Annotated in this window: 47 protein-coding genes, 1 rRNA gene and 1 pseudogene (1 of these 49 running past the window's edge); 31 read left to right on the forward strand and 18 right to left on the reverse strand. The window is 66.0% G+C overall.

Annotation, left to right across the window (positions count from 1 at the left end; translation table 11 throughout):
* The first annotated feature begins 171 nt into the window (after positions 1 to 171).
* Positions 172 to 284, forward strand: a 5S ribosomal RNA gene (gene rrf, locus ATF69_RS01520).
* Between the two features lie 196 nt (positions 285 to 480).
* Here the strand turns inward: rrf and ATF69_RS01525 are convergent.
* Positions 481 to 1,560, reverse strand: a complete 1,080-nt coding sequence (locus ATF69_RS01525; protein ID WP_146869700.1) for an MBL fold metallo-hydrolase — start codon at positions 1,558 to 1,560, stop codon at positions 481 to 483.
* A gap of 125 nt (positions 1,561 to 1,685) precedes the next feature.
* On the opposite strand from ATF69_RS01525, the gene ATF69_RS01530 reads away from it, so the two are divergent.
* The 9 genes from ATF69_RS01530 to ATF69_RS01570 all read left to right on the forward strand — a co-directional run bounded on the left by ATF69_RS01530 (position 1,686) and on the right by ATF69_RS01570 (position 10,715).
* Positions 1,686 to 2,081, forward strand: a complete 396-nt coding sequence (locus tag ATF69_RS01530; protein WP_015015787.1) for a MerR family transcriptional regulator — start codon at positions 1,686 to 1,688, stop codon at positions 2,079 to 2,081.
* A 42-nt stretch (positions 2,082 to 2,123) separates the two neighbouring features.
* The gene (locus tag ATF69_RS01535; RefSeq protein WP_099729196.1) at positions 2,124 to 2,585 is read left to right on the forward strand and encodes a PaaI family thioesterase; all 462 of its coding nucleotides are present in this window, start codon (positions 2,124 to 2,126) and stop codon (positions 2,583 to 2,585) included.
* 41 nt (positions 2,586 to 2,626) lie between these two features.
* Complete coding sequence (locus tag ATF69_RS01540; protein WP_146869701.1) at positions 2,627 to 3,817, forward strand: isovaleryl-CoA dehydrogenase; 1,191 nt, start codon at positions 2,627 to 2,629, stop codon at positions 3,815 to 3,817.
* Positions 3,818 to 3,860: 43 nt separating this feature from the next.
* The gene (gene can / locus ATF69_RS01545) at positions 3,861 to 4,520 is read left to right on the forward strand and encodes a carbonate dehydratase (protein ID WP_056057784.1); all 660 of its coding nucleotides are present in this window, start codon (positions 3,861 to 3,863) and stop codon (positions 4,518 to 4,520) included.
* Positions 4,521 to 4,587: 67 nt separating this feature from the next.
* On the forward strand, positions 4,588 to 6,393 hold the full coding sequence (gene aceK, locus ATF69_RS01550) for a bifunctional isocitrate dehydrogenase kinase/phosphatase (RefSeq protein WP_146869702.1): 1,806 nt from the start codon (positions 4,588 to 4,590) through the stop codon (positions 6,391 to 6,393).
* A 66-nt stretch (positions 6,394 to 6,459) separates the two neighbouring features.
* Positions 6,460 to 7,647, forward strand: a complete 1,188-nt coding sequence (locus ATF69_RS01555; protein WP_146869703.1) for an acetyl-CoA C-acyltransferase — start codon at positions 6,460 to 6,462, stop codon at positions 7,645 to 7,647.
* Between the two features lie 49 nt (positions 7,648 to 7,696).
* Positions 7,697 to 8,776 carry a DUF695 domain-containing protein gene (locus tag ATF69_RS01560; protein WP_146869704.1) on the forward strand — a complete coding sequence of 360 codons (1,080 nt, stop codon included), beginning with the start codon at positions 7,697 to 7,699 and terminating at the stop codon, positions 8,774 to 8,776.
* Between the two features lie 84 nt (positions 8,777 to 8,860).
* The gene (locus ATF69_RS01565) at positions 8,861 to 9,529 is read left to right on the forward strand and encodes an SDR family oxidoreductase (protein WP_056057790.1); all 669 of its coding nucleotides are present in this window, start codon (positions 8,861 to 8,863) and stop codon (positions 9,527 to 9,529) included.
* 55 nt (positions 9,530 to 9,584) lie between these two features.
* Complete coding sequence (locus ATF69_RS01570; protein WP_146869705.1) at positions 9,585 to 10,715, forward strand: acyl-CoA dehydrogenase family protein; 1,131 nt, start codon at positions 9,585 to 9,587, stop codon at positions 10,713 to 10,715.
* A gap of 63 nt (positions 10,716 to 10,778) precedes the next feature.
* Here the strand turns inward: ATF69_RS01570 and ATF69_RS01575 are convergent, their stop codons facing one another.
* From ATF69_RS01575 to ATF69_RS01585, 3 genes are all read right to left on the reverse strand, one after another.
* Positions 10,779 to 11,972 carry a hypothetical protein gene (locus ATF69_RS01575; RefSeq protein WP_146869706.1) on the reverse strand — a complete coding sequence of 398 codons (1,194 nt, stop codon included), beginning with the start codon at positions 11,970 to 11,972 and terminating at the stop codon, positions 10,779 to 10,781.
* 254 nt (positions 11,973 to 12,226) lie between these two features.
* Positions 12,227 to 14,782 carry an ATP-binding protein gene (locus ATF69_RS01580; RefSeq protein ID WP_146869707.1) on the reverse strand — a complete coding sequence of 852 codons (2,556 nt, stop codon included), beginning with the start codon at positions 14,780 to 14,782 and terminating at the stop codon, positions 12,227 to 12,229.
* Positions 14,782 to 15,432 (reverse strand): LuxR C-terminal-related transcriptional regulator, encoded by a 651-nt coding sequence (locus ATF69_RS01585; protein WP_146869708.1) that lies wholly within the window; start codon positions 15,430 to 15,432, stop codon positions 14,782 to 14,784. Before ATF69_RS01585 ends, ATF69_RS01580 begins: the two co-directional genes overlap by 1 nt.
* A 180-nt stretch (positions 15,433 to 15,612) precedes the next feature.
* Between ATF69_RS01585 and ATF69_RS01590 the strand changes: the two genes are divergently transcribed.
* On the forward strand, positions 15,613 to 16,689 hold the full coding sequence (locus ATF69_RS01590; RefSeq protein ID WP_146869709.1) for a hypothetical protein: 1,077 nt from the start codon (positions 15,613 to 15,615) through the stop codon (positions 16,687 to 16,689).
* A 166-nt stretch (positions 16,690 to 16,855) separates the two neighbouring features.
* On the opposite strand, the gene ATF69_RS01595 is transcribed toward ATF69_RS01590, so the two are convergent.
* The 3 genes from ATF69_RS01595 to ATF69_RS01605 all read right to left on the reverse strand — a co-directional run bounded on the left by ATF69_RS01595 (position 16,856) and on the right by ATF69_RS01605 (position 19,055).
* Positions 16,856 to 17,992: a peptidoglycan-binding domain-containing protein gene (locus ATF69_RS01595; RefSeq protein ID WP_233193676.1), complete on the reverse strand. Its 1,137-nt coding sequence runs from the start codon at positions 17,990 to 17,992 to the stop codon at positions 16,856 to 16,858.
* A 149-nt stretch (positions 17,993 to 18,141) separates the two neighbouring features.
* Positions 18,142 to 18,510 carry a DUF2237 family protein gene (locus ATF69_RS01600; RefSeq protein WP_056057809.1) on the reverse strand — a complete coding sequence of 123 codons (369 nt, stop codon included), beginning with the start codon at positions 18,508 to 18,510 and terminating at the stop codon, positions 18,142 to 18,144.
* A 65-nt stretch (positions 18,511 to 18,575) separates the two neighbouring features.
* A complete protein-coding gene (locus tag ATF69_RS01605) occupies positions 18,576 to 19,055 on the reverse strand; it encodes a DUF421 domain-containing protein (RefSeq protein WP_056057813.1) in 480 nt (159 codons plus the stop codon).
* A gap of 174 nt (positions 19,056 to 19,229) precedes the next feature.
* Between ATF69_RS01605 and ATF69_RS01610 the strand changes: the two genes are divergently transcribed.
* The 4 genes from ATF69_RS01610 to ATF69_RS01625 are packed head-to-tail and all read left to right on the forward strand — an operon-like array spanning position 19,230 to position 22,542.
* A complete protein-coding gene (locus ATF69_RS01610; protein WP_099729207.1) occupies positions 19,230 to 19,928 on the forward strand; it encodes a DUF4197 domain-containing protein in 699 nt (232 codons plus the stop codon).
* Positions 19,929 to 19,939: 11 nt separating this feature from the next.
* Positions 19,940 to 20,389, forward strand: coding sequence for a YchJ family protein (locus tag ATF69_RS01615; protein WP_146869710.1), 450 nt, complete (start codon positions 19,940 to 19,942; stop codon positions 20,387 to 20,389).
* Between the two features lie 50 nt (positions 20,390 to 20,439).
* Positions 20,440 to 21,093 (forward strand): HAD family hydrolase, encoded by a 654-nt coding sequence (locus tag ATF69_RS01620; protein ID WP_146869711.1) that lies wholly within the window; start codon positions 20,440 to 20,442, stop codon positions 21,091 to 21,093.
* A gap of 24 nt (positions 21,094 to 21,117) precedes the next feature.
* Complete coding sequence (locus tag ATF69_RS01625; RefSeq protein ID WP_244303634.1) at positions 21,118 to 22,542, forward strand: patatin-like phospholipase family protein; 1,425 nt, start codon at positions 21,118 to 21,120, stop codon at positions 22,540 to 22,542.
* Between the two features lie 30 nt (positions 22,543 to 22,572).
* On the opposite strand, the gene ATF69_RS01630 is transcribed toward ATF69_RS01625, so the two are convergent.
* The 3 genes from ATF69_RS01630 to ATF69_RS01640 all read right to left on the reverse strand — a co-directional run bounded on the left by ATF69_RS01630 (position 22,573) and on the right by ATF69_RS01640 (position 25,640).
* Entirely contained in the window at positions 22,573 to 23,247 is a 675-nt protein-coding gene (locus ATF69_RS01630; RefSeq protein WP_146869712.1) for a glutathione S-transferase family protein, read from the reverse strand.
* Positions 23,248 to 23,413: 166 nt separating this feature from the next.
* The gene (locus ATF69_RS01635; protein WP_146869713.1) at positions 23,414 to 24,364 is read right to left on the reverse strand and encodes a hypothetical protein; all 951 of its coding nucleotides are present in this window, start codon (positions 24,362 to 24,364) and stop codon (positions 23,414 to 23,416) included.
* 145 nt (positions 24,365 to 24,509) lie between these two features.
* The gene (locus ATF69_RS01640) at positions 24,510 to 25,640 is read right to left on the reverse strand and encodes an AraC family transcriptional regulator (protein WP_244303635.1); all 1,131 of its coding nucleotides are present in this window, start codon (positions 25,638 to 25,640) and stop codon (positions 24,510 to 24,512) included.
* A 110-nt stretch (positions 25,641 to 25,750) separates the two neighbouring features.
* On the opposite strand from ATF69_RS01640, the gene ATF69_RS01645 reads away from it, so the two are divergent.
* From ATF69_RS01645 to ATF69_RS01680, 8 genes are all read left to right on the forward strand, one after another.
* Positions 25,751 to 27,484 carry an AMP-binding protein gene (locus tag ATF69_RS01645; protein WP_146869714.1) on the forward strand — a complete coding sequence of 578 codons (1,734 nt, stop codon included), beginning with the start codon at positions 25,751 to 25,753 and terminating at the stop codon, positions 27,482 to 27,484.
* Between the two features lie 14 nt (positions 27,485 to 27,498).
* Positions 27,499 to 29,106, forward strand: coding sequence for a carboxyl transferase domain-containing protein (locus ATF69_RS01650; protein WP_146869715.1), 1,608 nt, complete (start codon positions 27,499 to 27,501; stop codon positions 29,104 to 29,106).
* Positions 29,107 to 29,122: 16 nt separating this feature from the next.
* Positions 29,123 to 29,632 (forward strand): DinB family protein, encoded by a 510-nt coding sequence (locus ATF69_RS01655; protein WP_146869716.1) that lies wholly within the window; start codon positions 29,123 to 29,125, stop codon positions 29,630 to 29,632.
* On the forward strand, positions 29,629 to 30,414 hold the full coding sequence (locus ATF69_RS01660; RefSeq protein WP_146869717.1) for an enoyl-CoA hydratase/isomerase family protein: 786 nt from the start codon (positions 29,629 to 29,631) through the stop codon (positions 30,412 to 30,414). The genes ATF69_RS01655 and ATF69_RS01660 overlap by 4 nt, the downstream gene beginning before the upstream one ends.
* 16 nt (positions 30,415 to 30,430) lie before the next feature.
* Entirely contained in the window at positions 30,431 to 31,150 is a 720-nt protein-coding gene (locus ATF69_RS01665; RefSeq protein ID WP_146869718.1) for a DUF4126 domain-containing protein, read from the forward strand.
* A 2-nt stretch (positions 31,151 to 31,152) separates the two neighbouring features.
* Entirely contained in the window at positions 31,153 to 33,183 is a 2,031-nt protein-coding gene (locus ATF69_RS01670; protein WP_146869719.1) for an acetyl/propionyl/methylcrotonyl-CoA carboxylase subunit alpha, read from the forward strand.
* Positions 33,184 to 33,252: 69 nt separating this feature from the next.
* Entirely contained in the window at positions 33,253 to 34,173 is a 921-nt protein-coding gene (locus ATF69_RS01675) for a 2-hydroxyacid dehydrogenase (protein WP_146869720.1), read from the forward strand.
* 42 nt (positions 34,174 to 34,215) lie between these two features.
* Positions 34,216 to 34,674, forward strand: a complete 459-nt coding sequence (locus ATF69_RS01680; RefSeq protein WP_146869721.1) for a DUF3592 domain-containing protein — start codon at positions 34,216 to 34,218, stop codon at positions 34,672 to 34,674.
* Positions 34,675 to 34,707: 33 nt separating this feature from the next.
* Here ATF69_RS01680 and ATF69_RS01685 read toward each other — a convergent pair whose 3' ends face one another.
* From ATF69_RS01685 to ATF69_RS01695, 3 genes and pseudogenes are all read right to left on the reverse strand, one after another.
* Positions 34,708 to 35,736 carry a Bug family tripartite tricarboxylate transporter substrate binding protein gene (locus ATF69_RS01685; protein WP_146869722.1) on the reverse strand — a complete coding sequence of 343 codons (1,029 nt, stop codon included), beginning with the start codon at positions 35,734 to 35,736 and terminating at the stop codon, positions 34,708 to 34,710.
* A gap of 82 nt (positions 35,737 to 35,818) precedes the next feature.
* On the reverse strand, positions 35,819 to 36,676 hold the full coding sequence (locus ATF69_RS01690; RefSeq protein WP_146869723.1) for a beta-keto acid cleavage family enzyme: 858 nt from the start codon (positions 36,674 to 36,676) through the stop codon (positions 35,819 to 35,821).
* A pseudogene (locus ATF69_RS01695) lies at positions 36,673 to 37,672 on the reverse strand (3-hydroxyacyl-CoA dehydrogenase family protein). The gene ATF69_RS01690 and the pseudogene ATF69_RS01695 overlap by 4 nt, the downstream one beginning before the upstream one ends.
* A gap of 110 nt (positions 37,673 to 37,782) precedes the next feature.
* On the opposite strand from ATF69_RS01695, the gene ATF69_RS01700 reads away from it, so the two are divergent.
* Positions 37,783 to 38,700 carry a LysR family transcriptional regulator gene (locus ATF69_RS01700; RefSeq protein ID WP_146869724.1) on the forward strand — a complete coding sequence of 306 codons (918 nt, stop codon included), beginning with the start codon at positions 37,783 to 37,785 and terminating at the stop codon, positions 38,698 to 38,700.
* Positions 38,701 to 38,799: 99 nt separating this feature from the next.
* Positions 38,800 to 39,708 carry a hydroxymethylglutaryl-CoA lyase gene (locus tag ATF69_RS01705; protein ID WP_146869725.1) on the forward strand — a complete coding sequence of 303 codons (909 nt, stop codon included), beginning with the start codon at positions 38,800 to 38,802 and terminating at the stop codon, positions 39,706 to 39,708.
* Between the two features lie 28 nt (positions 39,709 to 39,736).
* Here the strand turns inward: ATF69_RS01705 and ATF69_RS01710 are convergent, their stop codons facing one another.
* Genes ATF69_RS01710 through ATF69_RS01720 form a run of 3 tightly spaced genes read right to left on the reverse strand, consistent with a single transcriptional unit; the run spans position 39,737 to position 45,726 of the window.
* Entirely contained in the window at positions 39,737 to 41,200 is a 1,464-nt protein-coding gene (locus ATF69_RS01710) for an efflux transporter outer membrane subunit (RefSeq protein WP_146869726.1), read from the reverse strand.
* The gene (locus ATF69_RS01715; RefSeq protein WP_146869727.1) at positions 41,197 to 44,385 is read right to left on the reverse strand and encodes an efflux RND transporter permease subunit; all 3,189 of its coding nucleotides are present in this window, start codon (positions 44,383 to 44,385) and stop codon (positions 41,197 to 41,199) included. Before ATF69_RS01715 ends, ATF69_RS01710 begins: the two co-directional genes overlap by 4 nt.
* An 18-nt stretch (positions 44,386 to 44,403) precedes the next feature.
* A complete protein-coding gene (locus ATF69_RS01720) occupies positions 44,404 to 45,726 on the reverse strand; it encodes an efflux RND transporter periplasmic adaptor subunit (RefSeq protein WP_244303636.1) in 1,323 nt (440 codons plus the stop codon).
* A gap of 208 nt (positions 45,727 to 45,934) precedes the next feature.
* Between ATF69_RS01720 and ATF69_RS01725 the strand changes: the two genes are divergently transcribed.
* From ATF69_RS01725 to ATF69_RS01745, 5 genes are all read left to right on the forward strand, one after another.
* The gene (locus tag ATF69_RS01725) at positions 45,935 to 46,468 is read left to right on the forward strand and encodes a YbaK/EbsC family protein (protein ID WP_146869728.1); all 534 of its coding nucleotides are present in this window, start codon (positions 45,935 to 45,937) and stop codon (positions 46,466 to 46,468) included.
* The gene (locus ATF69_RS01730; protein ID WP_015015746.1) at positions 46,465 to 46,731 is read left to right on the forward strand and encodes a DUF1289 domain-containing protein; all 267 of its coding nucleotides are present in this window, start codon (positions 46,465 to 46,467) and stop codon (positions 46,729 to 46,731) included. The genes ATF69_RS01725 and ATF69_RS01730 overlap by 4 nt, the downstream gene beginning before the upstream one ends.
* The gene (locus ATF69_RS01735) at positions 46,728 to 47,381 is read left to right on the forward strand and encodes a 2-hydroxychromene-2-carboxylate isomerase (protein WP_146869729.1); all 654 of its coding nucleotides are present in this window, start codon (positions 46,728 to 46,730) and stop codon (positions 47,379 to 47,381) included. Before ATF69_RS01730 ends, ATF69_RS01735 begins: the two co-directional genes overlap by 4 nt.
* Before the next feature lie 173 nt (positions 47,382 to 47,554).
* Complete coding sequence (locus tag ATF69_RS01740; RefSeq protein WP_056057882.1) at positions 47,555 to 49,216, forward strand: MFS transporter; 1,662 nt, start codon at positions 47,555 to 47,557, stop codon at positions 49,214 to 49,216.
* A gap of 305 nt (positions 49,217 to 49,521) precedes the next feature.
* Entirely contained in the window at positions 49,522 to 49,731 is a 210-nt protein-coding gene (locus ATF69_RS01745) for a hypothetical protein (RefSeq protein ID WP_056057887.1), read from the forward strand.
* Positions 49,732 to 49,821: 90 nt separating this feature from the next.
* Here ATF69_RS01745 and ATF69_RS01750 read toward each other — a convergent pair whose 3' ends face one another.
* Both ATF69_RS01750 and ATF69_RS01755 read right to left on the reverse strand, forming a co-directional pair.
* A complete protein-coding gene (locus ATF69_RS01750) occupies positions 49,822 to 50,940 on the reverse strand; it encodes an ABC transporter substrate-binding protein (RefSeq protein ID WP_146869730.1) in 1,119 nt (372 codons plus the stop codon).
* 81 nt (positions 50,941 to 51,021) lie between these two features.
* A complete protein-coding gene (locus tag ATF69_RS01755) occupies positions 51,022 to 52,140 on the reverse strand; it encodes an ABC transporter substrate-binding protein (protein WP_192422265.1) in 1,119 nt (372 codons plus the stop codon).
* Between the two features lie 210 nt (positions 52,141 to 52,350).
* Here ATF69_RS01755 and uvrA point away from each other — a divergent pair, with 210 nt between their 5' ends.
* Positions 52,351 to 57,065 carry the 5' portion of an excinuclease ABC subunit UvrA gene (gene uvrA, locus ATF69_RS01760; RefSeq protein WP_146869731.1) on the forward strand. Its footprint extends 1,159 nt past the window's final position, so 4,715 of the gene's 5,874 nt are visible here — the first part of the coding sequence; it begins with the start codon at positions 52,351 to 52,353; its stop codon lies off the right edge, out of view.

Consider the following 57,065-nt stretch of genomic DNA (forward strand, 5'->3'; position numbering starts at 1 on the left):
ATACTAATTGCTCGTGCGGCTTGACCCTATAACTTTGATAGCCAACACGCAACCAGCGTGAAGCTCAAAGTCTGTTATGCCAAGTTAGACGCAGTCAAAACACAAACATCTGATTCCAGACTCTATGAATTCGCCAGGCAGTTCACAAAAACTGCCCAGCACCAAGTTATGCCTGATGACCATAGCAAGTTGGTCCCACTCCTTCCCATCCCGAACAGGACAGTGAAACGACTTTGCGCCGATGATAGTGCGGGTTCCCGTGTGAAAGTAGGTCATCGTCAGGCTCTTACAGCCCAGAAAACCCCAGTCAGATATGACTGGGGTTTTTTGCTTTTGGGGGCGCGCAAAATTATTTAAACCACCTAGGCGCCTATATCGGCTCACACGCCTTACCAGCATTGATTACCATCTATCAGTGCGGCTGAGTGTGCTATTTGATTGGTGCCCAATAAGCGCTGGCTGGCCACGCATTGAGTGCGTTTATCCACCGTTCGGTGCGCGAAATCTCTGAACCCCGGCTTGGTCGAGAAAACGCTCCAGCTTCCCATCCATCCACAGATGATGAAGATGTGCCAGCGCCTCACCCATAGCAAAAGTCATCTGGTGGGTGTCCAACTGGCGTTGAAACAGAATCGGCAAAGTATCCGCGGCGCTTAGTGCACGGGTGTGCGCGGCTTGGAAAATCTCAGTGAGCCGCTCGCGGTGATGGTTTTGTAGCTGCGCTACACGCGTGCCCAGGCCTGTAAACGGCTTGCCATGCGATGGAAGCACCAAGGTGTCTTTTGGTAGATCCAGATACCGCAAGAGCGAGGTCAAGAACAGTTGTAGCGGGTTGGCCTCTGGCTCGCTGGCGTGGACACTGACATTGGTCGAGATGCGCGGCAACACCATGTCTCCGCTGATCAAGGTGGTCAGCTCAGCGCAAAACAATGCCATGTGCTCAGGCGCGTGGCCGTAGCCGCTAATGCAACGCCAGATGCGGCCCCCGATGTTCAGCGTGTCTCCATCCATGATTCGTTGAAAACGGGGTGGGAGAGCAGGGACCAGGGTCGGAAAATACGATGCGCGTCCTCGCACATGGTCCAAAAAAGACGGTTCTCGTGCACCGTGCAGCGCATAAAAATCGGCCCCTGCTTCCCCGCCAAACCCCTGCGGGTCATAGACGGCGACACGCGCTACGTTGTAGTCCGTGGCACTGATCCACAAGCGCACATCCCAACGCTCGCACAGCCAATGTGCCAGCCCGATGTGGTCTGGGTGCATGTGGGTCACGATGACGCGAAGAATGGGCAAGCCCTCCAGGCAGTCCGCAAATATCTGCTCCCACTGCGCGCGGCTCGCAGCGCTGTCGATGCAGCAATCCACCACGGTCCACCCGTCCACCAGCACACCGCCAGCATCCGGCTGGCGATCGCGCAGCAGCCACAGATTGATGTGATCCAGGGCAAAGGGCAGGCCCATACGGATCCAATGCACTCCAGGCGCGACCTCCAAGGTGGCGCCCTCGACGGGCAGCGCGTCGCCGAGCGGGTAGTGGATCTGGTGTTCAAGTGGATTCATGGAGGCGGTGTGATGGGTTAGCATTGACGTTAACGTAAACGTCATGCATTCGATGCATTGTAGGGAGCTGCAGCCACCCGGCTGTCTCCTGTGCGAAACCGATACTGCTGTGTGCAGCACCCACCATGGCCAATACCTACACCATCAGCGACCTTGCCAAAGAGTTCGATCTCACCACCCGGGCGATCCGTTTTTATGAAGACATGGGCTTGCTGCAGCCTGAACGCACCGGCGCCGCCGGCCGCAACCGGGTGTACAGCGCACGCGACCGCACGCGGCTGCGCCTGACGTTGCGGGCCAAGCGCCTGGGACTGTCTCTCACGGAGGCCAAGGAGATCATCGACCTCTATGACAGCCCCCGCGATACCGGCGTACAGCTCCGCAAGTTTCTGGACGTGCTGGTAGTCCATCGCAAGCAACTCGAAGAGCAAATGGCCGATCTGCAGGCCAACCTGGAAGAGGTGCGCGAGCACGAAGAAGAGGCGCGCTCGCTGCTGGCCAAGGTAGAAAAGCAAAATTGATCCATAATTGACGTTTACGTAAACGTAAATTAGGAGACTGCAGTGAGCACGCCCCCCTTTGAGCCGCGTTGCATTGACTTTGCCGACCGCGTGCGTGACAGCTTTGCGCGGCAAGGGGCCATGAAGACGCTTGGCGCGTCGCTGGGATTGGTGGCGCCAGGTGCTGTAGACATTGAACTCCCCTGGGCTGCCGCCCTGACCCAGCAGCATGGATTTCTCCATGCGGGCATGGTGTCCACCGCGCTGGATTCAGCGTGCGGATATGCCGGTTTCACCCTCATGGCGGCAGATGCCGCCGTGCTCACCATCGAATTCAAGATCAACTTGCTGGCCCCTGCCAAAGGCGAGCGATTCCGCATGGAAGGACGGGTGCTGAAGCCCGGCCGCACCATCACCGTCTGCGAAGGCCGAGCCTTCGCTATCGACGGCAACCAAGAAAAGCTGGTCGCCACCATGGGGTGCACTCTCATGGCGGTCACCGGGCGCGACAGCATCCAGGGCTGAGCCCTGCCCATTTCCCTACCTTCTACGAGGAGACAAACCCCATGAGCATTCCCGCCAACCTTCCCGGCCTCAACTTCCAGCTGGGCGAAGATATCGATGCCCTGCGCGATGCCGTGCGCGACTTCGCGCAGGCAGAGATCGCTCCCCGCGCGGCCGAGATTGATCGCAACGACCAATTCCCCATGGACCTGTGGCGGAAGATGGGTGATCTGGGCGTACTCGGCATCACGGTGCCCGAGCAATATGGCGGCGCCGCCATGGGCTACCTCGCCCACATGGTGGCGATGGAAGAAATCTCCCGCGCCAGTGCCTCGGTGGGCTTGTCCTATGGCGCCCACAGCAACCTGTGTGTGAACCAGATCAACCGCAACGGTAACGAGGCACAAAAGGCCAAGTACCTGCCCAGACTCATCAGCGGCGAGCACGTGGGCGCGCTGGCCATGAGTGAGCCCGGCGCGGGCTCCGACGTGATCAGCATGAAGCTCAAGGCCGAGGACAAGGGCGGCTACTACCTGCTCAACGGCAGCAAGATGTGGATCACCAACGGCCCCGATGCGGACACCCTGGTGGTGTATGCCAAGACCGAGCCTGAAATGGGGGCACGCGGTGTCACGGCTTTCCTGATCGAGAAGGGCATGAAGGGCTTCTCGATTGCGCAAAAGCTCGACAAGCTGGGCATGCGCGGTAGTCACACGGGCGAGCTGGTGTTCCAGGACGTCGAGGTGCCTGCACAAAACGTGCTCGGCGGCGTGAACAACGGTGCCAAGGTATTGATGAGTGGCCTGGACTACGAACGCGCGGTGCTGACCGGCGGCCCGCTGGGCATCATGCAGTCCGTGATGGACAACGTGATCCCTTACATTCACGACCGCAAGCAGTTCGGCCAGAGCATTGGCGAGTTTCAGCTCATCCAGGGCAAGGTGGCCGACATGTACACCGTGCTGCAGGCGGGCCGCTCGTTTGCCTACACTGTGGCCAAGAACCTCGACATGCTGGGTACCGACCACGTGCGCCAAGTCCGCAAGGACTGCGCCAGCGTGATCCTGTGGTGCGCCGAAAAGGCCACCTGGATGGCCGGCGAAGGCGTGCAGATCTATGGTGGCAATGGCTACATCAACGAGTACCCGCTGGGCCGCCTGTGGCGCGATGCCAAGCTGTACGAGATTGGTGCTGGCACCAGCGAGATCCGCCGCATGCTGATTGGCCGCGAGCTGTTTGCCGAAACCTGCTGACCTGCGACAACTGATCGACCAACCCTCACACACCAAGGACCCCATGCCTTCCTCCATCGACGACCTGTTTGTTCACAACCGCGCCTGGGCGGCCCAGATGGAGCGCGAGCGGCCCGGCTTTTTCACCAGCCTGCTGGCGCAGCAGAAGCCCAAGTACATGTGGATCGGCTGCTCCGACAGCCGGGTGCCCGCCAACCAGATCACCGGGCTGGAGCCTGGTGAGGTCTTCGTTCACCGCAATGTGGCGAACGTGGTGGTGCCTACCGATCTCAACTGCCTGTCTACCATCCAGTACGCGGTGGACCAGCTGCGCATCGAGCACCTGATGGTGGTGGGCCACTACGGTTGCGGCGGTGTGCTGGCCGCGCTGGAGGGCACGCGCGTGGGCCTGGCCGACAACTGGATTCGCCATGTGCAGGACGTGCGTGACCGCCACCGCGACCTGATCGCCGCCACCGCGCCTGAGTGGCGCCACGACGTGCTGTGCGAGCTCAATGCCATCGAGCAGGTGGTGAACATTGCACAGACCACCGTGATGCTGGACGCTTGGGGCCGGGGCCAGAAGGTTACGCTGCATGGCTGGTGCTATGGCCTCAAGGATGGGCTGATCAACAACCTGCACATGTCCGTGGACAGCACCGAAGGTCTGGAATCGCTGTACAAGGCGGCAATTGCCGGGGTGGCCGCAACCCGGCGGCAGTAGGCCTGCCGCCGCCCTGTGTCTGCCGAGCGACGGTTGCGCTGACGAAGAAGCCAATAGGCCCGCCACCATGTTCCCGCAACGCCTTGATGCGCCCCAGGCCTACGGCATTGCCAAGGCCATGATGGACGGCTTCAACCGGCATTACCGGTTGTTCCGCACCGAGTCCGCGCGCGCCAAACACCGTTTTGAAACCGCTGACTGGCACGGCCAGCAGCGGGCACAGCGCGAACGCATCGAGTTCTACGACCTGCGGGTGAAGGAATGCGTGCGCCGCCTGGAGAAAGAGTTCGAGGCCGGCGCGCAGCCGATGGATGTCTGGCACCAGGTCAAGCTGCACTACATCGGGCTGCTGGTGAACCACCACCAGCCCGAGCTGGCCGAAACCTTCTTCAACTCGGTCACCACCAAGATCCTGCACCGCACGCATTTCCACAACGACTTCATCTTTGTGCGGCCTGCGGTCAGCACCGAATACATCGAGAACGACGAGCCTGCCGCGCGGCCCACCTACCGCGCCTACTACCCCACGCGCGATACGCTGGGCGACACCTTCCAGGCCATCGTCGAAAATTTCCAGCTGCAGCGCGAATTTGCCGACCTGCCACGTGACACCGCTTGTGTGGTGGGCGCCATGCGCAGCCGGCTCGACAAGGTGAGGCTGCGCACCAACTTCCAGATCCAGGTGCTCACCAGCCTGTTCTTTCGCAACAAGGGCGCGTATGTGGTGGGCAAGATCATCAACGGCTTTAACGAGGTGCCGTTTGCGCTACCCATCCTGCACGACGACAGCGGCAAGCTGACCATCGACGCCGCGCTGTTCGGCGAAGACGACATGCAGATGCTGTTCAGCTTTGCCCGCGCCTACTTCATGGTGGACATGGAGATCCCCAGCGCCTACGTGCAGTTTTTGCGCAGCCTCATGCCGCGCAAGCCGCGCGCCGAGATCTACAACGCCCTGGGCCTGGCCAAGCAGGGCAAGACGCTGTTCTACCGCGACTTCCTGTACCACCTCAAGCATTCCAGCGACCAGTTCCGCATCGCCCCCGGCATCAAGGGCATGGTGATGCTGGTGTTCGACCTGCCGAGCTTCCCGTTTGTGTTCAAGCTCATCAAGGACTACTTTCCGCACCAGAAGGAAACCACACGCGAACAGATCAAGGCCAAGTACCTGCTGGTCAAGCAGCACGACCGCGTGGGCCGCATGGCCGACACGCTGGAGTACAGCGAAGTCGCCTTCCCCCGCGACCGCTTTGATGATGCGCTGATTGCCGAGATCGAGAAGTTCGCCCCCAGCCAGCTCGAAATCAGTGATCGAGATGGCGATGGCCAGACCGAGGTGATCATCAAGCACCTCTATATCGAGCGGCGCATGATCCCGCTCAACATCTACCTGCAAGAGGCCTTCGACACCGGCCTGTCTGACCCGCGCGCGCGCCAGCAGATGGAGCACAGCGTCATCGAATATGGCAACGCCATCAAGGACCTCGTGGCCGCCAACATCTTCCCCGGCGACATGCTCTGGAAGAACTTTGGCGTCACGCGCAACGGCAAGGTCGTGTTCTACGACTACGACGAGATCGAATATCTCACCGACTGCAACTTCCGCCGCGTGCCCACGCCGCGCAACGAGGAAGAAGAGATGAGCGGCGAGGTCTGGTACAGCGTGGGCCCGCGCGATGTGTTCCCCGAAACCTTTGGCCCCTTCCTACTGGGCAACGACGCGGTGCGCGAGGTGTTCATGCAGCACCACGCCGACCTGCTCGACGCCGCGTTCTGGCTGTCGCACAAGGAGCGCATCCAGGCGGGTCATATGTTTGATGTTTTCCCCTACGACACGGAGCGGCGTTTTGCGCAAGGCGCTGCGGCCCGCTGAGCGCCCGCCAAAACCCCGTTTTTCGTCCCCACTTTTCCTCTGACCCTTACCCAGGAGACCTTCACCATGTCCATCCAAGACCCCATCGTCGTCGTTGGCGCTGCACGCACCCCCATGGGCTCGTTGCAGGGCGACTTCTCCAGCCTGGCCGCGCACGACCTGGGTGGCGCCGCCATCAAGGCCGCCATCGAGCGTGCCGGTGTCTCGCCCGACGCCGTGGGCGAAGTGCTGTTTGGCAACTGCCTGATGGCCGGCCAGGGCCAGGCACCCGCGCGCCAGGCGGCGTTCAAAGGCGGCCTGCCCAAGGGCGCGGGCGCCGTCACGCTCAGCAAGATGTGCGGCTCCGGCATGAAGGCCGCGATGATGGCGCACGACATGCTGCTGGCCGGCACGCACGACGTGATGGTGGCGGGTGGCATGGAAAGCATGACCAACGCCCCCTACCTGCTGCAAAAGGGCCGAGGGGGCTACCGCCTGGGCCACGACCGCATCTTCGACCACATGATGCTCGACGGCCTGGAAGACGCTTACGAAGCGGGCCGCAGCATGGGCACCTTTGGTGAAGACTGCGCGGCCAAGTACAGCTTTACGCGCGAGCAGCAGGACGCCTTTGCCACCGCCAGCGTGCAGCGCGCCAAGGCCGCTACCGAGTCGGGCGCCTTCGCGGCCGAGATCGTGCCCGTCACCGTCAAGACCCGTGCGGGCGAGACCGTGGTGTCGGTGGACGAAGGCCCGGGCAAGGTCAAGCTCGAAAAGATCGCCACCTTGAAGCCCGCGTTCAAGAAGGACGGCACCATCACCGCCGCGTCCAGCTCCAGCATCAACGACGGTGCGGCCGCGCTGGTGATGATGCGCGAGTCCACGGCCAAGAAGCTGGGTGCCAAGCCCCTGGCCCGCATCGTGAGCCACGCCACGCACGCACAAGAGCCCGAGTGGTTTGCCACCGCCCCCCTGGGCGCCACACAAAAGGCACTCGCCAAGGCCGGCTGGCAAGTGGGCGACGTGCAGCTGTGGGAGATCAACGAAGCCTTTGCCGTGGTGCCCATGGCGCTGATGAAGGAATTGGACCTGCCCCATGACAAGGTCAACGTGAACGGTGGCGCCTGCGCACTGGGCCACCCCATCGGCGCCAGCGGTGCGCGCATCATGGTCACGCTGATCCATGCCCTCAAGGCGCGCGGTCTGACCAAGGGCCTGGCCACGCTGTGCATCGGCGGTGGCGAGGCCACGGCCGTGGCGCTGGAACTCGTCTGAGGCCGCTGGCTGGAGATGGGATGATCCCCGACTTTGTACAAGGACCGCGATGACAACTCCCTCTCCCGCCATCGGCGCCTTCTGGCACGCGTTTTCCGATGCCCAGGCATCGCTCCAGGCCCAGCCGCTGCGCGAGCGCGTGGGGGCGGCCAATGCGCTGATAGATCAGCACCTGGAAGGCCTGGCGCTGGAGATGTCCGGCGACGATGCCGATGCCGTGGTGGACCTCATCGTCACGGCCCACGGCAGCATCGAGCGGTTTCCGTTGCTGGCGCAGGTGGTGGCGGCCGCACCCGCGTTGCCGCACTACCGCGTGCGTGCGTTTCGCGAGCGCACCGCGCAGCCGGACTTTCCCATCGGAATGGAAGGCTTTGAGCTGGCCACGTCCGACGTGCTGGTGGCGCTGGAGCAGGATGGCGGGCAGGCGGCGCTGGAGATCCGCTTTGGCCGCGAGATCCCCAGCGACTACCAGGACCACGCGCGCAACATGGCGTTCATCATGCTCGACCATGTGCTGGGCGAGTACGACTTTGCCGTGAAGGTGGGCGCGGTGGACTTTGTGGGCGAGCCCGGCGACACCCACACGCCTTGGGTGCCGCTGAGCCAGCTGCCCCCGGTGTTCGACCGCTACTGGACCGACACCCTGGGCCACACCGGCCACTTTCCCACGGGCGATGCCGAATGGGACGGGCTGGAACTGCAGTTTGACTGCCCCATCGACGAGGACGGCAACGAACTGCCTCCTGACGACATCGACAGCGAAGACGCGCCCGAGACTGGCGTGGTCATGGTCAACACCAGTGCCAACGCTGTGGCCATGCGGGCCGACCTGGCCTATGCCCTCACCGTGGACCTGGCGGTGCCCGACAGCGACACACTGACCGCCGTGCAAGACCTGCACGAGCAAGCCGCCACGCTGCTCCAGGTGCCGCAGTTGGGCATTCTGGTGCTGACGCTGATGCGCGCGGGCCGCCGGCAGGCGCTGTACTACGTGAGCGACGAGCAACTGGCCAAACAGACGCTGGCGCCCCTGCTGCTGCGCGACGAGGCGACATCGCTGGAGCTGAAGGTGGCGTACGACCCCGCGTGGTCGGGCTATTTCGAGTACGCCGGCTACCTGTCTGCCTGAGTGGGTGTCGCTGTTTTGTTTACTCCTGAATTGATAGCTGTTGGCGCATGATTCACTAGCGCTTGCGGCATATTGGGCTTGAAAATGAACTCCATACTCGTGATGGGCGCGTCCCGGGGCATCGGCCTGGAGCTGGTGCGCCAGTACACCGACGCCGGGCGCCGCGTAATCGCCACCGTGCGCGACGACGCCGGCCGCGAGCGCGTGCTGGCGCTGGGCGCCGAGGTGCTCACCGTGGATGTGGCCAACCCCGCCAGCGTGAGCGGCCTGGCCTGGCAGCTTGACGGCGAAAAGCTGGACCTGGCGCTGTATGTGGCCGGTGTCATCCGCCGCCCCAACGCGCTCACCCCACCCACGCAGCAAGACTTTGATGCCGTCATGCACACGAACGTGCTGGGCGCCATGCAGGCCATTCCGCAGGTGGCGCCTCTGGTGGCGGACGCGGGCGGCGTGTTTGCGTTTCTGTCGTCCTCCATGTCGCAGATCGGCAGCGTGCCCAACAGCGGCTCGTGGCTGTACCGCACCAGCAAGGCCGCGCTGAACATGGCCGTGGCCGCCGCGCAGCACGACTACCCTGGCGCCACGCTGGTCACCATCGACCCCGGCTGGGTGCAGACCGACATGGGCGGCGGCGGTGCGCCGCTGACGGTGGAAGACAGTGTGCGCGGCCTGCGCAGCACGCTGGCCAGCGTGACCGCTGCCGACAAGGGCCGCCTGCTGCACTACGACGGCCGCCGCGCTGCCCACTGGTAGTCCCGCAAGCCACTAAGCCCCCGAATTTTTGAACAACGACTCTGGAGACACTCCCATGCTGCTGACCCAAGACCAGGAAATGATCCGCGATGCGGTGCGCGACTTTGCGCAAACCGAGCTGTGGCCGAATGCCGCACGCTGGGACAAGGAACACCACTTCCCCAAGGAGGTCCACCAGGGCCTGGCCGCGCTGGGCGCGTATGGCATCTGCGTGCCCGAAGAGTTTGGCGGGGCCCACCTCGACTACCTCACGCTCGCGCTGGTGCTCGAAGAGATCGCCGCCGGTGACGGCGGCACCAGCACCGCCATCAGCGTGACCAATTGCCCGGTTAACGCCATCCTCATGCGCTACGGCAACGCGCAGCAAAAGCGCGACTGGCTCACGCCGCTGGCGCGTGGCGAAATGCTGGGTGCGTTTTGCCTGACCGAGCCACATGTGGGCTCCGACGCCTCCGCCCTGCGCACCACGGCGGTGAAGCAGGGCGACGAATACGTGATCAACGGGGTCAAGCAGTTCATCACCAGCGGCAAGAACGGTCATGTGGCCATCGTCATCGCCGTCACCGACAAGGGCGCGGGCAAGAAGGGCATGAGCGCCTTCCTAGTGCCCACCAACAACCCCGGCTACGTGGTGGCGCGGCTGGAAGACAAGCTGGGCCAGCACAGCAGCGACACGGCGCAGATCAACTTCGACAACTGCCGCGTCCCCGCCGAGAACCTGATCGGTGCCGAGGGCGAGGGCTACAAGATCGCCCTGGGCGCGCTCGAAGGCGGCCGCATCGGCATCGCAGCCCAAAGCGTGGGCATGGCGCGCAGCGCCTTCGACGCGGCGCTGGCGTATTCCAAAGAGCGCGAAAGCTTCGGCACCGCCATCTTCAACCACCAGGCCGTGGGTTTCCGCCTGGCCGACTGCGCCACGCAGATCGAGGCCGCGCGCCAGCTCATCTGGCACGCCGCCGCGCTGCGCGATGCCGGAAAGCCCTGCCTGAAGGAAGCCGCCATGGCCAAGCTGTTTGCCAGCGAAATGGCCGAACGCGTGTGCAGCGCCGCCATCCAGACGCTGGGCGGTTACGGCGTGGTGAACGACTTCCCGGTGGAGCGCATCTACCGCGACGTGCGCGTGTGCCAGATCTACGAAGGCACGAGCGACGTGCAGAAGATCATCATCCAGCGCGCGCTGGCCTGAGCCTGCGAGTCAGGTTTCTCGGCCCGCCTTTCGCCGGCCTTTCGGGCGCAGCTCAAAAAACGCTCAGCCCCTGAGGCGCAACTCGCGCTCCAGCAGCGCCAGCCGCTCGGGCTCGGCGTGGTGCCGGGCCACCGGCTGCACGCTGGCAAACACGGTGCGCCCCATTTCGGCACGCCCGCTCCAGGCCAGTGCCAGTGCGTAGTCGCAGGTGCATACGGCCAGTGAGGGCCAGGCGCCCGGGGCCTTGCGCACCAGCCCCAGAAACTGCTCACACGCCTTGCCCAGGTGGCTGGCGGCCTCGCCCGCCCGGGCCGGGTCGCGCAGCGCAATCATGCCCCGCACCCAGTCGATGAACGCTTGCCCGTGGGGTGGCAGCATGGCGGGCTGCAGCGTGTCCACGAGGCGCTGCGCTTCGTCGGTGTGGCCCGCGCGGGCCTCACCCAGGGCCAGGTCCAACTGCAGAGTGGGCTCTCCCGGCCGCTGCGCCATCAGCTCGCGCAGGCGGGCGGTAAAGCCCGCATGGTCGCCCGTGGCCAGGGGCAAGGTATAGATGCGGGCCAAGAATTCGCCTTCGTCCGCCGGGCGCATGGGGTGGATGCGCAAGCGCAGGATGGCGGCGTCCACCCCTTCGGCGCGCGCCTCGAACCAGGCCATGCGCACCGCGGCGTCCCAGGCGGGCTGCCGCAAGAACGCATGCCGTTCGGCCGCGCGGGCCAGCCGCTGGGCCAGCACGTCGAGGCGGGGCAGGTCGCCCGTGGCGTGCGCGTGCAGCATCTGCTGGTACGTGCGCTGAAACTGGTGCATGTAGGCAAAGACCCCCAGCGGCGCCAGCATGGCCAGTACCAGAATCCCTTGCACCCATGGGCTCCACTGGCGCCACACGGCCAGCGCCACCAGGGCCGCGCACACCAGCAGCCAGGTACGGTTGTTGCGCAGCAGCTGGCGCAGCGTGGTCCACAGGCCGGGGTTCTGCTGCGCTTCGATCTGGTCGCGCGCCAGCTGGCGCAGTGCCTTCACGTCCAGGGTGCCCAGTGCGTCGTCCGCCATCTCGGTCATCGCACGGGCATACAGCCCCGAGGTGTGCAACTGCACCTGGGTCAGCGGGGGCTGCTGCAGCGCCGCAATGGCCTGCATGGCTTCTTCGGCCGTCTGGGCATGCACAAACCCCTCGGTGGGGCGGCCTTGTGCATCCTGCGCCTGGTACAGCCAGCGGGGCTGGCCGGGCGGTGGGGGCGGGGTGGTCCCGGTGGTGGTCATGGTGTGGCTCCCTCCTGGTGTGATTTGCCAGCGTGTCGATGTCGCCGGTCGTTGGCTGCGGATGGTAGGGGGCTGCGTGATCGCCGCGTGCAGCGGGCAGACGGGCGGTGCACCGCTGGCAGACGACCGGTGCCGTGATACCTGCCTTTGCCTGAGCAGGCCGCAGGCAACAACCGCACGTTCTGCGGCGGCTGGGGCTTCGAAAGACACCGGTAGGTGTACTAATGCGCTATTGAAAAGGTAGCTGTCTGTGCTTATGGGAAAGGCACCGCGCTCTGGTCCTGCCGCCTGTTGCTGGGGGCCAGCCACTGCGCCAGCACAGCGTGCAGCTCTGCAGGGTTCACGGGCTTGCGCAGCACCAGGTAGCCCTCGTCTTCGGCGTCCCGCAAGGCGGGGGCGTCAAACTCGCCGCTGACCATCGCACCCCGGGCGGCTGGGCAGCGGGCCAGCAGCGTGCGCAGGATGTCAAAGCCGCTCTCGCCCGAGCGCAGTCGCTGGTCGCAGAAGATGGCATCTGGCACCAGGCCTTCGTCGAGCCGGCCATGGGCTTCGGCCCCGGTGGTGGCATAGGCTGCCGTCACGCCCCAGGCTTCGAGCATGGCGCGCCAGGCCTTGAGCACCTGGGGGTCATCGTCCAGCACCAGGCACTGGCCCTGCAGCGGGCGGTCCACGATGGACTGGCGGTGTGCCGTTGCGGGGGCGGTGGACGCGCCTGCATCGGGTGCCACATGGGCTGGCAGCCGCAGCCAGAAGCGCGACCCCTGTCCCGCCAGCGAACGTACGCCGTACGCCGCCCCTAACTGCTCGGCGCAGCGCGCCACCACAGCCAAGCCCAGGCCGTGCCCCGCTTCGTCCATCTGGTCGGCCCGCGCTCCCCGATAGTAGGGGCTGAACACCCGGGCCTGATCGGCGGGGGCAATGCCAATGCCCGTGTCCCGCACCTCCACCAGCCAGTCACCGCCGCGTGCGCGTGCGCTCACCAGCACCTTGCCCTGCGGTGTGTAGCGGATGGCGTTCTGCACCAGGTTCGCCAGCGCCTGGCGCAGCAGCACCGGCTCGGCCCACACGGTGGCGCCACGGCGCGGCAGCCGCAGCCGCAGGGTCAGGCCGCCGAGGCTGGCTTGCTCGCGGAAGAGGCGCACAACGTCCGCCAGCAGGGCGCCAAGGTCCACGGCGGCTTTGTGGCCCAGCGGCTGCCCCGACTCCAGGCGCGACAGGTCCAGCAGCGCATTGAACAGCTGGCTCATGGCCTGCATGCTGGTGCGCAGGTCGGCCACCAGCGGGCGCAGGACCGGGTCGGTATTGCGCAGGTTGATCGCCTCCACCATCAAGGACATGGCGTGCACGGGTTGGCGCAGGTCGTGGCTGGCGGTGGCGAGGAACAGGTTTTTTTCGGTCAGGGCGCCTTCCGCCTGGCGCCGGGCTGCGGCCAGGGCCTCATTGGCAGTGCGCGTGCGGCGGTACAGCCAGAAGCTGGCGCCCGCCGCAAGCAGTGCCAGTGCCACCGCAGCCGCCAGTCCGATCTGCTGCATGCGCCGCACGCGCAGCTCGGCATCCTGCACCCGGTTGGCCTGCGCGAGCTGCTCGATCTGGCGCTGCCGTTCAGCGCTGTCAAAGCGCTCCTGCAAGGTCGTCACAGCCTGGTCGCGCTCGGTATGGAACAGCTCCTTGGCCAGCGCCTGCTGCTTGCGGGTGGTGGCCATGGCCTCGCGGTACAGGCCGGCTTGCTCGTACATGCGCGACAGCTCGCCCAGCAACTGCTCTTCCATGGGCAGGGAGCCCGCTTCGTGCACAAACCGGATGCCCGCCTCCACCTCATGCACGCCGGCCGCAATGCGGCCCTGGCCCATGAGTGCAAAGCCCAGATTGGCCTGCGCCATTGCGGCCCCGTTCAGCTCGTGTGCATCGCGGTACGCGGCCAGGGCCTCGCGCATCACGGGCTCGGCCGCGGCATACGCCTTGCGCTGCAGCAGGACGTCGCCCAGGTTGTTCAGCGCCGTGGCCTGGAGCCCGGTGAGCCCTCCAGCGCGGGCGATCTGCAGGGACTGCCGGTAGGCGGCCACGGCGGTGTCGAGGTTGCCCTGCACGTTTTCCACATTCCCACGGTGCAGGTGCAGCCAGCCCTGCGCCTGCCGGGCGTCCAGCTTTTCGGCCAGGGGCAACGCCTCGCGGATGGTTTGCAGCGCCCGCTCCGGGTTCTTCATGTCGAAGTGCAGCAGCTCCAGGTGGGTGCGCGACCGCAGCTCAGACGTGGCCGCCTGGCGTGGCAGCGTGCGCGAGAGTTCCAGGCTGCGCAGCAGGTGGGCCATCGCCGTTTCGAACTGGCCGTTGCCGCTGTGCAGGGCGCCCAGCGTCAGGTGGTAGAGCCAGCGCACCCAGGGGTCGGGTGCGCGCTCGGCGGCGGCCGCTTCGCGCGCCAGTGCGTCCAGTCCGGCGCGTGTTTTTCCCGCCACGGCCAGTTGCCGGGCCTCGAAGCAGACAGCCAGCACCTGCGACGACGGATCTTTCTGCGCAGCGGCGAGCGCCTTCAGCTGCGCAATGCCCTCGGTCACCACCGTTGTCTGCCCGGTCTCGAAGGCTGCGTCTGTAAGCGCCGCCAAGTAAGTGCGCCGGGTCGCGGCATCGGCCGCGTTGGCAAAACGTGCCGCGGCGGCCTGCAGCGCCTGCACGGCTTCGGCGCTGTTGCGTTGCGACAGGTTTTGCAGCCGGTCCAGCTCGGCCAAGTCCGCGTTCAGTAGCTGTGCCCTTGCGGGCAATGCCGTCTGCAGGCACAGGGCCACGACCAGCACCACAACCCGGACGAGGCGCATCAGGGCAGCTCCAGCCGCCGCCCGCGCAGCAGGGTGATGGCCTCGACCCGTGTGCGCACCCGCAGCCGCTCCAGGATGCCCGTCACGTGCTCCTTCACGGTGCTCTCTGCAATATCCAGCTGCGATGCAATGCGCTTGTTGGGCAGCCCCTGCAGCACCAGCGCAAGGATCTGGCCCTGCCGGACAGACAGCCCCAGCTCGGCCGGTGTCACCGGCAGGTCGCGGCTGCGCAGCGGCTGGCTGCCCGGATGGCCCGGTTCAAACCAGACCAGCCCGCTCAGCAAGGCCTCCACCGCCAGCCCGAAGGTTTCAGGCGCCGCTTGTTTGTGGATGAATCCCTGCGCGCCTGCCTGCCGGGCCTGGTCCATCACGGCGGGGTCATCGTCGCCACTGATCACCGCGATGGGCATTCCGGGGCAGTGGTTGCGCACCTGGGCGATCAGACCCACGGCGGCGCCTTCTGCCAGCCAGAAGTCGATGAGCGCGATGGCCGGTGTGCCCCGCGTGTCCACCCAGCGCAGAAGGTCGTTTGCCCCAGCGGCCACCACCACGTCCATCTGCGGCAGTCGCGCGCGCAGGAATTCGGCCATGCCGTGTGCCACCAACGGATGGTCGTCAAGGATGAGCGCGTACTGAGAGGTGGAGGACATGCGGTGGTGGAGGGGGCGCAACCCGGCGGGATGCCGGTGCCAGAAGGTATGCCTGCGGGCAAATTCTGCCAAGTGTTCAGCAGTATGGGCGGCGCGCAAACCCTACCAGCGTAGGGTTTCGCACGGGATGGGGTGCTGCACAGAATCCGCGCTCCATTCACCATCACGAGGTTTCTGTTCATGACACGACAAGCCAGCGCAACGGGTGCCGGGCGCACCTGGCACTCTGCACGACCTATCTTCCGCTGGGCCCCCCTGGGCCTGGCTGCCGCCTTGCTGGTGGGCTGTGGCGGCGGTGATGACGACAACGGCACGCCTCCGCCCAGCGCTGGCGCATTCAGTATCGGCGGCGCGGTCAGCGGCCTGGGGGCTGGCAAAACGGTGACGCTGCAGAACGCCGGCAAGGACGACCTGACGGTGAACACCAATGGCAACTTCGTGTTCGTCACGCGTCTGGACAACGGCATTGCCTATGCCGTCACCGTGAAGACCCAGCCCAGCGGGCAGCGCTGCACGGTGACGGAAGGCACCGGCACAGCCACTGCCAACGTGAGCAACGTGCAGGTGCGCTGCGAAAACCTGGCGGCTGCCACCTACACGGTGGGCGGCTCGGTCAGCGGCCTGGCGGGTGGCGCCGTGGTGCTGCAGAACAACGGGCGCGACGATCTGTCGGTCTCCAGCAACGGCGGCTTCACGTTTGGCACGGCACTGGCGGGTGGCACGGCCTACGCCATCACGGTGCGCACGCAGCCTTCGGGCCAGAGCTGCACGGTGCGCAACGGAACGGGCACGGTAGGGTCGGCCAATGTGAGTTCGGTGGACGTGAGCTGCGCGACGGCGGCGCTGGGGCTGCCGGAGGGCGACTGGAAGCAGGAGCTGTGCGTGGTGGTGCGGCCAGGAACCTGGGGACGCTCGCTGTGGCGCATCACCCGCCAGAGCGACACCCGCGTCGTGGGGCAGATTGGCGTGGTGACCTATGCCGACGCCAACTGTTCCGGCACGGGCACCGTCGCAGGTCCGCTGACCGATGTGGGCAATGTAGCGTTCGACCGCAACGGCAGCACGGCCACGCTGACCGCTTTCTGGGGGCTGTGGACCCAGCCGTCGGGCCTGACATCGCGCGCTGTCTGGGCACGCAAGGGGCCCCGCCTGTGCATCTTTGGCGATCAGATACCCACCGCGTTCCCGACGGCGGCCAGTGTGGAGAGCTACGTGGACACCGTTCTGCCCGCCAAGACCTGCTACACGCAAAACTGAGTGCTGGGGGCTGTACGGCCCCCCAACCAACCCAAAGCCCCCGCAGCGAAGTTGCTGCGGGGGGCTTTTCTTTGATCGGCTGTGATCCGCTTTGTGTTGGAGCGCGCCCATTGGCCCATTGCTGCAGAGCCACCCGCCCCGGTGTGCCCGGGGCATCCCTCAGGCTTCAGCGGGCGAGTTCCGCCGCCGTGGCCGCATCCAGCCGCCCGGATGTGGGCAGCCCTTTGTCCTTCTGAAAGGCGCGCAGCGCTGCCGTAGTCTTGCCGCCCATGGCGCCATCGGGCGTGCCCGCGTTGTAGCCCAGCTCGTTCAGGCGGGCCTGCGCATCGCGCAGCGAAAGTCCTGCGGTGGCTCCATTGTTTTGCGCGGCAGCACGCGCGGCCGTTGTCTGCGAGGGCGGTGCGGCGCCGTCCACACTCAGCCGCCCGCCACCCCCCAGGCCCTGGCCCTTCACCGTCTGGGCGCGGTAGTTGCGCAGCGACTGCACCATCTGGTTGAACGCATCCATGAAAGCGGCCGCAATCACCTTGCCTTCGGCCGTGTTGGAGTAGCCGCCCATGCGCGCGCCGCCCGATCCGCCCAGCAGTTGCCCCATGGCGCCAAAGTCGGTCTTGGCGGCACTGCCTTCTGACGCCGCCACTTGCACACCGGATCGGTTGTCGATGAGCGTGAGCAGCGCGCTGGCCTCCTTGGTATTCATATTGCCGCCGATGGCTGCCAGCAGGCCCCCCGCACGGCCACCGACCAGGCCGCCCAGCGATGCAGAGGCACCGCCTGCATTGTTGTTCTGGAACACGATTTCGGGCGACAGGCCATAGTCCGAGGCCACCATCTGCCCCTGGCCAAACTGGCTGCCCTGCCGCATTTCGCCCGACTGCATCAGCGCGCGCTCGCGCGTCATCGCGTTCATGCCGGCGGCGCCGCGCTCCACCACCACAAAGCAGTTGGACTGCTGCACCAGCAGACGCAGCAGGTTGGCCGTGGGCGGCAGGCGGTATTGGTCACGCAGGATGGTGTACCAGCCAGCCTGCTGGTTCTCGATCAAGGAGACGGTGCCCAGCGGGCTTTCGCAACGCTCCAGCGAGTCGCTGGCGCCGGTAGAGGCTCCACCCGCAGCGCTGCCGGTGGCCACGGTCTTGGCATCGGCGCTGCCCATGCGCATGTTGGTGGTCTCACAGCCGCTCAGCAGTGCAGCAGCGGCCACGGCCGCGCTGACTGCGCACAGGCGCAGCGGGGTGGTTGAACGGGGCGGGGTGGCAGCGGCACGTGCGCGCCGCAGCGGGGCAGGAAGGGTGATAGTCATGGTGACGGGTGTGGCCGCATGTGCAGCGAAAGGGAGGAACACAAAGTCCTGATCTTTCGCCGTGCAGCCAATCACCGGCAACCCGACAGAGGTAGGGTGCAAGGGGCGGCACACCCGGCCCGGGCTGCGCCCCGCGCTTGTCAGAACAGTCAGCTGCTGGACAGCGCCGCGCTCTGCAACTGCGCCAGCGTCACGAACTCCAGGGCACGCGCATGGGTGCACTCCAGGATCACCGGCGGTGCCACACCCGCCTCATAGGCTTCCTTCCAGCGCAGGGCGCACAGGCACCAGCGGTTGTTGGCCTTGAGTCCTGCAAACCGGTATTCGGGCCGGGGGGTGATGAGGTCATTGCCCCGCGACAGCGAGAAGTCCAGAAACGCCTGTGTCATGCGTGCGCAGATCACGTGGGTGCCGTGGTCGTGCTCGTCGGTGTTGCAGCAGCCATCGCGGTAGTAGCCGGTCAGCGGGTCGTAGGAGCAGGGCATCAGCATGGTGCCCAGAACGTTCAGTGCAGTCATATCGGGTCGCGTGTGTTGTAAGGGCCTATGGGGGGCGTAGATTGTTGGAGTGGGCGCGGGGCGGCTCAGCCCTCTTCGCCACGGCGGCGCAGCACCACGGTGATCTGCCCGTTGGTCTCGATGGTGGCGCGTTCCACTTCGTGCGCGTGCAGGCAGCCACCGGCGCGCAGTGCGGCCTCCACGTCGTCGCGGGTCAGCAGCTCCTTGCGCATCAGCGCCTGGTTCAGCTCGCCCTGGTGGATCAGCACCTGGGCCTTGCCGTCCACCCAGCGCCCGATGCGCGGGAAGTGGAACGCCAGCCGCGCCAGCGCCACATGCAGCAGCATCAGCGTGCTGGCAGAGATCAGCCCGCCCACGAGCGAGTTGTCGCCCGCGTTCATCGAGTTCTGTACCGCGTTCGACAGGATCAGCAGCAGGATCAGGTCAAACGGCTCGTACTGCCCTGTCTGCCGCTTGCCCGACAGGCGCATGAACACCAGCAAGAACAGATACACCACCACGCCGCGCAGCACAAACTCCCACCACGGCACACTCATTTGCCACATTGCAAGGTTCCTTGTTGGATGCTTGGGTGGGGCCAGTCTACGGCCTGCGGCTTGCCCTTCATTCGCTGAGCGAAAATCCCGGGCAATCCCCCGCACGGCTCCGGCACAGTGCGCCCTCATTGCAGTGGCGGCCGAGCGGGCCTCCTCTGCTGCCCCCATCGAAAGTACCGCCCCATGCAACGCCGCCAATTCCACCAAACCAGCCTCATGGGTGCGCTGCTGTGCGCCACTGCGCAGCACGCCTGGGCGCTGTCGTTGGGCGACCTCACCAATGCCGACGCCTCCAGCGGCCTCAAGGCCGCGTTGACCCAGGGCGCGCAGGCGGCGGTGTCGCTGCTGGGCCGCAACGACGGGTTTCTGGGCAACCCCAAGGTGCGGATCGGCCTGCCGGGCTACCTGGACGACGCCGCCAAGGTGATGAAGTCGCTGGGCCAGGGCAAGCGCATCGATGAGCTGGTCGTGTCCATCAACCGCGCTGCCGAAGCGGCCGTGCCCATGGGCAAGGACCTGCTGGTGGGCGCGGTGCAGAACATGACGGTGACCGATGCCAAGAACATCCTCACCGGCGGCGACAACTCGGTGACCGCCTTTTTTGCCGACAAGACGCGCACGCCACTGGGCCAGCGCTTTCTGCCTGTGGTGAACCAGGCCACCGAGAAAGTCGGCCTCACGCAGAAATACAACGCCTTCGCGGGCAAGGCCGCGAGTTTTGGCCTGCTGAAGGCCGAAGACGCCAACCTGGCGCAGTACGTCACCGGCAAGACGCTGGACGGCCTGTACCTCATGATCGGCGAAGAAGAGCGCAAGATCCGCCAGGACCCGGCCGCCGCCGGCAGCGCCATCGCGCGCAAGGTGTTTGGTGCCTTGCGCTGAAGGGCATCACGATGCCTTTGCCACAGCCTAACGACCCCTGCCCCTGCGGGCGCCTGACGCCTGCTGGCCCGGGTGGCAGCAAGGGCAAAAGCGCAGCCCCCTTGCCCTTCGCCAGCTGTTGCGGCCGTTACCTGGCGGCACCTGGGCTGGATGCCATGGCTGCTCCCGATGCCGAAAGCCTCATGCGGTCGCGCTACACCGCCTTTGCGTGCGAGCGGGCCGACTACCTGCAGGCCACCTGGCACGCCAGCACGCGCCCGGCCACGCTCGACTTTGACGCGGGGGCCAAATGGCTCGGGCTGGACGTGCGCCGATACGTCGCCACCGATGCCGACCACGCCGTGGTCGAGTTTGTGGCCCGCTACCGTGTCGCCGGGCGCGCCGTGCGCCTGCACGAGACCAGCCGTTTTGTGCGCGAGGAGGGGCGCTGGTTCTATGTCGATGGAGATCTCCATGGCTGAAATTCAAGCCAAAACCACCCCAAGCGCTAGTGCAATATGTCTTGATAGCTATGAAATTTGAGGCAATCCTGTTTGACTGTGACGGCGTGCTGGTGGACAGCGAGCCCATCACCAACGGCGTGCTGCGCGACATGCTGGCCGAGGCCGGGTGGGTGCTGACGCCCGATGAGTGCATGCGCCTCTTCATCGGCAAGATGGTGCGCAGCGAGGCCGCGCGCATTGAGCACCACACGGGCCGCCCGCTGACCGACGAATGGATGTCGGCCTTCTACGCGCGCCGCAATGCTGCGCTGGAGGCGCAGCTCACCGCCATCGAGCACATCCACGGCGCTGTCGAGCGTGTGCACGCCCACCACGGCGGGCGCATTGCCTGTGCCTCGGGGGCCGACCGTTTCAAGGTCGAGATGCAGCTCGCCAAGGTGGGCCTGACGCCGTACTTTGCGGGCCGCATTTTCAGTGGCCACGAGATGCCCGCCACCAAGCCCGCACCGGACGTATACCTGGCCGCCGCTGCAGCGCTGCAGGCAGCGCCCACGCTCTGTGCGGTGGTCGAAGACACGGTGACCGGCGTCACCGCCGGTGTGGCTGCCGGGGCCACCGTGTTTGCCTACGCCCCGCTGGACGATGGGGTCGCGCTGCGGGCGGCAGGGGCGCAGCACGTGTTTCGCAGCATGGCCGAGCTGCCCGGCTTGCTCGGCTGCTGACACGGGTGCACAGAAAAAAGGGACATGGCGATGAACACCTTTGCGCGGGTCATGAAGCACACGGTACTGGCTGCCGCCCTGGCGCTGCTGGCGGGCTGTTCGTCGGTCAAACCCTGGATCAACGAACCCCTGCCTGCGGGCGATCAGAACATCCCTGTGCGCAAGTCCGAGCGCGACCCGACCATCCTCGTGGCCGTCACGCTTTCAGGCGGCGGGGCGCGAGCCGCCGCGTTTGGCTATGGCGTGCTGACCGAGCTGCAGCAGACGCGGTTTGTGTGGAACGGCAACCCCACCACCTTGCTGGACGCCACCGACGTGGTCAGCGGCGTGTCGGGCGGCAGCATTGTGGCGGCCTACTTTGCGGCGCATGGCATCGAAGGGCTGCCACGCTTTGAACAGGACTTTCTGCGCCAGAACTTCCAGAACAGCCTCATCACCCAGGCGCTGCGCCCGGGCAATCTGATCGACCTGACCTCCCCCTGGCTGGGCCGCACCCACCTGCTGGCACGGCGGCTGGACAAGCTGTATGGCGGCCTCACCTTTGGCGACGTGGAGCGGCGCCCGCGCCACCCGCAGCTGTTCATCACCGCCACCGACATGTCGCTGGGCACCGGCTTTGAGTTCACCTGGGAGCAGTTTTCGCTGATCTGCTCAGACCTGCGCAAGGTGCCGCTGTCGTTCGCCGTGGCGGCCTCGTCGGCGGTGCCGCTGCTGCTGAGCCCGATGACGCTCAAGAACTACGCCGACCAATGCCCCGATCGTCCCTCCCCATCGGTCGCCGCGGCGGCGACGGGCGACTACCGCGTGCGGCTCAATCGCGCCCATGAACTGAGCTATGTGGATGCGCAGCGCAAGCCCTACATCCATCTGGTCGATGGCGGCCTGGCCGACAACCTGGGGGTGCAGCGCCTGCTGGACCGCGCCCTGGCCAATGGCGGCCTGCGCCAGACCTTCAGCGAGGTCGGCATACCGCCTGCCACCATCCGCAAGCTGGTGCTGATCACGGTGAACGCCGAGCGCGATCCCTCGGTCAACATCGACATGAGCGACAAGGTGCCCAACATGGCGCAGGTGGTGGACGCCCTGCTGTTCGGCACCGGCGCCCGCGCCACGCGCGAGACGCAAGAGTTCTTGCGCGACATCACACGCCAATGGCAGCGCTCGCTGGCGTCAGGCCCCACCGGCGCCAACGACGTGTTCGCGCCCGACGCAGAGATCCACGTCATCCCCGTCAACCTGCGCGACGCCCCCGACGACATCGCACGCCGCCGCTTGCTGCAGGTGCCCACGGCGTTTTCGATCACGTCGGAAGAAGTCACCGACCTCATCGAGGCGGGCGGCAGCGTGCTGCGCCACTCGCCCGAGTTCCGGGCGCTGGTGCAATCGCTGCTCAGCCCCGATCCCCATGCGCCACATGCACCGCCAGCGGGGCTGCAGGCCAAGGACTGAGGGCGCGCGCTCAGGGGCTCTTGACGGCGCTCAGGGACGCGTATCCGGCGCCGGGGTTGTGGGCACGCCCTGCTCCTCGGCAGCCCGCACCTGCGCTGCCATGGCACGCTGGTAGCCGGGCCGCTGCTGCAGCCGCTGCCAATAGGCCTGCGTGGCCAGGCCAAACTGCACATCCAGCCCCAGGTGCTGCGCCAGCAGCAGCGCGTACCCCACCGCCACATCCGCCGCCGTGAAGCTGCCCGCGCACAGATGGTCGCTGCGGCTGTGGGTCAGTGCCGTCTCTACGGCGCGCAGCCGGGCCAGGAACCAGCGGCTGTAGTCCTCCACCACCTGCGGCTGCTGCCGCTCCGCAGGCTCAAAGCGGCCATAGCGCAGCACCAGCGTCTGCGGAAAGGTCAGCGTGGCGTCGCTCATGTGCAACCAGTTCAGGTAGGCGCCATACGCCGGGTGCGTGGGCGCCACTTCCAGCCCCGCATCCGGGTGTGTGGCCGCGAGGTACTGGCACATCGCAGCGGATTCGGTCATGCGCACATCGCCCTGCACCAGCAGCGGCACCGTGCCCAGCGGGTTCTCGTCCAGAAACCACCGCGCCTTGGCGCGCGGCGGGAAGGGCAGCATGTGGAGCTGATAGGGCAGTTGCAGCTCTTCGAGCATCCACAGGGGGCGGAAGGAGCGGGCACTGACGCAGTGGTGTAGGTGGATCATGGTGATGCCGTCGCTTAACGAGCCGTTTGCCATTCCCCTCGTGCGGCTCGCGTTTGATAGTGACCATGAGCAGCTGTTAGTGGGGGAATATGCAGCAACTCAACGTTCGGACACTCAACGTGCGCATGCCAGTGACATGACAGGTATGAGGGTTACTTGACTCAAACTACCGGTGTGCCCAATCGGCACACTGTCCGTGCAATGAAGGCGGATTCCAAGCCATGGGAACGAGTTCAACGCGCTTAAGGAGTTCACGCGTCTTTCGCTGGTCACCCGCCAGGCAGGCGAACTTGGCGTAGTTGTTGAAATTCCACGCATCCGGATATCGCGAAACGACATCTTCGAAGCCATCTTTCATGCGAGGCCAGACGGCTAGCGATTTTTCGAAAATATCATTTTGAAACTGAGTTTGGGACGCATACCAGTAAATTCTGGCGTACATGCCGCGCCCTTCCTGCGTTGAGGTTCTGCGTACTGCGTCGTTTGCAAAGTCCTCGATCTCTTGCGTTCCTCCATGCCATTTCGGCAAGAGATACTCAAGTGCCATGAAGTATGTTTGATAAAAGAATGGCTCTTGATCAAGAGCTTCATTCAGTAGACGGTCAAACTGCTTACGCTCCCAACCCTCCGCTCGAGCGATCGTCAGCATTGTCTCGTACCACCTAGGATCTTTCGCTGCAACTGTCTTGTTGCTCTCTAGGTTTTGCCGCGCCATTGCTATGTACTTGCGAAATGGCGCCCAGGCTTCTGGTTTGACAGTGGACGAAGTTCCGTCGCCTCGATGAGCCCAGCCGCGTCCAATCAACACCATGCTTCTGGCTATATAAGCGCTGGGCGATTTCGGATATTGCTGTATCCATCTGTCCGTCTTATCTTCCAGGGCCTTAAAAGCGGCTTCAGGGTCTTTGCCTACCGATTGAGCATCGATGGCACGTCCTATCCCCGCGTAGAACAAAGTGAGCTTCCATAGCCCACTAGAACTACGACTCTTTTCTTTTCGATAGGTGTGCGAAATTTCTTCCAGCCGAGAGAAATTTTCGGAAAGAAGTGCTTGCTGTACCGACGCAGAAATCGTCGCGCGTTCTTCTAGTTCCGTTGCAGCGAGTGTTTGCTGCATCCATAGAGTTAGAGTGGCAAAGAGTAGGGTAAGACAGAAGCGTCGCATACGGCTCTAGAGGAGAGATGTCTGCGTACTGTAGACCACGTTGTGGCCATAAACGGCCCCCTGTGAATGGGGTTGATCAGCAGTGTCTGCCGCTTACCTATACCCGCACAGCCTTCCGAAACTCCGCCGGCGACTGCCCCGTCCACCCGCGGAACGCCCTGATAAAACTCTTCTCGTTCTCGAAACCCGCCGCCTCGGCCACCTGCTTGATCGGCCGCTGCGTGCGGTGCAGCAGTTCCACCGCGCGGGTGCGGCGCACCTCGTCTTTCAGGCCTTGCAGCGTGGCGCCTTCTTCCTTCAGCTGCCGGTGCAGTGTGCGCGGCGACACATGCAGCAGCGCGGCCAGCGAATCCGCGCTGTGCTGGGGCAGGGCGTGGGCCGGTTGCCCCGGCAGGGGGGCAGCCAGCAGCTGGCGCACGCGCTGCACCAGCAGGCGGTCGCGGCGGTAGTGCAGCACCGTCAGGGGCAGGGCGTGCTGCAGCATCTGGCGCAGGGCCTGTTCGTCGCGGCGCAGGGGCAGGTGCAGGTAGCGGGCGTCGAAGTGAATGGCGGTGCGTGGTGCGTGGAAGGTGACGGGGCCTCGGAACAGCACGGCATACGCATCGGCGTGCGGGGGCGCATCAAAGGCAAATTCTGCGGCAATGAGCGGAATGCGCGAGTCCACCATCCAGCAGGCCAGTCCGTGCGCGTTGCGCAATACGGAGACCAGGCAGAACTCGCGCAGCGCACCCAGGTCGCGGGCCTCGGTGATGGCCAGGGTGGCGGTGTCGCCCTGGGTGGTGAGGTGCAGCGCAATGTCGTCCGCCAGCAGGCCGTGGTGGCGGCACCAGCGGGCCAGGGCCACCTGCAGCGTCGGCGAGCTGATGCTGGCGCGCGCCAGCATGCCGTAGCTGCCCCAGGGCAGGCGGCGGCTGAACCACCCCAGGGCTTCGTCGTCCAGCTCCTGCATGGCGGCGTCGGAGATCTGCTCCATCTGCCAGGCGGTGATGCGAGAGCTGTCGTCCTGCAGCAGTTGCGGCGCAATCTGTGCCTGGGTCAGGGCGTGGTCGGGGCTCTTGCCGCGCGCTTCGTAGGCCAGGACAATGGCCCGCACGAACGCTATCGGCGTGGCCGCAGGTGCGATGGGCGTGGCGGCGGGGGCTGTAGCGGGTGCGGGCAGGCGGGGAGCGGGTGGGGCGAGCAGTTTCACGCCACAGAGTGTGCCAGCCGTGGCACGATTTGCAACCATTGTGGCAACCCGGCCGGGGCGTGGGCTTCTATGCTTGCCCCAGCTTGCTAATTGCCCGCCCGCCGTGCGCGTTCTGCCTGCGCTGGCCGGATGACCGAGGAGACAAACCCGTGACGACTGCAGCCGCAACACAATCCGCACCGCTGGTGGAGAGCTACGCCCGTGGCGCCACCGATGTTCCCCTGATCGAGCAGACCATCGGCGCCTTCTTTGCCGACATGGTGGCCCGCCAGCCCGAGCGCGAGGCGCTGGTCAGTGTGCACCAGGGCCGCCGCTACACCTACGCTCAGTTGCAGGCTGAAGCCCACCGCTTGGCCAGCGCGCTGCTGGGCATGGGGCTCACCCCCGGAGACCGAGTGGGCATCTGGTCGCACAACAATGCCGAATGGGTGCTGATGCAGCTGGCCACCGCCCAGGTGGGCTTGGTGCTGGTCAACATCAACCCGGCGTACCGCACGTCTGAGGTGGAATACGCCCTGAACAAGGTGGGCTGCAAGCTGCTGGTGACCATGGCCCGCTTCAAGACCAGCGACTACCTGGGCATGCTGCGCGAGCTGGCGCCCGAGTGGCACCACCAGCAGCCAGGCCAGCTGGGTTCTGTGAAGCTGCCCCACCTGAACACCGTGGTGTGGATCGACGACGGGGCGGGGCAGGGCGCCGACGAGCCCGGGCTGCTGCGTTTTACCGACCTGCTGGCGCGCGGCAACGCGGCCGACCCGCGCCTGGCGCACATCGCAGCGACGCTGAAGGCCACCGACCCCATCAACATCCAGTTCACCAGCGGCACCACGGGCTTTCCCAAGGGGGCCACGCTCACGCACCGCAACATCCTGAACAACGGCTTCTTCATTGGCGAATGCATGAAGCTCACGCCCGAGGACCGGCTGTGCATCCCTGTGCCGCTGTACCACTGCTTTGGCATGGTCCTGGGCAACCTGGCCTGCCTCACGCATGGCTCTGCCATCGTGTACCCCAATGACGGATTCGACCCGATCACCGTGTTGCAGACGGTGCAGGACGAGCGCTGCACCGGCCTGCACGGCGTGCCCACCATGTTCATTGCCGAGCTGGACCACCCGCGTTTTGCCGAGTTCGACCTGAGCACGCTGCGCACCGGCATCATGGCGGGCTCGCCCTGTCCCACCGAGGTGATGAAGCGTGTGGTGGAGCAGATGAACCTGCGCGAAATCACCATTGCCTACGGCATGACCGAGACCAGCCCCGTGAGCTGCCAGAGCAGCACCGACACGCCGCTGGACAAGCGCGTATCGACCGTGGGTCAGGTGCAGCCGCACCTTGAGGTGAAGATCGTGGACCCTGACACGGGCGCCATCGTTCCCGTCGGCCAGCGCGGCGAGTTCTGCACCAAGGGCTATTCCGTCATGCACGGCTACTGGGGCGATGAGGCCAAGACCCGCGAGGCCATCGACGACGGCGGCTGGATGCACACCGGCGACCTGGCGACCATGGATGCCGAGGGCTATGTGAACATCGTCGGCCGCATCAAGGACATGGTGATCCGTGGCGGCGAGAACATCTACCCGCGCGAGATCGAAGAATTTTTGTACCGCCACCCGCAGGTGCAGGACGTGCAGGTGGTGGGTGTGCCCGACCAGAAGTACGGCGAAGAACTCTGTGCCTGGATCATCGCCAAGCCCCGCACGCGGCCCACCGAGGACGACATCCGCGCCTTCTGCAAGGGCCAGATTGCGCACTACAAGGTGCCGCGCTACATCCGCTTTGTCACCAGCTTTCCGATGACGGTGACGGGCAAGATCCAGAAGTTCAAGATCCGCGACGAGATGAAGGACCAGCTGGGCCTGGAAGAACAGAAAACCGCTTGAAAGAGCCACAACGTATGACCATTCTCGACACCCAACTCAATGCCCGCTCGGCGGACTTTCTGGCCAATGCCGCCGCCATGCGCACACTGGTGGATGACCTGCGCGCGCAGCTCGACAAGGTTGCCCAGGGCGGCGGCGAGGCGGCCCGCGCCAAGCACACGGCGCGGGGCAAGCTGCTGCCGCGCGAGCGCGTGCAGATGCTGCTGGACCCGGGAACGCCGTTCCTCGAACTGGCGCCGCTGGCCGCGCTCAACATGTACAACAACGACGCGCCCAGCGCGGGGCTCATTGCGGGCGTTGGCCGCGTGAGCGGCGTGGACTGCATGATCGTGTGCAACGACGCCACGGTGAAGGGCGGCACCTACTACCCGCTCACCGTCAAGAAGCACTTGCGCGCGCAGGAAGTGGCGCAGCAGAACCACCTGCCCTGCATCTACCTGGTGGACTCCGGCGGCGCCAACCTGCCCAACCAGGACGAAGTCTTTCCTGACCGCGACCACTTCGGCCGCATCTTCTTCAACCAGGCCAACATGAGCGCCATGGGCATCTCGCAGATCGCCGTGGTCATGGGATCGTGCACGGCGGGTGGTGCCTACGTGCCGGCCATGAGTGACGAGTCCATCATCGTCAAGAACCAGGGCACCATCTTCTTGGGTGGGCCCCCGCTGGTGAAGGCCGCGACGGGCGAGGTCGTGACGGCCGAAGACCTGGGCGGCGGCGACGTGCACACGCGCCTTTCGGGTGTGGCCGACCACCTGGCGCAGAACGACATGCACGCGCTGCAACTGGCACGCAATGCAGTGCGCAATTTGAATAAAAACAAGCCGCAGGCGCCCGCAGATCATGCACCGGTAGCTCCTAAATTCGCAGCAGAAGAGCTGTACGGCGTGATCCCCGTGGACACGCGCAAGCCGTTCGATGTGCGCGAGATCATTGCGCGCATCGTGGACGGCAGCGAGTTCGACGAGTTCAAGGCGCGCTACGGCACAACACTGGTCACGGGCTTTGCGCGCATCGAGGGAATGATGGTCGGCATCATCGCCAACAACGGCATCCTGTTCAGCGAGTCGGCGCTCAAGGGTGCGCACTTCATCGAGCTGTGCTGCCAGCGCAAGATCCCGCTGGTGTTCCTGCAGAACATCACCGGCTTCATGGTGGGCCGCAAGTACGAGAACGAAGGCATCGCCCGCAACGGCGCCAAGATGGTGACGGCCGTGGCCACGGCCAGCGTGCCCAAGTTCACCATCATCATCGGCGGCAGCTTTGGCGCGGGCAACTACGGCATGTGCGGCCGCGCGTACTCGCCCCGCTTCCTGTGGATGTGGCCCAACGCGCGCATCAGCGTGATGGGCGGCGAGCAGGCCGCAGGCGTGCTGGCCACGGTGAAGCGCGACGGCATCGAAGGCAAGGGCGGCCAGTGGAGCATGGAGGAGGAGGAAGCCTTCAAGGCCCCCATCCGCCGCCAGTACGAAGACCAGGGCCACCCCTACTACGCCACTGCGCGCTTGTGGGACGACGGCGTGATCGACCCGGCCGACACCCGCCGTGTGCTGGCGCTGGGGCTGGCCGCCACGCGCAATGCGCCCATCGAAGACACCAAGTTCGGCCTGTTCCGTATGTAACCCGCCGGGAACCGCCATGGACGCTGTTGCGCATTTCACTCAGCTGGCACGCTACAACGTGTGGGCCACGGCGCGCCTGCTCGATGCCGTGTGGGCGCTGCCGGAAGAGGACTACCGGCGCGATTTTGGGTTGTTCTTCCACAGCATCCACGGCACGCTCAACCACCTGCTGGTGGGCGAGCACCATCTGTGGTTCGTGCGCTTTGCCGAAGGCATTTCGCCCAAGGTGGCGCTGGACGCCGAGCTGGAACCCGACCGCGCGCAACTCGATGCCCGCCTGCGCGAAGGAGCGGCCCGCTGGGCACCGCTGATAGCTTCGTTCGCTCCTGGTCGTTGGGGCGGCACGCTCGACTACACCACCATGCGCGGCACGGCGGCATCGCTGCCGTTTGCGGCCACGCTGGCGCACGTGTTCAACCACGGAACGCACCACCGGGGGCAGATCACTGCGGCCTTGACCGCGCTGGGCCAGCCCTGTCCCGAGCTGGACTTCGTCTACTTTCTGCAAAACCCGTCCAAGCCATGAGCAGCCAGAACCTTTCTATCACCCAAACCGGCGCCGTGGCGCGCATCACGCTCACGCAGCCTGAGATTCGCAACGCCTTCAGCGATGAGGTCATTGCCGAGATCACCGCCGCCTTCAAAGATGTGGGTGGGCGTGCCGATGTGCGCGCCGTGGTGCTCGCCGCAGAAGGCCCTGCCTTTTGCGCCGGTGCCAACCTCAACTGGATGCGCCGCATGGCCGACTACACGCGCGACGAGAACATCGCCGACGCGGGCAAGCTGGCCGAGATGCTGCGCGTGATCTACGAATGCCCCAAGCCAACCATCGCCCGCGTGCAGGGCGATGTGTACGCCGGTGGCATGGGCTTGGTGGCCGCGTGCGACATGGCCGTGGCCGTGGACACGGCAGGCTTTTGCCTCAGCGAGGTGAAGCTGGGGCTCATCCCCGCCACCATCAGCCCGTATGTGATCCGTGCCATGGGCGCACGCGCTGCGCACCGGTACTTCCTGACGGCCGAGCGTTTTGGCGCGGCCGAAGCCTTGCGCATTGGCTTTGTGCACGAGGTCGTGGCCGCTGACCAGCTCGACGCCAAGGTGGACGAACTGCTCAAGGCCCTGACCAGCGCCAGCCCCAACGCTGTGCGCGTGTGCAAGAAGCTGGTGATGGATGTGGCTGAGCGCGAAATCAATGCCGGGCTGATTGCCACCACGGTGCAGGGCATTGCCGACATCCGTGCCAGCGACGAGGGCAAGGAAGGCGTGCAGTCCTTCCTCAACAAGCGCAAACCCGCCTGGTTGGGCTGATCGGTACAAGCAGGCCATGGACACCCTGTGGTTCAACATCGTGCAGTGGCTCCACACGCTGGGGCTGCATGTGGATGGCGGCACCGCGCGCGCCGTGGGCGACGCGGCAGCCACAGCAACTGCGAAGCTCGACATGCCCAGCCTGCTGGCGCTGGCCGCCGCACTGGGCTGGGCCAGCGGGTTCCGGCTGTATGCCGTGGTGTTCCTGGTCGGCATGATGGGCGTGCTGGGCTGGATGCCCCTGCCGCCAGGCCTGGTCATGCTGCAGCACCCGCTGGTGCTGATGGTCAGCGGCTTCATGCTGATGGTGGAGTTTTTTGCCGACAAGGTGCCCTGGGTGGACAGCGCCTGGGATGCCATCCATGCCTTCATCCGCGTACCTGCGGGCGCTGCGTTGGCCTACGGCGTGTTCGGTGCCGACAACGCGACCATGGCCGTGGTGGCTGGGCTGCTGGGGGGCTCGCTCTCTGCCACGGCCTTGGCCACCAAGATGACCACCCGCGCTGCCGTGAACACCTCGCCCGAGCCGTTTTCCAACTGGGGGCTGTCGTTCTTTGAAGACGGCCTGGTCGTGGCCGTGGTCTGGCTGGCCACGCAGCACCCGGTGGCCTTTGGCATCGCGCTGGTGGTGATGGTGGCGGTGTCGGTGCTGCTGCTGGTGGTGCTGTTCAAGTTTCTGCGCGCCGTCGTGCGGCGCTTGTCCTCTTTCTTTTCTGGTTCTGCCAAGGTGGCTTAAACATGTTCAACAAGATCCTTATTGCAAACCGTGGCGAGATCGCTTGCCGTGTCGCAGCGACCGCCAAGCGCCTGGGCGTGAAAACCGTCGCCGTGTACTCCGACGCCGACGCCAACGCTAAACACGTGGCCGTGTGCGACGAGGCCGTGCACATCGGCGGCAGCGCACCCAAGGACAGCTACCTGCGCTGGGAGCGCATCATCGAGGCCGCCAAGGCCACGGGCGCGCAGGCCATCCACCCTGGCTACGGTTTTCTGAGCGAGAACGAAGACTTCGCCAAGGCCTGTGCCGACGCGGGCCTGGTTTTCATTGGCCCCCCCGCCAGCGCCATCAATGCCATGGGGCTGAAGGCCGAGTCCAAGCGCCTCATGGAGCAGGCACAGGTGCCCCTGGTGCCCGGCTACCACGGTGCTGACCAGGACCCGGCGCTGCTGCAACGCGAGGCGGACCGTATTGGCTATCCCGTGCTCATCAAGGCCAGCGCCGGCGGCGGCGGCAAAGGCATGCGCGCCGTGGACAAGGCCGAGGACTTTGCGGCGGCGCTCGACTCCTGCAAGCGCGAGGCCATCAACAGCTTTGGTGACGACGCGGTGCTGGTCGAAAAGTACGTGCAGCGCCCGCGCCACATTGAGATCCAGGTGTTTGGCGACACGCACGGCAACTGCGTGTACTTGTTCGAGCGCGATTGCTCCGTGCAGCGCCGCCACCAGAAGGTGCTGGAAGAAGCGCCTGCGCCGGGCATGACGCCGGAGCTGCGCGCCCGCATGGGCGAGGCCGCTGTGGCCGCCGCCAAGGCTGTGAACTACGTGGGCGCGGGCACGGTGGAGTTCATCGTCGAGCAGCCCGGCGGCTACGACGCGCCCGAGCAGATGAAGTTCTACTTCATGGAGATGAACACCCGCCTGCAGGTGGAGCACCCTGTGACCGAGGCCATCACGGGCCTCGATCTGGTGGAGTGGCAGCTGCGTGTAGCGTCGGGCGAGCCATTGCCGCTCCAGCAGCAAGACCTGCGCATCACAGGCCACGCCATCGAGGCCCGCATCTGTGCCGAGAACCCGGACAACAACTTCCTGCCCGCGACCGGTGCGCTCAATGTGTATGCGCTGCCCGATTGCGTGACGTTTGAAAGAGGCGCGGTGCGCGTGGATTCCGGCGTGCGACAGGGCGATGCGATCAGCCCGTTCTACGACTCCATGGTGGCCAAGCTCATCGTGCACGGCGACACGCGCGAACAGGCGTTGGCGCGGCTGGACGAGGCGCTGGCCCAGACCCACATCGTGGGCCTGGCAACCAACGTGCAGTTTTTGCGCCGCGTGGCACGCACCGATGCGTTTGCCCGCGCCAAGCTGGACACGGCGCTGATCCCGCGTGAGCAGGCTGTGTTGTTCCACCAGGAACCCGTGGGCTTGCCCCTGGCCGCTGCCGCGGCCGTGGCGCAGGCCTTGCTGAATGAGCGCACGAGCGAGGGCGTGGACCCGTTCAGCCGCCGCGACGGCTTTCACACGCATGGCGTGGTGCAGCGCCGGTTTGAATTTGAATTTGGCGGTGAACACGCCAAGGCGCTGCTGACTTACGAGCGCGGTGGCGGCTTGCACTTGAAGGTGGGCGAGGGCGACGCTGCCGTGTCCGGTTCGTTGGTCTTTGGCGCAGCGCCCCAGGGCGCCATCGAGTTGCAGTTCGCCGGCCAGCGCACGCGCGCTGCAGTGTACGCGCAGGGCGAGGTGGACCATGTGTTCACCCCGCTGGGCGCCACGCAGATCACCGCCATCGACCTGCTGGCCCACGCGGGCGAGGCAGCGGCTGAAGGCGGGCGCCTCACAGCCCCCATGCCCGGCAAGGTGGTGTCGTTTGCCGTGAAGGCGGGCGACAAGGTTGCCAAGGGGCAGCCGCTGGCGGTGATGGAGGCCATGAAGATGGAGCACACCATCGCCGCCCCAGCCGACGGCGTGGTGCAGGAGCTGCTTTACGCGCCAGGCGACCAGGTGACCGAGGGGGCAGAGCTGCTCAAGCTGGTAGCCGCCGACAAGGCCTGAGCCAAGTAGTGTCCCGAGTCGTCTGCAGGTGACAGCGCAGGGGGCCCAATGCGGCTACGCTTGGGCCCCATGAAAATCACCTTTTGCTGTACCGACACCAAGGCCGAACCCTGGCTGAAGGGCCTGGCCGCCGCGCTGCCCGGCGTTGAGATTTCTGTTTGGCAGCCCGGCGCCCCGCAGGCCGACTACGCCGTGGTCTGGGCACCACCCCAGCAGTTCATGGACGAACAGCCTGGCCTCAAGGCGCTCTTCAATATCGGCGCAGGGGTGGATGCCCTGCTCAAGCTGCGCCTGCCTTCCAAGGCCCTGGTGGTGCGCCTGGACGACGCAGGCATGGCGGTGCAGATGGCCGAGTACGTGTGCCACGCGGTCATCCGCCACTTCCGCGAGTTTGACGGCTATGAGGCCGACACCCAGGCGGGCCGCTGGGGCTACCGCAAGCCACGCCTGCGCAGCGACTATCCCATCGGTGTGATGGGCCTGGGCGTGCTGGGCGAGCGGGTTGCCAAGGCGCTGGCGCAGTTTGACTTTCCCATCAACGGCTGGAGCCGCAGCCCCAAGGCCATCGACGGCGTGCGCGGCTTTGCGGGCGCAGATCAATTCAATGACTTTCTGGCCGCGAGCCGCGTGCTGGTCAACCTGCTGCCCCTCACGCCTGATACGGCCAACGTGATCAACAAGGACACGCTGGGCCGCCTGTTGCCCGGCTGCTATGTGATCAATGTGGCGCGCGGCGCGCACCTGGTGGACGAAGACCTGGTGGCCGCCATCGACAGCGGCCATGTGGCTGGAGCCACGCTCGATGTGTTCCGCACCGAGCCGTTGCCCGCAGGCCATGCGTTCTGGACGCACCCACGCATCACCGTCACGCCCCACACTTCGGCGCGCACGCTGCGCGACGAGAGCATTGCCCAGATCGCACGCAAGATGGTGGCGCTGGAGCACGGCGAGGCGGTGGCGGGCATCGTGAACCCCGCGCGAGGCTACTGAAGCCGCCGGTCCACGCGCTCGCCAGCGTGGAGAATGGCGGGCATGAGCACCTCCACGTTCCGTCGTTTCTTTGGTCTTTTGGGCTGGATCCTCCTGGTGCCCAGCGCCTTGACCGCGCTGGGTGCGGCGTGGTTATTGGCCTCTGGCATGAACATGCTGGGCGACACGCACACCGCCAAGGGCCGGGTGGTGGCGCATGAAGAAATCATGACAGGCCCATCCCACCGCCGGGGGCTTGCCAAGAAAAGCATTGTGGAATTTGTGGCAGGCGATGGGCGAACCTACAGCTTCACGGATTCGGTCGCACGCCAGCAGCAGGCCATCCACAAGGTGGGTGAGACTGTTTCGGTGCGCTACTCCGCCAAGGACCCGGCGCAGGCGGAAATCCGCAGTTCCACCACCGTGAAGATCGTGACCGGTGCAGTGATGCTGCTCTCCAGCGCCATCGGTATGGCCGTGGGCTGGCTGTTGCTGCGCTTGCGCCCCAGGTCTGTCGCATAGCCCTCCGTGCGCGGGCACAGAGGGTGTGCCTTTTCAATCCACTGTCACGCCGGCATCGCGCACCAGCTTGCCCAGTCGCTGCGCGTCGGCCTTGATGAGCGCCCCAAAGTCTGCCGCTGAGCCCCCCACCACGGGTGTGCCAATGGCTTCCCATTTGGTGCGGAACGCGGGTTCCTTGAAGATCGCATTCACCGTGGCGTTGAGCTTGTCGACGGTGGCTTGCGGGGTGCCAGCGCGCACCGCAATGCCGTGCCAGCCGGTGATCTGGTAGCCCGCAATGCCGGCCTCCGCCATGGTGGGCACATTGGGCAGCACCTTGGCGCGTTCGCTGGATGTGACGGCCAGCGGAATGAGTTTGCCCGCCTGGATGTGGGGCAGGGAGCTACCGACGATGTCGAACATCACGTTCACCTGTCCGCCGATCAGGTCGTTGAGCGCGGGGCCAGCGCCACGGTAGGGGATGTGCCCCATCTTCACGCCCGCGGTGGTGTTGAACAGCTCGCCCGCCAGGTGCTGCGGTGTGCCGTTGCCGGCTGACGCGTAGCTCAGCACCGGCTTTCCGGCCTTGGCCATGGCCAGGAACTCGGCCAGTGTCTTGACGCCCAGGGAGGGATGCACCTCCAGCACTAGCGGAAATGCCGACAGCTGGATCACCGGCACCAGATCGGACAGCGGGTTGAACGGCATGCTGGCGTACAGCGAGGGGTTGACCGCCATCGGGCCGCTGGCGGCCAGCAGCAGCGTGTGGCCGTCCGCTGGCGCCTGTTTGGCCACCTCGGCGCTGCCGGTGTTGCCACCGGCGCCGCCCTTGTTATCCACCACCACAGGTACACCTAGGCGGCTTTGCAGCTCGGGCTGCAGCATGCGGGCCATCAGGTCGGTGGGTCCACCGGGCGGATAGGGCACCACAAAGCGGATGGTCTTGCTGGGGAAGGCGGTGGCGGCCGTCTGCGCCGCAGCGTGACCTGCGATGCCCAGGGCCAGGGGCACGGCAAGGGCTGCGTGCAGCACGGCGCGCCGGGCGCCGCGATGCGTGGATAAGGAAAGGTGGCGGTGGTGCATGTCTGTCTCCTGTGGGGATGGATAAAGCCCGTCTGCTGCGGGTTGATGTCAATGGATGGGGAGCACGATGAAGTGGTGCCGCTCAGCCTGCGCCAAAGCGCTGCCGGATGTCGGCGGCGGTGGCCAGCGGGCGGCCCAGCGCGGCGGCCGCTTCGACGGCCTGGCGCACCAGTGCGGTGTTGTCGGGGGCCACGCTGCCGTCCTTGCACAGCAGGTTGTTTTCAAACCCCACGCGGGCGTGGCCGCCAAACACGGCGGCTGCGGCCACGCAGGCGTTCTCTGCCGCCCCGAAGGCGCACACGGCCCAGGGCTCGTTGCCGTCATGGGCGTTCAGAAAAGGCAACAGGTCGCGCGGGCTGGAGGTCTGGCCCGCGCTGTAGCGGCCCAGCACAAACAGCAGGAGCCAAGGTGCATCCGGCACCACGCCACTGGCGCGCAGCGCCTGCCAGCGGCGCAGGTCGGCCACGTCGTACAGGATGACCTGCACCATGGTGTACCGCTGGGACAGGCCGGTGAAGAAGCGCTGCAGTCCGGCTTCGCCGATCTCGGGCTTGTCTACTTCGCGCAGGCCGATGGACACGGCCTCGGGTTGCAGGGCCTCCACCATGGCGATCTGCGCGGGGGCCTGGTACACGCCTGCGGCTTCACTGGTGATCTGTATGACCATCGCGTCGCCCACGGCCTGGCGCACCACGCGCTGCGCCTCACGGTAGCCCTCCACGTCCAGGCTGTGGCGGCCTTGTGCGTCGCGGATGTGCATGTGCAGCATGGCCGCGCCTGCATCCAGGCAGGCTTTGGCCGTAGTGGCCAGCGTGGTGGGGGTGATGGGCACGGCGGGGTGGTCAGCGGGCTGTTTGTAGGCGCCGTTGGGGGCCACGGTCACGATCAGCGGGTCGGCCCACTGGCTGGCAATGGTGGGTGATGCGGGCGATGCACTCATGCGCGGGCTCCGGTGGTCGTTGGGGTGTCCGTCTGTGACGTGTCGGTGGGGGGCTCGATGGTGGGCAACTCGCTGGCAAGCAAAGCCAGGCCCTGGCGCAGCAGCGTGTCGTAGCGCGTGCGTTCGGCCCGCTTGCGGTCTTCGGGCCAGTCAAAAAAGCCCTTGCCCGTCTTCATGCCGAGCTGACCCTGCGCCACCTTGTCGCGCAGGGCCTGGGCGGGCACGTCGGTGTTCGACAGCGTGGGGTACATGGTGGCGGCTGCGGCGGTGTGCACCTCAATGCCTGCGTGGTCGCGCTGCAGCACCGGCCCGGCCGCCAGAAAGCGGAAGCCAAAACCAAAGCGCACGGCGGCGTCCACGTCCTCCGGCGAGGCAATGCCTTCGTCGATGAGCGCAAAGGCCTCGCGCGAGAGCGCATGCTGCATGCGGTTGGCCAGAAAACCCGGCTTATCCTTCTTGACCAGCACCGGTACGCTGCCGCAGCCGCGCATGAAGGCGTGCAGCCAGGTGCCCAGCGCGGGGTCGCTGCGCTCGCCCAGCACCACCTCCACCAGCGGCACCAGGTGGGCGGGCATGAAGAAGTGCAGGCCCAGCATCCGCTGAGCCGTGCCCAGTCCCTGGGCGATGGCACTGATGGGAAAGCCCGAGCTGTTGCTGGCCAGCACGGCGTTGGGGGGGGGCCACGGTTTCCAGCTCGGCAAACAGCTTTTGTTTGGCTGCCAGTTGCTCTGTGATGCATTCCACCACCAGCACCACGCCGTTCCAGTCCACATCCTGCAGGCTGGCGCACACCTGCACCGGGCCGGCGTGGGTAGCTTGGCCTGCGGCGGCCAGCTCCTGCGCAATGTGCGGCCGCAAGTGTTCGCGGCGGGCGGCGTGGGGGTCCACCACCGTGACCTGCGCGCCGCCACGGGCCAGGACCACGGCCACATCGGCCCCCATGGTGCCTCCGCCTACCACCACGGTGCGCGCGCTGCGCGGCGAACTGTTCTCCATCGTGTCTCCTTGATGCTCTCAATCTGTTCAAGCGGTGTGCTTGCGTTGAATTCAGTCTAGGGGCCCCACATTACGCGGTCCAGACGTCTTTTTCGATAGACTGATCGGTTATGAAGATCAATTGGTCCGCCCGCGAGGTGGATGTGTTCCTCTCCCTGGCCGAGACGCTGAGTTTTCGGCGCACGGCCTTGCAGATGCATTTGTCGCAGTCGGCGGTGTCGGGCACGGTGGCTCGGCTGGAGGAGATGCTGGACGTGCGCCTGTTCGAGCGCACCACGCGTACCGTGCAACTCACGCTGGCGGGCGAGGTGTTTGCCGAGCAGGCGCGGTTTCTGCGCCACCAGATGGAGGAGACCGTGCGCCGCGTACAGGAGGTAGCGCAGCTGCAGGTGGGCCGCATTGCGCTGGCGGCGCTGCCGTCGCTGGCAGCCGGGGCCGTGCCCCGCGCGTTTGCCCGGTTCGCCACTCAGCACCCTGGCGTGCAGATGGAACTGATCGACAGCCTGGCGGGCCCGGCGTTTGACATGGTGCGTGCCGGGCGCGTGGACTTTGCCCTCACCGCCGCCAACCCCGCCTATGCGGATCTGGACTACACCCCGCTGGTGTCCGATCGGTTTGTGCTGCTGATGCAGCGCACGCACACCCTGGCCCGTGGGCGGGGTGCCATCGCCTGGGCCGAGGTGGCCGAGCTGCACCACATCTCCATGCCTGCGGGCACCAGCGTGCGGCAGTACGCGCAAGAGGCCCTGCTGACGCACCGCATCCGCTTTGAACCCCGCTACGAGGTGGAGCACCTGGCCACCATCGCGGCCATGGTGGCTGCGGGGCTGGGTGTGAGCGCGCTGCCCGAGCTGGCCGCCCAGGTGGTGCGCCGGCCCGAGGTGGTCACACGCCCGCTCAAGGCGCCCGTGCTGCACCGGCCCATCGGTCTGATCACGCTGCGCGGGCGGCCGCTGTCGCTGGCGGCGCAGGCCATGGTGGCCTTGCTGCGGCAGGAGGTGGAAGACGCTGACAGGCCAGGAGCCTGATGGCGCGTCCGGCGAATGGTCTGGCACGATATGGGGTGGCCCTGTGGAGGCGGTGGCGAGACAATGGCGGCATTCCTTGATCCACCACTTGGTAGCCCCATGAGCATTCCCTCCCGCGTCCGCCTCATCGACGTTGGCCCCCGTGACGGCCTGCAGAACGAAAAGACCCCGGTGCCCGCCGCCGTCAAGATCGAGCTGGTGCACCGCCTGCAGCAGGCCGGCCTGAAAGAGATCGAGGTCACCAGCTACGTCAGCCCCAAGTGGGTGCCGCAGATGGCCGACAACCACGAGGTGATGGCGGGCATCACCCGCCAGCCAGGCGTGGCGTATTCGGTGCTCACGCCCAACCTCAAGGGCTTTGAGGCGGCATTGCTGGACAAACCCGACGAGATCGTCGTCTTCGGTTCCGCCAGCGAGGCCTTCAGCCAACGCAACATCAACTGCAGCATTGCCGAGAGCATCGAGCGTTTTGCCCCTGTAGTGGAGGCCGCATTGGCCGCCGGCATCCGTGTGCGCGGCGCCATGAGCTGCACCGTGGGCTGCCCGTACGAAGGCGACATTGCCCCTGAGCGCGTGGCCTACCTGGCTGGCCTGCTCCAGGGTATTGGCGTGCAGCGCGTGGATGTGGCTGACACCATTGGTGTGGGCACGCCGCGCAAGGTGCAGAAGGCGCTGGAGGCCACGTTGCAGCACTTTGGCATCGACGAGGTGTCGGGCCACTTTCATGACACCTACGGGCAGGCGCTGTCCAACACGCTGGCCGCGCTGGAACTGGGCGTGTGGAACTTCCAGTCGTCCGTGGCGGGTCTGGGCGGCTGCCCTTATGCCAAGGGCGCCACCGGCAACGTGGCCACCGAAGACGTGGTGTACATGCTGCAGGGCATGGGCATTGAGACCGGCATCGACCTGGATCTCCTCATCGATGCCGGGGCCTACATCAGCAGCTTCCTGGATCGCAAGCCCAACTCACGCGCGGCCAATGCCTTGCTGACCAAGCGCGCGGGCTGACTATTGATCCATCTGCACCCGGCCGCCGTCAACCGGCGTCCGGGGTGCCTCCCAGCACCTTCCACAGCGTCACGCGGTTGACCTGCTCGGCCTGGCGCAGGCCGATGAGGGTCTGCTGCGCCGCATACAGGCTGCGCTGCGCATCCAGCACCGTGAGGTAGTTGTCCACCCCGGCCTTGAAACGCGCCTCCGACAGGTCGAACGCTTTCTGGGTGGCGGCCACCAGCCGCGTCTGCGCCGCAATGCGCTCGTCCCACTGCGCGCGGTCGGCCAGCACATCGGCGGTCTCGCGGAACGCGGTCTGCACGGCCTTTTCGTACTGGGCCACCGCGATGCGCTGGTTGGCCTCGGCCACCTGCACGTTGGCGCGGTTGCGGCCGGCGTCGAAGATGGGCAGGCGGACCAGCGGCACAAAGCTCCAGGTGCCGCTGCCTGCACCAAACAGGCCGTCCAGCTCGCGGCTGCCGGTGCCTACATTGGCCGTGAGGCTGATGGTGGGGAACAGGGCCGCCCGCGCAGCGCCGATGTTCGCTTCGCTGGCGCGCAGGGCGTTTTCGGCGGCCTGCACATCGGGGCGGGCGAGCAGCACGTTGGAGGCCAGCGGCACCGGCACGGGCTGCAACGCCGCCGGGGCCTGCGCGTCTGCACGCAGCGTGCTGGCAGTGGGCCACAGGGCCGCAGGCACCGGGCCGCCCGCCAGCAATTGCAGTGCGTTGCGGTCGCGCTCCACCTGCGCCAGGTAGGTCGCCACATCGCCGCGTGCCGCGTCCACCGTGGTCTGCGCCTGGGCCAGCACCAGTCCCGATGTGGAGCCGATGGCGTGGATGCGTTCGGTCAGTGCATAGGCCTTTTCGCGGCTGGCCAGGGTGTCGCGCGCCAGCTGCAGCCGGGCTTCGTCGGCGGCCAGGGTGAGCCAGGCGTTGGCCACATCGGCAATCAGGCCCGTCTGGATGTTGCGCTGGTTCTGCTGGCTCTGCAGAAACTGCTGCAGCGCTGCGTCGTTGAGGTTGCGCACCCGACCCCAGAAGTCGATCTCGTAGCTGGCAAACCCCAGTTGTGCCGTGTACTGCGTGGCCACCTGTGCAGGGGCTGTGGCGCTGCTCATGCCGGCGGCGGTGCGCGCGCGGCTGGCCTGCGCCTGCGCGGTGACGCTGGGCAACAGGTCGGCGCGGGTGATGCCGTACTGGGCGCGGGCCCGTTCGATGGTCTCGACGGCCACGCGCAGGTCGCGGTTGTTCGACAGCGCGAGGGCAATGACATCGCGCAGCGGCTGGGCCTGCACCCAGCCCAACGCCGCTGCCGCCTGCAGGCTGGCGTCGCTGGCCACGGCCGGCTGTCCGCTGGTGGTGCCCACGGTGTCAGGCACCGGCAGGGCGGGGGTCTGGTGCATGGGGGCCAGGTTGCAGCCCGCGATCAGTGCGGTGATGGCCAGGGCTGCAGCGATGGCGGCAATCCGGCGCTGGCGGCGTGGCAAAAAGGGTGGGCGCGTCATGCTGCGCTCTCCTGAGTGGGGTGCGGTAGGGTGGTGGCAGGCGGTGGCGGTGCGTTGTCCTCGCTGCGCGACCGGCTCTTGAACCAGCGGCGGATCAGCAGGAAGAACACCGGCACCAGGAAGATGCCCAGCACCGTGGAAGCCAGCATGCCGCCCAGCACGGCGGTACCGATGGCCACCCGCCCGCCTGCACCCGCGCCGGTGCCGATGGCCAGCGGGATCACCCCGAAGCCAAACGCCAGCGAGGTCATCAGGATGGGCCGCAGGCGCAGGCGCACGGCCGCGACGATGGCGTCAAACAGGTTCTTGCCCTGCTCCTGCAGCTGCACCGCAAACTCCACGATCAGGATCGCGTTTTTGGACGCCAGCCCCACCGTGGTCAGCAGCCCCACCTGAAAGTACACGTCGTTGGTGAGGCCCCGGGTGTAGGTGGCGGCGAGCGCGCCCACCACGCCCAGCGGCACGGCGAGGATCACCGACAGCGGCACGGTCCAGCTTTCATACAGGGCTGCCAGGCACAGGAACACGAACAGGATCGAGATCGCGTACAGCATGGGGGCCTGGGCGCCCGACTGGCGTTCCTGCAGCGAGGCGCCCGTCCACTCGTAGCCAATGCCGGGAGGCAGTGTGCGCAGGATGTCTTCCACGATCTTCATGGCTGCGCCCGAGCTCACGCCTGGTGCCGCGCGGCCTTCCAGCTCGTACGCCGGGTTGCCGTTGTAGCGCAGCAGCTGCGGCGAGCCGTAGGCCCAGTAGCTGGTGGAGAACGCGCCAAACGGCACCATCTCGCCCTTGCTGTTGCGCACGCTCCAGCGCGCCACGTCCTGCGGCAGCATGCGCGCCGGGGCGTCGCCCTGGATGTACACGCGCTTGACCCGTTCGTTGTTCAGGAAGTCGTTCACGTAGGTGCCGCCAATGGCGCTGGAGAGCACGCTGTTGATGTCGTTGTACGACAGCCCAAGCGCGGCGGCCTTGCGGTCGTCGATCTCCAGGCGCAGCTCGCTGGCGTCCTCCAGGTTGGTCATGCGCAGGTTGGTCAGTTCGGGCCGCTTGCGCGCTTCGGTCAGAAAGGTGTTGGTGGCCGCCAGCAACGCCTGGTGGCCCAGGCCGTTCATGTCCTTGATCACGAAGTTGAAGCCCGAGCTGGAGCCCAGGCCCCGCACGGCCGGCGGCATGACGACCAGCACCCGCGCATCGCGGATGGAGGCCAGGTCGCGCGTGGCCTTGTAGGCGATCTGCGCGGCGGCCTGGTTGGGCAGCGTGCGGTCTTCCCAGGGCTTGAGGCGCACAAAGCCACGTGCCGAGGCCTGGTCTCCGTTGATGCCCGAGACCTGGTAGAAGCTCAGCACATCGGGCTGCTGCGCAAAGTAGTCGCGCACCTGGTCCAGCACGCTCTGCAGCCGCGCATCGGCGGCGCCCGAGGGCAGGTTCACGTTCACGTACAGGAAGCCCTGGTCTTCGTCGGGCAGGAAGGATGTGGGCAGGCGCGCCATGAGCAGCCACACCACGCCACACACCGCCAGAAAGATCAGCACCATGCGTTTGGTGCGGCGCAGGGTGTAGGCCACTGTGCCCTGGTAGCGTGCCGAAGTGGCGTCGAAATGGTGGTTGAACCAGCGGAAGAACCGGTCGTTCAGCCCCAGCAGGCCGCGGCGGATGGGCCGGTCATGCCCGGCAGACGCGGCTGCGGGCTTGAGCAGCGTGGCGCACAGCGCCGGGGTGAGGGTGAGCGCCACAAACACCGACAGCGCCATGGCCGCCACGATGGTGATGGAGAACTGCCGGTAGATCACGCCGGTGGAGCCGCCAAAGAACGCCATGGGCACGAACACCGCCGACAGCGTGACCCCGATGCCCACCAGGGCGGGCGTGATTTCGCGCATGGACTGGCGGGTGGCCTCCTTGGCCGACTGGCCGGTCTCGTGCATCACCCGCTCGACGTTTTCGACCACCACGATCGCATCGTCCACCAGCAGGCCGATGGCCAGCACCATGGCAAACATGGTCAGCGTGTTGATCGAATACCCCGCCAGCGACAGCACCCCGAAGGTGCCCAGCAGCACCACCGGCACGGCGATGGCGGGGATCAGGGTGGCGCGGAAGTTCTGCAAAAACACGAACATCACGATCACCACCAGGATCATGGCTTCGCCCAGTGCGCTGACCACTTCCTTGATGGAGGCGCGCACAAAGGGCGTGGAGTCCGAACTCACGAAGTAGTCGATCTGGTTGGGAAAGTAGGGCTTGAGTTCAGCCAGCTTGGCGGCAATGGCATCGGCCACCTGCATGGCGTTGGCGCCGTCGGCCAGCACGATGCCCATGCCCGCGCCGGGCATGCCATTGAGCTTGGCCTTCACAGTCAGGTTCTCGGCGCCCAGCTCTACGCGGGCCACGTCCTTGACGGTGACCACTGAGCCATCGAGCGCCGACTTGAGCACGATGGCCTCGAACTGCTCCACCGTCTTGAGCTTGGTGCGGGCGGTGATGGTGGCGTTGAGCTGCTGGTCGGACACCGCGGGCAGGGCGCCCAGCTGGCCGGCAGATACCTGCGCGTTCTGGGCGTTGAGCGCATTGACCAGGTCCGACGGCATCAGCGCGTACTTCTCCATCTTGGCCGGGTCCATCCAGATGCGCATGGCGTAGTTGGTGCCGAACACCGTCACGTCACCGACACCGTCGATGCGGCCGATCACGTCCACCAGGCTGCTGGTCAGGAAGTCGCCGATGTCCACGGCGCTCATCGAGGGGTCTTTGGAGAAGAAGCTGTAAGTGACCAGGAAGTCCTGCCCGCCCTTGTTGACGAACACTCCCCGGCTCTTGACGGCGTCGGGCAGGCGGTTGGTGGCGGCCTGCAGCTTGTTCTGCACCTGCACCTGCGCCACGTCGATGTTGGTGCCGGGCGCGAAGGTGAGCGTGGTGCGCGAGCGGCCCGAGGCATCCGAGGTCGAGCTCATATAGAGCATGTTGTCGATGCCCTTGAGCTGCTGTTCGATGATCTGCGTGACCGAGTTTTCGACCGTCTCGGCCGAGGCGCCGGTGTATTGCGAGCCGATGGTCACGCGTGGCGGAGCGATGTCGGGGTACTGCTCCAGTGGCAGCGTGACGATGGACAGTGCACCGCCCAACATGATGATGATAGCGATGACCCAGGCAAAAATGGGCCGGTTGATGAAGAACTGAGCCATGTGCTGCGTCCTTCGTGCTCAGCGGGAGGCCGCTGGGGCAGGGGCCGAGGCGGGCGCGGCACCTGCAGCGGGCGGCGCGTCGGCGCCAGGGGCTCCCTTGCGGCCCTTGGCGGGTGCTTTGGGGTCCACCTCCACCGCGCGCACCTTGTCGCCCGGTTTGACGCGCTGGAACCCTTCGGTCACCACGCGCTCGCCGGCAGCCAGCCCGCCTTGCAGCAGCCACTGGTTGCCCACCGCCCGGTCGATGCTGATCGGGCGTTTTTCCACCACATCGCCTTCCTTGACCACCAGCACGCTGGGCTTGCCGGTGAGGTCTCGGGTCACGGCCTGCTGGGGCACCAGCAGGGCTTCGGGCGCAAGGCCGGTGGGCAGCAGCGCCTGTACGTACATGCCGGGCATCAGCGTGCCCTTGGGGTTGGGCACGACGGCGCGCAGCGTGACGGTGCCGGTGGTGGCGTTCACGATCACGCCGGCAAACTGCAGCTGGCCGCGTTGCGCGTACTCGGTGCCGTCGTCCAGGCGGATGCGCACGGGGACCTTGTCGCCCTCGACCTTCTGGAAGCGGCCTGCGTCCCAGTCCCGCTGCAACTGCATCAGCTCGGTGGTGGACTGGGTGAAATCCACGTACATCGGGTCAAGCTGGACGATGGAGGTCAGCGCATCGGCCTGGTTGGCCGTGACCAGCGCTCCCGGCGTCACGTTGGACAGGCTGATGCGTCCACTGATCGGTGCCTCGATGCGGCTGTACTTGAGGTTGATGCGGGCGGTGGCCAGGTTGGCCTGGGCCACGGCCACGTCGGAGCGCGACTGGGCTGCGGCGGCCTGGCTTTCTTCAAAGGCCTGCTGGCTGATGGCGTCGATCTTCACCAGCTCCGCATTGCGCTTGGCGGTGGCCTCCTGGGTGCGCGCGGTGGCCTCGGCCTTGGCCAGGGCTGCCTGCGCGCTGGCTTCGGTGGCCCGCAGCGAGGCGTCATCGATCTGGTACAGCGGCTGGCCTTGGCGCACCAGCATCCCTTCGGTGAACAGGCGCTTTTGCAGGATGCCCGACACCTGGGGCCTTACCTCGGCCGTGAGCGAGGCGCGGGTGCGGCCGGGCAGGGCGGCTTCGAGCTGCTGGCTTTGCTGCTTGAGCGTGATCACGCCCACTTCAGGGGCGGCCTTGGCCGGTGCGGGGACCTCGTTGGGTTTGCTGCAGCCGGACAAGATGCCCGCGATCAGCAGCAGCCCCAGCAACGCTCCCCGGCATGGCAATGCCCCGAGGGCGGGGCGGCCCGGCACAGTGTTGGCAGGGGAGGTCGCGGGCAGGCTCGGGCACAGCGGGGACAACGCAGCATCGTTCATGGGCGTGGGAGCGGTTGGGTTGGGAAGGTTCGGCGCATTGTGGGGCGCACACATTTCCTGTTTGTAAAGTGGCCGGATTTGGCCCGGGTGCCGGAGCGCCGTGCAGGGACATGCGGGCCGGGGTGCGAGGGAGGCCATGGCGCGCGGCAAAATGGAGGGAGACCCGACCGAATCACGCCCCCCTGTGGACCTGCTGGAGACAACGCGAATGTGTGGAGCCGAACTGAAGAACCTGCCCGAGGGCGTACAGCGAGTGGCTGCCGAACTGCAGCGGCGCGGCCACCCGCACCTGCCGCAGATGCTGGACGATGCCGCACGCACCGCACAGCAGGCCGCCGATGCGCTGGGCATCCTGGTGGGGCAGGTGGCCAAGAGCATCATCTTCCGGCGCAAGAGCGACGATGCTGCGGTGCTGGTGGTCACCTCGGGCGACCGACGCGTGGACGAGAAAAAGGTGGAAGCCCATGTGGGCGGCAAGATCGGCCGGGCCGATGCCGAGTTTGTGAAATCGCGCACCGGCTTCTCGATTGGCGGCGTGTCGCCCGTGGCGCATGCCACGCCGCCCGTCACGCTCATTGACCAGGACCTGCTGCGCTTTGACGTGGTGTGGGCCGCAGCAGGCCACCCCCATGGTGTGTTCCCCTTGCACCCCACCGACCTGCAGCGTCTGACGGGCGCACCCGTGGTGGACGTGGTGCAAGCACCGGTGGCGGACGCGTCTGCGCCCCAGGCGGTCGCATGAATGCTATTGATCTGCTAGCTGCCAAGGCAAAAGAGACTAGCGCTACTGGCCAATTTGACCCCAAAAGTGCCGAGCCAGTGCCTTCGCCCTGCATTTCGGTGTGCCGCATGACGCCCGACCGCAGCCACTGCGAAGGCTGCTTTCGCACGCTGGATGAAATCCGCGCCTGGTCGCGTGCCGACGCTCCGCAGCGGCGCGCCATCTGGGCGCAGTTGTTGCAACGCGCCGGCATTGCCTGGCCCGTGCCGGAGACCGAAGCATGAAGCGCATCACGTTCTACCTGGACTTCATTTCTCCCTATGCCTGGCTGGCGTTTGAGCGCTTGCCCGAGGTGCTGGAAGGGCTGACCTACAGCGTGACCTACCAGTCCGTGCTGCTGGGTGCCCTGCTGCAGCAGCACGGCAACCCCGGCCCTGCGGGCATTGCCCCCAAGCGCGACTGGACCTACCGCCATGTGACCTGGCTGGGCCATGCGCAAGGCACGCCACTGCAGATGCCTGCGCGCCACCCGTTCAACCCGCTGCCCCTGCTGCGCCAGGCCCTGGCCTGCAGCGACGACGGCAGCATCAACCGCTACGTGGCGGGCACGGTGTTGCGGCACGTGTGGCAAGGCGGCGCCGACGCGCTGGACCCTGCGCGCCTGGCCACGCTGGCCGAGGCGCTGGCGGAGCAGGTGCGCCCCGGGCAGGACGTGAACAGCGACGGCCCCAAGGCCTTGCTGCGCGCCAACACCGAAGCCGCGCAAGCAGCCGGTGTGTTTGGCGTGCCCGCGTTCGGTGTGGATGGCAAGCTGTTCTGGGGGCTGGACGGCCTGCCCATGCTGCGTGCCTACCTCGATGGCGACGCCTGGTTCGACGGCCCCGCCTGGGACGCTGTCAGCCAGCTCCCATCGGGTTTACCCGGCAAGCCCTGAGCAATTTCCGGATGCTGAAAGGGGTGCTGCGGGTTTCACCCTAAGTTGTCAGAGAGCGGTCAGTTTGATGAAAGCTCTTGTTGGTTTCGCGTCAGAGGGTGGTCAGTGCCATCTCCAAGAATGCGTGCAGCCCGCCGCAGTGCGGTCTGTAACACCAATAGGAGACACACACCATGGCAACTGTTCATCCCGCACCGCGGCCGATGTCGCCCGAAGAGAGGAAGGTCATCTTCGCCTCGTCGCTCGGCACCGTTTTCGAGTGGTACGACTTTTACCTGTACGGCTCGCTCGCAGCCATCATCGCCAAGCAGTTCTTCAGCGGTCTGGATGCCGGTTCGGCGTTCATCTTCGCGCTGCTGGCGTTTGCGGCGGGCTTCATTGTTCGTCCCTTCGGCGCCATCTTCTTCGGCCGCCTGGGCGACATGATCGGCCGCAAGTACACGTTCCTGGTCACCATCCTGATCATGGGCCTGTCCACCTTCATCGTGGGCATCTTGCCAACCTACGCGTCCATCGGTGTGGCCGCTCCCGTCATCCTGATTGCCCTGCGCCTGCTGCAAGGCCTGGCACTGGGCGGTGAATACGGCGGTGCTGCCACGTATGTGGCCGAGCACGCACCGCACGGCAAGCGCGGCGCCTACACCGCCTGGATCCAGACCACCGCCACGCTGGGCCTGTTCCTGTCGCTGATGGTGATCCTGGGCACTCGCACCGTGCTGGGCGAAGAAGCCTTTGGTGATTGGGGCTGGCGTGTTCCGTTCATCGTGTCGATCCTGCTGCTGGCCATTTCGGTCTGGATCCGCCTGTCGATGAACGAATCCCCTGCCTTCCAGAAGATGAAGGCCGAGGGCAAGACCTCCAAGGCACCGTTGACCGAATCCTTCGGCCAGTGGAAGAACCTGAAGATCGTGATCCTGGCACTGGTGGGCCTGACCGCCGGCCAGGCCGTGGTGTGGTATTCGGGCCAGTTCTATGCGCTGTTCTTCCTGACGCAAGCGCTGAAGGTCGATGGCGCCACCGCCAATATCTTCGTGGCCGTTTCGCTGCTGATTGGTACGCCGTTCTTCATCGTGTTCGGTTCGCTGTCGGACAAGATCGGCCGCAAGCCCATCATCCTGGCAGGCTGCCTGCTGGCCGCGCTGACGTACTTCCCTGTGTTCGGTGCGCTTACCAAGGCGGCCAACCCTGCCCTGGCTGAAGCCCAGGCCAAGAACAAGGTGGTGATCACCGCTGACCCTGCCGAGTGCTCGTTCCAGTTCAACCCCACCGGCACCACCAAGTTCACCAGCTCGTGCGACATCGCCAAGCAGGTGCTGGCTGGCGCTTCGGTGAGCTATGAAAACGCTGTGGCTCCCGCCGGTACGGTGGCGAGCATCAAGATTGGCGAAACCGCAATCCCCTCGTACACCAGCAAGGGCCTGAGCGCTGACGAAGCCAAGAAGAAGGACGCCGAGTTCAAGAAGCTCGTGGCCGACGACCTGAAGGCCGCTGGCTACCCCACCAAGGCAGACCCTGCACGCATCGACAAGGTGATGGTCACCATCATCCTGACCTACCTGGTGCTGCTGGTGACCATGGTGTACGGCCCCATCGCCGCCATGCTGGTGGAAATGTTCCCCACCCGCATCCGCTACACGTCCATGTCCCTGCCGTACCACATCGGTAACGGCTGGTTTGGCGGCCTGCTGCCCACCACGGCGTTTGCCATCGTGGCCCAGACCGGCAACATGTACAACGGCCTGTGGTACCCCATCATCATCGCCGGTGCCACGGTGGTGATCGGTGGCCTGTTCATCAAGGAAACCAAGGACGTGGACATCTACGCCAACGACTGATCGTTACTGACCGGTGTACAGGGCCCGCCCCGCAAGGGTCGGGCCCTGTGTTCCATCAAGGGGCTTGTCCGCGCACCAGTACAACCCATAACCCCGGGGATGCTGTGCATGATTCGAGCGGTAAGTGTGCGCTGCGGATCGGGATGGGCTGCAAGGCGCAAAACGCAGCAATAGCCGCAGCTATTGCGAGGTTTTGCAACGCGGCAGACCGCCCGAGCCCGCAGATGCATACGGCGCGACGAATCGTGCACAGCATCCCTAGCCAGGCCCCTTGATTGAACAAACCCATCCCAGGAGATATTGATATGTGGAAGATTGTTGTTGGCTTCGTCTTGTTTGCCGCCTTGTCGATGTACGTGATCATCACGGCGGGCGACAAGGCCGACATGGGCGGAGAAAAGCACGGTGCCGATGCGGTGCACGCCCCCGAGGCACCCGCCAGCGCAGCTGCACCCGCAGCCGCCGCCGCGCCGGCACCCGCTGCAGCCCCTGCATCGGCTGCCAGCGCGCAATAAGCGCATTGCCCGGCATGACAAAGGCCCTGCCAGCAATCGCTGGCAGGGCCTTTTTTTGTCGTGTCGTCACGCGCGGGCGCTTGCGCCGCGTCAGCGCTTGAAGCGGCCGTCCGTGCCGATGATGGACAGGTCGGAGAAGTCCAGTCCGCTGTGGTCGGTGGGGCTGTAGCTCAGCTCCAGCCCACCCAGGTCCCACTTGTGGATGCTCTCCAGCCCTGCATGCAGCTTGGCGCGGTCGGGCTTGGCACCTGCGCGCTTGAGGCCTTCCACCAGCACCTTGGCGCTCACAAAGCCCTCCAGCATGGCAGGCGTCAGGTCGCCGATGTTCTTGGCCTTGGCCAGATCGATGGCCTCCTTGATCACCGGGTAGTTGAGCGAGCGCTCGGACGGGAACACCTGCGTCACCACCACGCCCCGGGCCTGGTCGCCCAGGGCCTTCACAAACCCGCCCGACGCGTTGTTGGACAGGGTGACGATCTGTCCGGCAACGCCCGCGGCGCGCAAGGCCTTGATGCCGTCGACCACCGCAGCGCCGGTGCCGATGAAGATCACGGCCTGGGGCTGCTTGCCGGCCACGCGCGGGGCGATGGCGCTGTAGTCGGGCTTGGCACGGTCAAACTTTTCGATGAACAGCGCCTCGATGTTGTTGGCCTTGAATCCGGCCTGTGCACCAGCCAGCCCGTCGGCGCCAAACGTGTCGTCCACATGCACCACGCCAATGCGCTGGATGCCGAGCGTGTGCAGGTGCGAAATGGCCTTGGTCACCTCGCGCTGGTAGGGCGCCCGCACGTTGAACACGTATTTGCTCACCGGCTGGTGCAACGCAATCGCCCCGGTGGACGGACCCACCAGCGGCACGCCATGCTGCTCCAGCACCGGGATGATGCCCTGGGTGTGGGGCGTTCCACGGGTCATGAACAGGCCGATCACGCCCTTTTGTTCGATCAGTATGCGGGTGTTGTCCAGGGTCAGTTTGGGGTCGAACTTGTCGTCCAGCGATAGCACCTCCACCTTCTGCCCGCCCACGCCGCCCTTGGCGTTGACATGGTCGATGTAGAGGGCTGCGCCCTGCATGGATTCGGCCACCGTGGCGGCGGCCGAGCCGGTGATGCCCACCGTCTGGCCAATGAGGATCTGTGCATGGGCCGAACCGATACCCAGGGCAGCAGCCAGAGCGCAGAGCGCGCCGGCCAGGCCAGTTTTCTTCATGGGGTTGTCTCCTGCGTGTGGAGCGCCCGAGTGTAGGGACGCCCCCGCGCGGGACAACTGTAAAAACGCGTAGGCGGGCGCTCAGCGGCGGAAGCGCCCGTCCGTGCCGATGATGGCCAGGTCGGCAAAGTCCAGCCCGGTGTGGTCCTCGGGGCTGAAGTTCACCTCCAGACCGCCCAGGTCCAGCTTCTTGATGCTCTCCAGCGCGACCTGGATCTTCTCGCGGGTGGGCTTGGGGCCCGCGCGCTTGAGGCCTTCCACGAGCACCTTGGCGGCGGCAAAGCCTTCCAGCATGGCGGGACTGATTTCGGTGAGCCCCTTGGTCTTGGCCAGTTCCTGGGCTTCCTTCACCATCGGGTAGGTCACGGCCCGTTCGTTGGGGAACACCTGGGTCACGATCACGCCCCGCGCGTTGGCCCCCAGGCTTTTGATGAAGCCGCTGGAGGCATTGTTGGACAGCGTCACAATCTGCGCGGCCGAGCCCGCCGTGCGCAGTGCGGTGGTGGCATCCACCACCGCAGAGCCCGAGGCCACCATCAGCACCGCCTGCGCATCGGCCTTGGCCACCTTGGCGGCAATGGGGGCGAAGTCGGGCTTGGCGCGGTCGAATTTTTCAGACACCACCGCCGTCAGTTTGGCGGCCGCCAGGCCCTTTTGCGCGCCCTGGATGCCGTCGGCGCCAAAGCTGTCGTCCGCGTACACAAGTGCCACGCGGGTGATGCCCATGGAGGCCAGGTGGGTGATTGCCTTTTCGGCCTCGCGCTGGTAGGTGGCGCGCACATTGAAGATGTATTTGCGCACCGGCTGGTGCAGCACCATGGCGCCGGTGGACGGTGCCACCAGCACCACGCCGTGTTTATCCAGCAGTGGCAGGATGGCCTCGGTGTGGGGTGTGCCCCGGTTGAGGAACAGGGCCGACACGTTCTTGTCCTCAATCAGCGTGCGGGCGTTTTCCGCCGCCAGCTTGGGGTCGAACTTGTCGTCCAGGGAGATCAGCTCGATCTTCTGGCCATTGACACCGCCCTTGGCGTTGATGGCGTCGATGAACAGCAGCGCGCCATCGGTGGTCTCTTTCACGCCCGCTGCCACCTGGCCGCTGAAACCTGCTGTCTGGCCGATCAGGATCTGGGCATGGCTGGCTGCACTGGCCGCAAGCGCCAGGACCAGGCCGGCCGCTCGCAGTTGCCATTGTTTTGTCATGGCGGTCTCCTCTTGTTTTGTGTGAAAGGCCGCAGTCTAAACCGATGTTTCGGGCCAGAACACCCGCTTTTCGCCCGCCGCTGCTCCATTGCTTGTGCTTTGTCCACGGTCAAAGCACCGCAGCGCGTCTCGGGGGTAATCGGCGCGCGCAGGCGCAAACGCCAGGTGCGTCCCTAGAATGTCCCGCCTCACACCCGAAAGACCGCTTCCATGACCCAGGGACTGATCCGAATCCGCGGCGCACGCCAGCACAACCTCAAGAACCTGGATCTGGACATCCGCACCGGAGAACTCACGGTGGTCACAGGCCCCAGTGGCTCGGGCAAGTCCAGTCTGGTGTTCGACACGCTCTATGCCGAGGGCCAGCGCCGGTATGTGGAGACCTTCAGCGCCTATGCGCGCCAGTTCCTCGACCGCATGGACAAGCCCGCCGTGGACAAGGTCGAGGGTGTGCCCCCGGCCATTGCCATCGACCAGACCAACCCGGTCCGCTCCAGCCGATCCACCGTGGGCACGATGACGGAGCTGAACGACCACCTGAAGCTGTTGTTCGCGCGTGCCGGCCAGTTGTTCGACAAGCAGACGGCACAGCCGGTGCGGCATGACACGCCCGAGACCATTTATGCGGAGCTACAGCAGCGCAGCGCCGCAGCGGGCGACCCGCGCATCGTCTTAACGTTCCCCGTGGAGCTGCCTGCCAACACCAGCGCCGAGCAGGTCGAGCAATGGCTGTCTGCCAGTGGCTTCACCAAGGTGCAGGCCGAGCGCGAAGTGGCCACGCCCACCGGCCCGCGCAAGGTGCTGGATGTGGTGGCCGACCGGTTCCGGCTGGGCAACGCCGAGAAGGCGCGTGTGATCGAAGCCATCGAGGTCGCGCTCAAGCGCGGCACGGGGCGGCTGAATGTCTATCGTCTCGTGGATGAGGGTGAGGCCGAACTCTGGCGCTTCTCCACCGGCCTGCACTGCCCTGACAGCGACCTGCGCTACAGCGACCCCATCCCCTCGGCCTTCTCGTTCAACTCCGCCGTGGGCGCGTGCGACAGCTGCCGGGGCTTTGGCCGCGTGATCGGCGTGGACTACGGCCTGGTCATCCCCAACGACAAGCTCACCCTGCGCGCCGGTGCCATCAAGACCATCCAGACGCCGGCATGGAAGGAAGCGCAGGACGACCTCATGCGCCACGCAGAGGCGGCAGGCATCCCGCGCGACACGCCCTGGAACAAGCTCACGGACGATCAGAAGAAATGGGTCATCGGCGGCGCGCCCGGCTACAAGGACGGCCAGTGGAGCAAGCAGTGGTATGGCATCAAGCGCTTCTTCGAGTACCTGGAGAGCAAGGCCTACAAGATGCACATCCGCGTGCTGCTGTCCAAGTACCGCAGCTACACGCCGTGCCCCACCTGCGCCGGTGCACGCCTCAAGACCGAAAGCTTGCTGTGGCGCATCGGCCGTAAGGAAGATGCCGATGCGGTGCTGGAGCCGGGCAAACGGTTCATGCCCGAGGGGGTGCAGTGGTCGCGCGAGCAACTCGAAGCGCTGCCCGGCCTGTGCCTGCATGACCTGATGCTGCTGCCTATCGACCGCCTGCGAAGGTTCTTTGATCGCATGCAGTTGCCGGTAGGCGACGATGCCAAAGGCGGCGATGCGCAAGCGCTCAAATTGCTGCACGAAGAAATCACCACGCGCCTCAGATACCTGTGCGACGTGGGCATTGGTTACCTCACGCTCGACCGGCAAAGCCGCACGCTGAGCGGTGGCGAGGTGCAGCGCATCAACCTGACCACGGCCCTCGGCACCTCGCTGGTCAACACGCTCTTCGTGCTGGACGAACCCAGCATCGGCCTGCACCCGCGCGACATGCACCGCATCACCGAGGCCATGCTGCGCCTGCGCGACGCGGGCAACACCCTGGTGGTGGTGGAGCACGACCCCGCCGTGATGCTCGCGGCCGACCGCATGATCGACATGGGCCCCGGGCCGGGCCGCCTGGGCGGGCAGATCGTGTTCGACGGCACCACGGCGGATTTGCGCAAGGCCGACACGCTCACGGGCGCCTACCTGGGCGGCCGCAAGCATGTGGGTTTCGGCTTCAAGCGCATGGTGACGGAATCGACCCCGCGCCTCATCCTGGAAGGCGCGCGCGAGCACAACCTGCAGGATGTGACAGTCGAATTTCCGCTGCAGCGCCTGGTCACCGTGACGGGCGTGAGCGGCTCGGGCAAGTCGAGCCTGATCCAGGATGTACTCGCCCCCGCGCTGTTGCGCCACTTCGGCAAGGCCACGGATGCACCGGGTGCGCACGACCGCATGCTGGGCGCCGACCACCTGTCGGACGTGGTGTTCGTGGACCAGTCGCCCATCGGCAAGACAGCGCGCTCCAACCCCGTCAGCTACGTGGGCGCGTGGGACAGCATCCGCGAACTCTTCGCCGTGGCGCCGCTGTCCAAGCAGCGCAGTTACACCGCCGCCAAGTTCAGCTTCAACAGCGGCGACGGGCGTTGCCCCACCTGCGGCGGCTCGGGCTTTGAGCATGTGGAGATGCAGTTTCTGAGCGACGTGTACCTGCGCTGCCCTGACTGCGACGGCAAGCGCTACCGGCCCGAGATTCTGGAGATCACCATCGAGCGCGGCGGCAAATCGCTGAATGTGGCGGATGTGCTGGCGCTGACCGTGGCCGAAGCTGCGGCCGTCTTTGCGAACGACCGCGACGTGATCCGCGCGCTGCAGCCCATCGTGGACGTGGGGCTCGAATACGTGGCGCTGGGCCAGCCCGTGCCCACCCTGTCGGGCGGCGAAGCGCAGCGCCTCAAGCTCGCAGGCTTTCTGGCCGAGGCTGCACGCGTACAAAGCAAATCGCGCCAGACGGTGGCACGCAAAGGCACCCTGTTCCTGTTCGACGAGCCCACCACCGGCCTGCACTTTGACGACATCGCCAAGCTGATGCGCGCACTGCGCAAGCTCATCGACGCAGGACACTCGCTCATCGTCATCGAGCACAACCTGGACGTGATCCGCGCGAGCGACTGGCTGATCGACCTGGGGCCGGAAGGCGGCTATGCGGGTGGCCTCATCGTGGCCGAGGGCACGCCCGAGGACGTGCGAGCCCACGCTACATCCCACACCGGGCAGGCACTGCGCGACTACGAACTGGCGTTGGGCGTGGGCGGCCACTCGGTGCACGAAAAGGCTGCTGCGCTACGAAAATCAGAGCGCCTTGCGCATATGGATCTAGCGCCTGCGGCCAAAAACGCCATAGAAATCGTCAATGCGAAGGAACACAACCTCAAGAACCTGAGCGTAGACATCCCGCGTGGCAAGTTCAATGTGGTGACGGGCGTGAGCGGCTCGGGCAAGTCCACGCTGGCGTTCGACATCCTGTTCAACGAGGGCCAGCGCCGCTACCTCGAATCCCTCAATGCCTATGCGCGCTCCATCGTGCAGCCTGCAGGCCGGCCCGAGGTGGATGCGGTGTACGGCATTCCGCCTACCGTCGCCATCGAGCAGCGCCTGTCGCGCGGCGGGCGCAAGTCCACCGTGGGCACCACCACCGAGGTGTGGCACTTCTTGCGTCTGCTGTACGTCAAGCTGGGCACTCAGCACTGCGTGAAGGACGGCGCCGCCGTGCAGCCGCAGACGCCCGAGAGCATCGCCGCGCAGCTGCTCACGCAGTTCCGCGGCCAGCACATCGGCCTGCTCGCGCCGCTGGTCATGAACCGCAAGGGCGTGTACACCGAGCTGGCCGACTGGGCCCGCCCGCGCGGCTACACGCATCTGCGCGTGGATGGCAACTTCTTGCCCACCACCAATTTCCCGCGCATCGACCGCTTCAAGGAACACACCATCGAGCTGCCCGTGGCCAGCCTCGATGTGTCGCCCGAGAACGAAGCGGCTTTGCGCACCGCGCTGGCCGATGCGCTCACGCACGGCAAGGGCGTGGTGCATGTGCTCAGTGGCATCACCGGCCTGCGCGAAGCCATGGAGGGCGGCCAGCCCACGGCCGGTATTGGCACGCTGCAGGCGTTCTCCACCAAGCGCGCCTGCCCCGTGTGTGCCACCAGTTATGCCGAGCTGGACCCGCGCCTGTTCAGCTACAACAGCAAACATGGCTGGTGCCCCGACTGCGTGGGCACCGGCGTCAAGCTCACCAAGGACCAGCGCAAGGTGTTTGACGACTCGGTGCAGGACGACAAGGAAAAAGGCCGCGAGCAGACCTTTGCCGAGCCCGAGGTGGAAGACCTGGCCGACACGGCTTGCCCGAGCTGCAGCGGCACACGCCTGAACGCCACGGCGCGCGCTGTGCAGTTTGCCGGTGTGGGCATCACCGACATTGCCGCGCTGTCTGTCACGGACGTGCGCCGCTGGGTCGAGACCCTGCGCATTGAAGGTGGCATGACCCAGCGCGAGGCCGACATTGCCCGCGACCTGGTGCCCGAGATCCAGAGCCGCCTGGAGTTTCTGGAAGAAGTGGGCCTGGGCTACCTCACGCTGGACCGGGGTGCGCCCACGCTCAGCGGTGGCGAGGCCCAGCGCATCCGCCTGGCGGCGCAGCTGGGCAGCAACCTGCAGGGCGTGTGCTACGTGCTCGACGAGCCCACCATCGGCCTGCACGCGCGCGACAACCAGATTTTGCTCAACGCCCTGCACAAGCTGGGCGACAAGGGCAACACGCTGGTGGTGGTGGAGCACGACGAAGACACCATCCGCCGCGCCGACCACATCATCGACATCGGCCCCAGCGCCGGCAAACGCGGCGGGCGCCTGGTGGCGCAGGGCAGCGTGGCCGACATCACGGGCGCCGAAGATTCACAAACTGGCCGCTACCTGCTGCACGCGATGAAGCACCCGCTGCAGCTGCGCCGCAGCATGGCGCCCGGCGAGGTGAGCGCCGAGGCCACGGCGGCCTTTGCCCAGGCCGAGGCGGCAGC

This window comes from Acidovorax delafieldii (assembly GCF_007993815.1).
GTDB lineage: Bacteria > Pseudomonadota > Gammaproteobacteria > Burkholderiales > Burkholderiaceae_C > Acidovorax > Acidovorax delafieldii.

Coding starts and splice junctions, on each gene's coding strand:
- ATF69_RS01525 (WP_146869700.1), bottom strand. CDS start 1,560: ATGAATCCACTTGAACACCAGATCCACTACCCGCTCGGCGACGCGCTG.
- ATF69_RS01530 (WP_015015787.1), top strand. CDS start 1,686: ATGGCCAATACCTACACCATCAGCGACCTTGCCAAAGAGTTCGATCTC.
- ATF69_RS01540 (WP_146869701.1), top strand. CDS start 2,627: ATGAGCATTCCCGCCAACCTTCCCGGCCTCAACTTCCAGCTGGGCGAA.
- can (WP_056057784.1), top strand. CDS start 3,861: ATGCCTTCCTCCATCGACGACCTGTTTGTTCACAACCGCGCCTGGGCG.
- aceK (WP_146869702.1), top strand. CDS start 4,588: ATGTTCCCGCAACGCCTTGATGCGCCCCAGGCCTACGGCATTGCCAAG.
- ATF69_RS01555 (WP_146869703.1), top strand. CDS start 6,460: ATGTCCATCCAAGACCCCATCGTCGTCGTTGGCGCTGCACGCACCCCC.
- ATF69_RS01560 (WP_146869704.1), top strand. CDS start 7,697: ATGACAACTCCCTCTCCCGCCATCGGCGCCTTCTGGCACGCGTTTTCC.
- ATF69_RS01565 (WP_056057790.1), top strand. CDS start 8,861: ATGAACTCCATACTCGTGATGGGCGCGTCCCGGGGCATCGGCCTGGAG.
- ATF69_RS01570 (WP_146869705.1), top strand. CDS start 9,585: ATGCTGCTGACCCAAGACCAGGAAATGATCCGCGATGCGGTGCGCGAC.
- ATF69_RS01575 (WP_146869706.1), bottom strand. CDS start 11,972: ATGACCACCACCGGGACCACCCCGCCCCCACCGCCCGGCCAGCCCCGC.
- ATF69_RS01580 (WP_146869707.1), bottom strand. CDS start 14,782: ATGCGCCTCGTCCGGGTTGTGGTGCTGGTCGTGGCCCTGTGCCTGCAG.
- ATF69_RS01585 (WP_146869708.1), bottom strand. CDS start 15,432: ATGTCCTCCACCTCTCAGTACGCGCTCATCCTTGACGACCATCCGTTG.
- ATF69_RS01590 (WP_146869709.1), top strand. CDS start 15,613: ATGACACGACAAGCCAGCGCAACGGGTGCCGGGCGCACCTGGCACTCT.
- ATF69_RS01595 (WP_233193676.1), bottom strand. CDS start 17,992: ATGACTATCACCCTTCCTGCCCCGCTGCGGCGCGCACGTGCCGCTGCC.
- ATF69_RS01600 (WP_056057809.1), bottom strand. CDS start 18,510: ATGACTGCACTGAACGTTCTGGGCACCATGCTGATGCCCTGCTCCTAC.
- ATF69_RS01605 (WP_056057813.1), bottom strand. CDS start 19,055: ATGTGGCAAATGAGTGTGCCGTGGTGGGAGTTTGTGCTGCGCGGCGTG.
- ATF69_RS01610 (WP_099729207.1), top strand. CDS start 19,230: ATGCAACGCCGCCAATTCCACCAAACCAGCCTCATGGGTGCGCTGCTG.
- ATF69_RS01615 (WP_146869710.1), top strand. CDS start 19,940: ATGCCTTTGCCACAGCCTAACGACCCCTGCCCCTGCGGGCGCCTGACG.
- ATF69_RS01620 (WP_146869711.1), top strand. CDS start 20,440: ATGAAATTTGAGGCAATCCTGTTTGACTGTGACGGCGTGCTGGTGGAC.
- ATF69_RS01625 (WP_244303634.1), top strand. CDS start 21,118: ATGGCGATGAACACCTTTGCGCGGGTCATGAAGCACACGGTACTGGCT.
- ATF69_RS01630 (WP_146869712.1), bottom strand. CDS start 23,247: ATGATCCACCTACACCACTGCGTCAGTGCCCGCTCCTTCCGCCCCCTG.
- ATF69_RS01635 (WP_146869713.1), bottom strand. CDS start 24,364: ATGCAGCAAACACTCGCTGCAACGGAACTAGAAGAACGCGCGACGATT.
- ATF69_RS01640 (WP_244303635.1), bottom strand. CDS start 25,640: ATGGTTGCAAATCGTGCCACGGCTGGCACACTCTGTGGCGTGAAACTG.
- ATF69_RS01650 (WP_146869715.1), top strand. CDS start 27,499: ATGACCATTCTCGACACCCAACTCAATGCCCGCTCGGCGGACTTTCTG.
- ATF69_RS01655 (WP_146869716.1), top strand. CDS start 29,123: ATGGACGCTGTTGCGCATTTCACTCAGCTGGCACGCTACAACGTGTGG.
- ATF69_RS01660 (WP_146869717.1), top strand. CDS start 29,629: ATGAGCAGCCAGAACCTTTCTATCACCCAAACCGGCGCCGTGGCGCGC.
- ATF69_RS01665 (WP_146869718.1), top strand. CDS start 30,431: ATGGACACCCTGTGGTTCAACATCGTGCAGTGGCTCCACACGCTGGGG.
- ATF69_RS01670 (WP_146869719.1), top strand. CDS start 31,153: ATGTTCAACAAGATCCTTATTGCAAACCGTGGCGAGATCGCTTGCCGT.
- ATF69_RS01675 (WP_146869720.1), top strand. CDS start 33,253: ATGAAAATCACCTTTTGCTGTACCGACACCAAGGCCGAACCCTGGCTG.
- ATF69_RS01680 (WP_146869721.1), top strand. CDS start 34,216: ATGAGCACCTCCACGTTCCGTCGTTTCTTTGGTCTTTTGGGCTGGATC.
- ATF69_RS01685 (WP_146869722.1), bottom strand. CDS start 35,736: ATGCACCACCGCCACCTTTCCTTATCCACGCATCGCGGCGCCCGGCGC.
- ATF69_RS01690 (WP_146869723.1), bottom strand. CDS start 36,676: ATGAGTGCATCGCCCGCATCACCCACCATTGCCAGCCAGTGGGCCGAC.
- ATF69_RS01700 (WP_146869724.1), top strand. CDS start 37,783: ATGAAGATCAATTGGTCCGCCCGCGAGGTGGATGTGTTCCTCTCCCTG.
- ATF69_RS01705 (WP_146869725.1), top strand. CDS start 38,800: ATGAGCATTCCCTCCCGCGTCCGCCTCATCGACGTTGGCCCCCGTGAC.
- ATF69_RS01710 (WP_146869726.1), bottom strand. CDS start 41,200: ATGACGCGCCCACCCTTTTTGCCACGCCGCCAGCGCCGGATTGCCGCC.
- ATF69_RS01715 (WP_146869727.1), bottom strand. CDS start 44,385: ATGGCTCAGTTCTTCATCAACCGGCCCATTTTTGCCTGGGTCATCGCT.
- ATF69_RS01720 (WP_244303636.1), bottom strand. CDS start 45,726: ATGAACGATGCTGCGTTGTCCCCGCTGTGCCCGAGCCTGCCCGCGACC.
- ATF69_RS01725 (WP_146869728.1), top strand. CDS start 45,935: ATGTGTGGAGCCGAACTGAAGAACCTGCCCGAGGGCGTACAGCGAGTG.
- ATF69_RS01730 (WP_015015746.1), top strand. CDS start 46,465: ATGAATGCTATTGATCTGCTAGCTGCCAAGGCAAAAGAGACTAGCGCT.
- ATF69_RS01735 (WP_146869729.1), top strand. CDS start 46,728: ATGAAGCGCATCACGTTCTACCTGGACTTCATTTCTCCCTATGCCTGG.
- ATF69_RS01740 (WP_056057882.1), top strand. CDS start 47,555: ATGGCAACTGTTCATCCCGCACCGCGGCCGATGTCGCCCGAAGAGAGG.
- ATF69_RS01745 (WP_056057887.1), top strand. CDS start 49,522: ATGTGGAAGATTGTTGTTGGCTTCGTCTTGTTTGCCGCCTTGTCGATG.
- ATF69_RS01750 (WP_146869730.1), bottom strand. CDS start 50,940: ATGAAGAAAACTGGCCTGGCCGGCGCGCTCTGCGCTCTGGCTGCTGCC.
- ATF69_RS01755 (WP_192422265.1), bottom strand. CDS start 52,140: ATGACAAAACAATGGCAACTGCGAGCGGCCGGCCTGGTCCTGGCGCTT.